Source organism: Psychrobacillus vulpis, assembly GCF_006861825.1.
In the GTDB taxonomy this organism is placed as follows: domain Bacteria; phylum Bacillota; class Bacilli; order Bacillales_A; family Planococcaceae; genus Psychrobacillus; species Psychrobacillus vulpis.
Genome location: NZ_VDGI01000013.1, coordinates 57672 through 115342, shown reverse-complemented (window position 1 = coordinate 115342; position 57671 = coordinate 57672). Strand labels below are relative to the sequence as shown.

Genomic DNA, 57671 nt, shown 5'->3' with positions numbered 1-57671 from the left:
TTTGTAGATTTAACAACTGTTTTGAGGATATGGGGATTTATGAGCCATTGATAGACTTTAAAGAGGGAAAAAAATCTGTAGTATTAATGCACATTACAAACATTATTCATTTTAAGTAGTGATTTTTCATGAATATAGAATTACATTTAATATTGAAGAAATATTACATAAGGACATTGAGATAATCAGACAAGGTTAAATTGTTATAAATCGAGAAAAGAAATTTTGAAGTCGATTCAATAATAGCGTTAAAGGTATAATACATACTAAATGTTAAATGGTAGTTAAGAAGATCTGAAATTCTCTTCGTATTCTTTTATAGACAATACTACCAAAGTACAGCAAGTTCCAGCCGGTACATAGAGTAGAGTGTCGTGTTGGGAGATTCTTGTACGTGTACAAAGGGGAATCATAAAATGAGACCTCTTTTATTGTTTCGATATTTTAGTTTACATAATATAAATTATCTTAAGTTGTATTTCATTTAATAAGTATACTTGAAACAGTGAGATATTTTAAGGAAATTCATTTTTTTATGTTTTATCACTCAAAAATAAATTACTAAGAAGTTTTTACTTAAGAATAATTTTTTTACAATTTAGGGTTTATCCTGCTGAATTTCATTTCTACTTCACATAACAACTATTACCCAGTTAAAATACATATTTCTATTTTCAAAAAAAAGCATTTGTTTTTATTTCTTTATGTCTAACTCTAATACTTACATAAGTTACTTTTTCTATTAATTACGTGATAGGTACATTTAGTGTTAGTTACTCCTTCTCCCCACTTTTAGTCTGATATTGCTTCTGTACTATAAATAAAAATAAGGTAATTTAATATGAATATCTTGCTGCTTATAAACTTTTATCTTATATTTAAATAGTATGATTAATACTTTATGAGGAGTGGTTTAAATGGCAAAATCAGCTGCCAAACGAAAACGTGAGCATGAGCTTCGCAATACGGGTAAAGACGTCTCTATGCTACGTAATGATGTCGACTTTAGTACACATGTACGGATGACGAAAACAAAGAAAGAGAAATTAGATCAACAACATAGAAAATATAAAAAGCATTTCGCAAAAGGTATAGTACCTGATGGAAATGCTTTTTATTTATATTTTTTCTGGTTGAAGTTGAATATTAACTCGGTTTCTTTTCAATAAATAAAGAAATAATGTAGATAAACATATACTTGTTATAGCAAATACAATTGCCATATATGGAAGACCAATTATATCTAATAATGCACCGGTTGATAGTAATACTACTTGAAAAGAGACACGATCCATCATATTTCTAAATGAAAAGAAACGACCATGAATTGCTTTAGGCACTTGCTTTTGGAAAATCGTCATAGCTGTTGGGAAAAAGCATCCTATCGCAAATCCAAATAGTGCAAATGCTAGTAGAGTAATGAAAGCCATATCCGCGAAAAATAATAAGAGTTCTGCAAATCCAATAACATAAACAAAGAAAAATAGTATATGTTGTATCTTCCACTTTGTTCCGATATATTTAACAGCGAAAGTTCCTAACATAAATGAAATACCTTCAACTGCATAAATCATCCCTTTAATAGACGAGGAGTCTTGTATTTCGCTGACATTTATCACAATTAAGTTAAAGGACCCAATAAATAATACTGGAATTAGTGCTAATAGAAGCGTCATGAGCACAACTTTATTATCCTTCAGCATAGGGAAAACCTCTTTAAAACCACTCTTCCCTTTTGCAAGTTTCTCTTTAGGCTTCTTAGTTTCATCAATCTTAAGTAGAAAAGTAAATCCGAGTAAGCCTGCATAAGCAATCATAGACATCATGTAAAGTGTTTGGATTGGCCAGTATACTAGAATAAGACCGGCAATTGCTGTTCCAGTTACTCGTGCAATAGTTGCTATATTCATATGCATTCCATTCAACTGCAATAAATCTTGCTCTTTTACTATAAGGGGTAAGGTTGCTTGCAAAGCAGGAAAATAAAAAGAAGCAGATATTTGTAAACTAATTAGAAACAATACCATCCACCATATAGACCCAGTTGAAATCGCAACAAACATAAATAAAACACTTAACACTCGAGCTATACTAGAAACAATTAACACATTCTTCTTCTTGGACTGATCAATTATTCTACCGGCAAGTGGACCCATTAACACACCTGCTAATAGTCCACTTGCTAGTATTAATGATTTATGAAAGTCAGAAGGTACTTTTTCTTGCATAAATTCGAGGTTGCCTATAATACCACTCCATAGACCGAGACCTGCAATCAATTCCCCTATTAAAACAATCCAAACATTCCCATTTCTCCACATATGACACCTTTAATCTTTCTGTTCGACTATTTGTTTCCAAACTCGAACAAGCTGACCATCTTTATCTGTATCCACTATAAATGAACCGTTTGAATAGCGATCGGTTGGACGAAGTGTATTCGTTTGAATGATTTCCTGAACTCCTTTGTCCGTTTCCACAACAAGTTCATCGTCTTTATCCGTTAATATAACTGTATACACTCGATGGGCATTCGTTTTTAGTTCACGAAGCGTTACAATTCCTCGTTTTGCTCGTGCCCCTGCTTCAATTTCTTTTTGCGACATTTTCTTCGCAGCACCACGATGCGTAATTAGTGTAATGTCTTCTGTACTATTTTGAGAAATCACATTTACACTTACTACGAAATCATCATCTTTCAGATTAATACCTTTTACCCCACCTGTTTTTACACCTGTAATCGGAACTTCATCCAGTGAGAATCTAACTGAATAGCTATAGTAAGTTGTTATTAATACGTCATCAGAAGGTGCTACAAGCTGAGCAAGTACAAGTTCATCTTCGTTTTTCAAATTCATCGTTTTAATCGGACGTGCATATCGTTGGACAACATAATCAGAAAGTAAAGAACGTTTAATTTGTCCATCTTTCGTTGCAGTAAGTACACATAAATCTAAATCGAATGATTCGATCCCTATTACATTAATAATCGTTTCATTAGCTTCTAATGGTACTATGCTTGAAATGTGCTGGCCAAGATCTTTCCAACGTATATCCGGTAATTCATGTACAGGCTGATAAATATAGTTCCCTTTTGACGTAAATAGAAGTAAATGATGTTGTGTATTAATCGGCTCTTGATATAACAAGTAATCTGATTCTTTAATAGCAAAATCTTGCCCATTGGACGCATTAAAAGATCTCATACTTGTTCGTTTTATGTAGCCATCTTTCGTGACTGTCACAATTACTTCTTCACTTGGTATTAATACATCTAATGTTACTTTAATTTCTTCAATTTCGTCTTCAATGATGGATTTACGTGGTTCTGCAAATTGTTTTCTAATTTCTAGAAGTTCTTTTTTAATCACTTTCATTAAAACAGATTCTTTTGCTAATATATTCTCTAATTCTTTTACTAATGCATTTAATGTCTGTTCTTCTTTTTGAAGGTCCGTAATGTCTGTATTCGTCAGTCGATACAATTGTAATGACACAATTGCTTCTGCTTGTGGTTCTGAGAAGTCGTATGAACTTATTAAGTTATTTTTAGCATCTTTTTTATCTTTTGATGCTCGAATAGTTCGAATAACGTCATCTAATATAGATAATGCCTTCATCAGACCCGAAACGATGTGTAGACGTTCTCTTGCTTTTTTTAAATCGAATACGGTTCTACGTGTTACCACTTCTTTTTGATGATCAATATAAGAATCTAATAATAATGGCAATGTCATCATAGTTGGACGTCGATTATGAATCGCAATCATATTAAAGTTGTAGGTTACTTGTAAGTCTGTATTCTTGAATAAAAATTGTAAAATGCCATGAGCATCAATTTCTTTTTTCATTTCAATTACGATTCGTAAACCAGTTCGATCCGATTCGTCACGAACATCTGCAATTCCTTCTAAACGTTTATCATGTCGTTGTTCGTCAATTTTTTTTACTAAATTAGCTTTGTTCACTTCGAAAGGGATTTCGGTAATAACGATTTGTTCTTTACCACCTTTAATTGTTTCGATTTCGGTTTTAGATCGAACAACAATTTTACCTTTTCCGGTTTCATATGCTTTTTTAATACCATCGATGCCTTGAATAATACCGCCAGTTGGAAAATCGGGTCCTTTGATAACAGTCATTAGTTCATCTATTGTTGCAGCTGGATTTTCTATACGCATTAAAACTGCATCTAAAGCTTCATGTAATGCATGTGGCGGAATATCCGTTGCATATCCTGCAGAAATACCAGTTGATCCATTTACTAATAGGTTTGGAAAACGAGCCGGTAACACAACTGGCTCTGAATCGGAGTCGTCAAAGTTTGGTATATAGTCCACTGTATTTTTGTTAATATCTCGAAGCAACTCATGTGAAATTGCTGAAAGTCTTGCTTCCGTATAACGCATTGCTGCAGGTGGATCTCCGTCTACTGATCCGTTATTCCCGTGCATCTCTACAAGCATGTGGCGAAGTTTCCAATCTTGACTCATACGAACCATTGCTTCATAAACGGAACTATCACCATGTGGATGATAGTTCCCGATTACATTCCCTACTGTTTTTGCTGATTTTCTAAAAGGTTTATCATTTGTGTTCCCTTCTTGGAACATTGCAAATAAAATACGACGTTGAACTGGTTTTAAGCCGTCTCTTGCATCCGGTAAAGCACGGTCTTGAATAATGTATTTACTATAACGTCCAAACCGATCACCGATCACTTCTTCTAGTGGTAAATCTTGATATCGTTCGGTTTGTGTCATACTAACTCATCCTCCGTGTGAATTCTTTCATTTTCTAATATATTGGAATCATCGTTTAAACTAAAGTTTACATTCGTTTCAATCCACTTACGACGGGGTTCTACTTTATCCCCCATAAGTGTCGTTACATGCCTTTCTGCTCTAGCACCATCTTCAATAGTCACTCGTATTAATGTACGTGTTTCAGGATTCATAGTCGTATCCCATAATTGGTCCGCATTCATTTCCCCAAGTCCCTTATAGCGCTGAAGCATATAACCTTTACCAATCTTTTTAGTTGCAGCATCTAATTCTTTTTCAGTCCAAGCGTATTGAAACACTTCTTTTTTACCTAACCCTTTATAAATTTTATAAAGTGGTGGTAACGCAATATATATTTTTCCATTTTCGATTAATGGTTTCATATAACGATAGAAAAAAGTTAATAAAAGTACTTGGATATGTGCACCGTCTGTATCAGCATCGGTCATAATAATTACTTTATCGTATGCAATATCAGATACTTGAAAATCAGATCCAACACCTCCGCCGATTGCATGAATAATTGTGGAGATCTCTTCATTTTTCATAATATCGGCCAGTTTTGCTTTTTCTGTATTTATTACTTTCCCTCGTAAAGGTAAAATTGCTTGGAATGTACGGTCACGACCCTGTTTAGCGGATCCACCGGCGGAATCTCCTTCGACAAGATACAATTCATTTTTTGCAGCATTTCGTGATTGCGCTGGTGTTAATTTACCAGAAAGAATTGTGTCCGAACGTTTGCGTTTTTTACCATTACGAGCATCTTCTCTAGCTTTACGTGCAGCTTCTCTCGCTTGTTGTGCTCGTATAGCCTTTCGAACTAGAGATCCGGTTAGCTCTGCATTTTCTTCTAAAATATATTGAAGTTTTTCTGAAATAACTCCATCTACTGCACTTCTTGCCTCACTTGTTCCAAGCTTTCCTTTTGTTTGCCCTTCAAACTGTAACAAATTCTCAGGAATACGAACTGAAACGATAGCAGATATACCTTCTCGGATATCAGAGCCCTCTAAATTCTTATCTTTTTCCTTTAACAAATTAGTTTTTCGAGCATATTCATTAAAAACTCTTGTTAAAGCGGCTTTCGCACCTGTTTCATGTGTACCGCCATCACGAGTTCGAACGTTGTTGACAAAAGACAAAATAGTTTCTGAATATCCATCATTAAACTGAAAAGCAAATTCAACTTCTATCTCATCTTGGATGCCTTCCATATAGAAAACAGGATGAATGATATCTTTTTCTTCATTCAAATAAGAAACGAAAGCTTCAATTCCCGTTTCATAAAAAAAGATGTCATGTACACCAGTACGTTCATCTATTAGTTCGATTTTTAAGCCTTTTAATAGAAAAGCGGATTCTCTAAGTCTCTCACTTAGCGTCTCATAATTGTATTTAACGGAAGAAAAGATGGAGCTATCTGGTAAAAAATGAACAGATGTTCCTGTTTCTTTCGTTTTCCCTATTTCTTTTAGTGATTGTACTGTTACACCACCATTTTCAAAACGTTGGATAAATTTCTTGCCATCACGATGTATGATAACTTCAACGACTGATGATAGCGCATTCACAACAGATGCCCCTACACCGTGTAGACCTCCGCTTGTTTTGTAACCGCCTTGTCCAAATTTTCCTCCAGCATGTAGAACGGTAAAAATGACTTCAGCAGTTGGTTTACCAGTTTTATGTACTCCAGTTGGCATTCCACGTCCAAAATCTCGGACTGTAATGCTTTGATCCTCATGAATTGTTACAATAATATGGTCACCAAAACCTGCTAAGCTTTCGTCCACTGCATTATCAACAATCTCATATACTAAATGATGCAACCCTCGTGCATCTGTTGAGCCGATATACATACCAGGTCTCTTTCGAACGGCTTCTAATCCTTCAAGAACCTGAATATCGTCATCACTATAACTTGTTAAAGCATCTTTTTTACTCAAATATGTTCCCCTCCAAAAAAAACAAAACATCTGTTCTTCACTTATGTTTAAGCGTACAAACAGAAAGTGTGTCTGTCAATAGTTCCAGTATACTCACCGAAACTTAATTGTAAATAAATATGAAATAGATTGCAATTCACCTATGACTAGCATTCTATATTTATCCTCGTAAATCCTTCTTTACATTGAACAGAACTTAGCGTACATGTTAAACTAAGAAAGTTCAATATATTATTAGAGTTCTCATTAAAGGAGTATACTATGACTATTATCATTTTACTTTTACTTGCTTATGTGATTGGTTCAATTCCATCCGGTCTTTGGATTGGAAAGTTATTTTATAATACGGATATCCGTGAACACGGAAGCGGTAATTTGGGTGGAACAAATACGTTTCGCACACTTGGAAAAAAAGCAGGTTTAGTAGTTACGATCATGGATATATTGAAAGGGACTGCAGCTACTCTTCTCGGGTCATTACCATTTTTTGAATCAACGAATATCCATCCTTTAATTTTAGGAATTTTAGCTGTGGTTGGCCATATGTTTCCTATATTTGCTCGCTTTAAAGGTGGGAAAGCTGTTGCAACTTCTGGTGGGATTCTTCTTGGGTATAACTGGCCGATATTTATACTATTAATAGTTGGTTTTTTCATTATACTCAAGCTAACGAAAATGGTTTCTCTTACATCAATGATTTTAGCTCTTATTGCCCTTTTATATTCCGTTATTTATTATTTTACAGTCGAACATGATTTACCTTTGATTGGTATTATTTTGATTATAACAATTTTCATCTTTTATCGACACCGCTCTAACATTAAACGAATTAAAGAAGGAACTGAACCAAAAGTAAAATGGATATAACCTAATGAAAGCTTGGTGGTTAATGTGAAAATTTTCATCTCTCCAAATGCACTAAGATGGTTTAAAGAAGAAATGGAAGCAAAATCCGGTGATACAATTCGCTTTTATGCTCGATATGGTGGATCAAGTCCATTGCATGATGGATTTTCAATTGGCATGACAATGGATACACCAGTTATTCCTTCCGTAACTGTGAAAAATGACGATATTATGTTCTTCATAGAAGAACGAGACGCATGGTTTTTCGATGGACATGACTTGTATGTAGATGTAGATTCAAAATTAGATGAGCTTGCATATTCATATAAAAAAGCGTGAGAGAATCACGCTTCAGACTGTTGACAAACGCTTTCATTCTTCGTTGCTTGCACATCGTTGTAAGCTCATGAACTTAAGTTCTATTCGCTTCCGCCTCATGCTGGCGCGCCTCGACTGCCAAGCGTTTTCAAGGCAGTCTGAAATATCACCTTCGCAATGGATATTTAACAGAATCTCGCTTCATGAAAACAGACAAAACTATATTTTTAAGATCTTATTTCTGATTTTTGAAAGACATCCGGGTTTCTCTTTCCGGATGTCTTTTATTTATGGTAACGATGCAACAAACTATTTAAATCTTTTAAGCTGCTCCAGCTGTCCTTCTTTTTTCATAATGTCGTATTCGTATTGTCCAAACAAATCAAAATGTGGGTAATCCTCTTTATGATCAATCCACTCTTCCTTTAATCCGTATTGTTTCCCCCATTCGATTAATGTTGCTAAATTACTGCAACCTACTTTTGTAACAGTGTTACAACCAGGGAAGCGTTCATCTAGCCAATAGTGAGTGAGAAAAGCTATTTGTTCTTTTTTAACTGAAGCTTTCCATTTCAATAATTCCTCACGTGTGATTCCAAAAGCCATTAATCGATCACCTTAGCAATTTCTCTGTATTTAGCATCCCAATCTGGACTGATCTTACTGAGGGATACTGGGCGGAAATTGTCTTTTTTGACAATGACATGCTCAGATGTGGCAGTAGATGCAACTGTACCGTCTTCATGTACTATTTCATAACCATATGTAGTACGAAGCTTGCCGTGTGTTTCTATCCATGTTCTCACGACTACTGTTTCCCCATATTTAACAGAAGATTTATAGTTAATATTCACATTTGTAACGGGAGATATGTAACCATCTGATTCTAAACCAGCATATGTAAACCCTAAATCTTGAATAAGTTTAGTACGACCTATTTCTAACCATATGACATAATTTGCATGATACACAACACCCATTTGATCTGTTTCTGCATAACGTACTTCAATTTCTTTTTCGCTTATAAACATATAAATGTCACCTCAAACTTATTATACAAAAAGATGACATAAAAAGCTGAAAGAGAGATTGCCATACCGTACATAATAATGCAGTCAGTTATTTCATTCTAACTGACTGCAAGTTTTATATTTTATTTCTTTTGTGTACATAAAGCTAGTTCTTGCAACCTTTTTTTATCTATTTTACCAACATCCGTTCGTGGAAGCTCTTGTAGAATGAATACCTTCTTAGGCACTTTATAGCTTCCAAGCGACTTTTTGCAATGTTGAATGATTTCCGTCTCAAAAAATTCTTTTGTTTCCTTACATGTTAAGAAGGCGGTAACGCATTCTCCCCATTTCTCATCTTTGACACCAATCACCGCTGCTTCTCGTATATTTGGATGTAATACGAGACACTGCTCAACTTCCTGCGGATAAATATTTTCTCCGCCTGAAATGATCATCTCTTTTTTTCTTCCAACGATATAATAATCACCGTCTTCATCACATTTAGCTAGATCGCCTGTTTTCAGCCATCCATTATCAAATGTTCTTGTTGTCTCTATTTCATTGTTCCAATACTTAGTGAACACATGCTTTCCATATATATATAGCTCTCCGACTTCGTTTATTTTACAAGGTTCACCAAAATCATTAACAACCTTTACTTGATTAAATTGCATGCACTTTCCTACTGAACCTTTTTTCTTAAGTGCATCATTAGGGTGAATGAAAAAATTATTAGGTCCGGCTTCTGTAAGACCATAACCTTCTTTAAAAAGAATCCCTCTTTCTTCAAACTGATAATAGATGTTTTTTGGACATGGTGCTCCTCCCGACAAAAAGACTCTAACAGTTGGAAAGCTAGCTGTTTTTATATACTCTGTCTCGAGCATAGCTTGATACATCGTTGGCACAAACAAAGAGAGAGTCGTCTTGTATGTATTTAACGCTATTAGAGCCTCTTCTGCATCGAAACGACTACCAGTTACAACAGTTCCGCCACACATCAAAATAGGAATACAAAGGGCGTTTAAGCCTCCAGTATGAAACATAGGCATGTAATTTAATGTACAATCTAAATCACTTAGTCCCCAGCTAATAATCGTATTAATCGCATTCCAGTTCACAGCTTCAAAAGAAATGACAACTCCTTTTGGTTTACCGGTTGTTCCACCAGTATATATGATGATCCAAGGATCAGTTGCCTCCCAATGAATGTTAGGTTCGAATAATGCTATATCATCAAACAGAGTGTTGACTAATAATCGATCCACTTCTGTCCATGTATTACAAATAGATTGATGCTCCTCATCATGAATAATGAGAACCGGCTGACAATCATCTAGTATATAAGTAAGTTCTGATCTACTTAATCGGTAGTTAAGCGGAACGTAAAGAAGTCCTTTCATTCCACAAGCAAATAAAATGGCAAATAATTCGATTCTGTTTTGTGACAAAATGACGACTCGATCGCCCTTCTTATAATCTTGACGTTGGAAATAGTGCATCCATTTGGATATATGATTGGTTAATGTTTCATAACTCCATTCTTCCCCCGAATTGCTATCAATTAAAGCAGTTTTTGTTGGAGACAGTGCTGCACGTTTATAAATCCAAGCTTGTTCTGTATACACATTGCACCGCTCCTTTCGTTACATCATGATCCCACCATCTACTTGAAGCACATGACCATGAACATAACTAGATTCATCTGAAGCTAAAAATAAATAAGCGTTCGCAATATCTCTAGGGTCTCCAAGTCGTTGTAAGGCAACTACTGATTTCATCTGATCGATAATCTTTTCAGGCATCTTTGCAACCATCGCAGTATACGTAAAACCAGGCGCGACAGCGTTTACATTAATTCCTTTTCGTCCAAGTTCTTTCGCCCAAGTTTTTGTCATTCCGATAACAGCTGCTTTCGATGCAGCATAATTTGTTTGACCGACATTGCCGTAAACACCAGTTACGGAAGATGTGTTAATAATTTTTCCATGGCCTTGCTCAACTAAATGAGGAACCACTGCTTGTGTGCAATGGAAAACTCCTGTTAAATTCACGTCCAAAACACGGGAAAAATCTTCTACTGTCATTTTAGTGAGCATTGCATCTCTTGTTATTCCAGCATTATTTACTAAAATATGAACTTTTCCAAAATGCTCAATTGTTTGTCGAACAAGGGAATCTACACTTTCTCGGTTAGCTACATCTACTTGGATAAACTTTGCTTCATACCCTTGTGCCGTCAGAGCATTTTCTTGCTCTAATCCAGCTTCCGCATCATAATCCGCTAAGACTACTTTTGCTCCTTCTTCTGCAAACCGAAGAGCTGCGGCTAATCCTATTCCATTTGCAGCACCTGTAATAATTGCCACTTTATCTTTTAATCTCATTATGCATTCTCCTTTAGTCCAATTCTCCTTGGCTTATTTGATTTCGCTTTTATCTAACTTAAAAATGATTCGATACGTTGAGTTAACTGCTCCAAATCATCGATTAATGGAGAATGACCGCAATTGACTAACGGAACATAAGTAGCATTGTCACCTAAGTCAGCTACAATTTCCTGTGTCATTTCTTCCGTGACAACATAATCACGATCTCCTCTTAAGATTAATACAGGAATCTTTATATCTTTTGCTTGATCTGTTCCATTTGTTACTCCATTATGAGAAGCACTTATATTAAAAGTGTTTAAAGAATAGTAAACATCGACTAAATTGCGCTGGGTCAACATATCTTCCACATATGCATCATAATGTTCTTCACATGGCTGATTATGAGAATAGATAGCTGCATTCCAAACTGCTTTTAATCCTTCTCTATTTTTAGAATCATATAATCCTTGCATAGCTAATGTTTTAGAAGGATCTGTTTCTACTTCTTCCAAAGTTTGTAGTCTATGCTCAAAGTTTTGTGAGCCATCTGCATTTGTACCAAAGAACGGATAGCCTCTCGTAGATGCAGATGCAAGTAGTACTAGTTTCTCGCAGTAACCAGGATAATCAGCAACAAACTGCATACAAATTGCACCACCAGTAGACCAACCGATCAAATGAAAGTGTTTTAGCTCTAATGCATCCACAAAACCTTTTAGATCTTCTGAAAAATCTTTTATTCCTTGTACACGTGTATGATAAGTCGATTGTCCAAAACCTCTAAGATCCACAGCGAACACTTTATATCGTGTATCTAACTTATCGATTAAAACATCCCAATGCTTAGAAGAGGTCATATTTCCGTGAACTAACACAATCACCTCTTCACCGCCTGGACGTTCGCGATACGCAATGGATTCTCCATTTGATAATTGCACTTTTTGTAAACTCATTTACTTACACTCCTTTCATGATTTCCCCATCTTACAGCTACTGCTCCCCAAGCGTAGCCGATCCCAGCACTTACTAAAACTGCTAAGTCTCCGTCTTTTAACTTCCCAGCTTTCTCTGCGAGCTCTAACGAAATAATTTGATCCATTTGTCCAATATGTCCGTAATCACTTAAGTAAATAGATTTTTCGTCCGTTAACCCTAATTCATCTAAGACAAAATCATGAGCAGATTTTTTCATATGAAGTATAGCTAAATAATCAATATCTCCCTCTGAGTAACCGCTTTTCAACAATGAATTACGAATAACCTTTAAAAAGTTTTGCATCGATTTCTGTTCGAGCCTAGCTTTCATACCTTCAGGATCCATTACATCTAAACGAAATAATCCTTTTTGTAAATGCTCCGTCGTAAGGGGTTCTTTAGTTCCTCCAACTGGGACGACTACATCTTCTGAGAATGATCCATCTGTGATAATGTCAGATTCCAATATAATGTTTTTATCATGATCCTTTTTTAGAATCATTGCTGCTCCACCTGCACCAAGATTAAACATGAAACGTGTACGTTCATTTGTGTAATCGATAAAGTCACTGTTTCGATAGCCACCTGCAAGTAGAACCGTATTAATAGTAGAATCTGATTCCATCATACTTTTCGCTACTTTAATAGCCATTATAGTCGTGCCACAACGGAGGGCAACATCAAAACCCCAAGCATGGTAGGCACCTATCTCTTCTTGCAATTTAATCGCTGCGGTCCATAATGGATATTCCTTATGTTCTTCTCCTATATAAATGACAAGATCAATCGTCTTTGGATCAACCTTTCCTTTTTGAAGGGCTTTCTCTGCAGCTCGAATACCCATCATAACCGTATGATCGTCTAGACCTGGTATTGGTTTTTGTGTGATACCCATTTTGTTTTGAACAACATCTATTGGTAAATTCGAGAGGGTAGCGATTTCCTCAGCAGTCATGATTGTTTCTGGTAAGTAAACACCAGTACTAACGATTCCTACTGTCATTTTGCAACCTCCTTTACTTTAGAGGTGTTTAGAACTACACTCACATCTTTGTTTTTTCGTTTCCAAAAAGCATAGCGAATCGTACCAACAATACCTCTTGGGAAAAATATGACCGCTAATATATAAATGATACCGAAGAAAATAATCCATCTTTCAAAAATAGGATGCTCCTTAGCAAGACCTGATAAATAATGCTGTGCTAATTCGATGACACCAGCACCTATAATAGGACCTATTAATGTTCCTACTCCACCTATAATGGTCATAAGCAATGCATCCAATGTAATATCCATTGTCAAAACACTTGTATTCACGAAACGCAAGGAAACTGCGTACAAAGATCCTGCTAAACTTGCAACGATACCTGCAACGACAGAAGCTATTACTTTGTAATGCAATGTTTTATATCCTAATGATTTCGTCCGTTGCTCATTTTCACGGACAGCTATTAATACTCTTCCAAGTGGAGAACTTACGAATCTGCGCAAGAAAAAGTATACGAGTACTAAACAAATAAGCACTAATAGGTAAAACATCACTCTATCTTTAAATAATTCAGGTGCACGGAAGGTGAATCCATCATTTCCATGTGTTAATGTTCTCCATTTTTCGGCAAGTACTAAAAATAAGCCAGATACAGCCAATGTTAACATCGCAAAAAAATGACTTTTTAACCGTAAAGTAAGTAGCCCTACTAAAAAACTAATGATTCCAGCTATAATCATGCCAATAGCGATCGAGAAAAAAAATACTCCTAAACTAGCTTCAAATTTATTTAGCATGATTGCTGTTGTATAGGCACCCATTCCAAAAAACATTGCATGACCAAAAGACACAATTCCTGTATAACCTAGTAAAATATCATAGCTCATCGCCAAAATAGAGAAGATAAATATTTGGGTAAGTAAGATCGTCCATGTGCGGGAGTCAGACACAAATGGAAAAACAGCAAGAGCAGCTACTAATACTAGTAGTACCCCATTATTAACTTGAAATTTAGACTTCATTACGCATCATCATCCTTTCACTGTAAACAAACCTTGCGGACGGAAAATTAATACAATAGCCATTAGCATCATATTAACCGCAAGTGATAGAGCAGGAACGTAGTACGCCATGAAGCTACCTGCAAGTCCTACGAGTATTGCTGCAAGAAGAGAACCTGGAAAACTTCCCATCCCACCAATAACAACAACGATAAAAGCTAAAATAGCAAATTCCATACCCATTTCTGCGTAAATTACTCCGGAGTAAGGAGCCATTAATACTCCACCTAAAGCAGCAAGAGCAGCTCCAACCATAAATACATATAAAAATACTTGTTTAATGTTAATACCAAGTGCTTGCACCATCTCTTTATTCATTACACCCGCACGTACGATTAATCCGATTTTGGTACGTTTTAATATAAATTGAAAAATCCCAAAAATCACGAATCCAACTATGATGATGAACAAACGGTATTTAATAATAATTACCTCACCAAGCTCCCAGCTCCCTGACAGCAATGGAGGTGTTTTAGCTGCTATTTGATTTGGACCGAAAACTACTTTCAGCATCTCTGATAACACAATCATAAAGCCAAGTGTAATAAGTATTTGCTGAATGTGATTACCATAAACTGGCGTTATTATTAGCTTTTCTGTAATAAAACCAAGGACAATTCCTGTAACAATTGCTCCTATGATTGCTATTGTGAAGCTATTTGTAAGTCCATAAAACCAAACACCTGAAAAGGCTCCCCATGCAAAAAGCCCACCATGTGCAAAATTCAATACATCCATTAATCCGAATATTAATGTTAATCCAGCTGCGAGAAGAAAAATTAACATTCCTGTTGCTAGACCATTGATTAATAAATTAATGATTAACTCCATCCTAAAACCCCCTTACCCAATTCCTAAGTACTTACGTTTTAACTCTTCGTTCTGCACTAAATCGCTCATTTGCCCTGATTGAACTGTTTCTCCATCATCAATAAGTGTATATGTATCCCCAATTCTACTGGCCATGATGAAGTTTTGTTCCACTAAAATAATTGTTGTTTGTTTTTTCATTTCGTTTATCGCTTCCATTACCTTTTCAATGACTACTGGCGCGAGTCCTTTGGACGGTTCATCGATAAGTAGCAGTTTACTTTCATTTACAAAAGCTCTTGCCATCGATAGCATTTGTTTTTGTCCGCCCGACAAATGTCCACCGTCTTTTTTCCAGTATTTTTTTAAGTCTGGGAATAGATTGAGAACATACTCTTGCCTTTCCTTTGCGGAATCATCGTCTTTTCTCATTGCTACCTTTAAATTTTCTTCCACTGTTAACGCACCGAAAATTCCTTGATCCTCTGGCACATAACCAATTCCGTTAGATGCAATACGATGTGTGGGATTTTTCGTAATGGCTTCATCCTCAAAAGTAATTGCTCCAGATGTGGCAGGGGTCAAACCCATAATCGTTTTAAGCGTAGTTGTTTTTCCCGCTCCATTCCTTCCTAATAAAACACTTACTTCTCCAGCTTTTGCCTCAAATGAAACACCTTGTAATATGTGATACTGACCAATATGTGTATGAACATTTTCTACTTTAAGTAAGCTGCTCATCGTATAACCCTCCTAAATAAGCTTGTTGAACAGTCTCGTTCTCCATAATGTCTGAAGGGGTACCGTCGGCAAGCAATTTACCATTAAAAAGAACCATAATAGAATCAGACAAGTCCATGATCATATCCATTTTATGTTCAATTAATAAAATGGTTTTTTCTCCCGTTTGTTTAATTTGTTTAATCACATCTAGAATAGCTGGTACTTCCTCTAAAGACATTCCAGCAGTAGGCTCATCGAGCAGAAGGACTTCTGTATCTAACGCAAGTAACATAGCAATCTCTAGCTTTCTTTTTTCTCCATGAGATAGCTGATTAGCAATGGAATTTGCTTTGTTCGAAAGTAAAACTATTTCTAGTAATTTTTCCGCTTGAATATGCAAATCTTTGTATGCGATAAAATGCCGAAACATTTGATAACGTATATTTTCTTTAGATTGGACAGCTAGCCGAACATTTTCTATGACGGTGAGATTCGGAAATACGTTAGTAATTTGAAACGACCGCCCGAGGCCTTTTCTTGTACGTTCTACAGATGAGTACTTTGCCATCGATTCTCCCCTAAAGATGACATCCCCCTCCGTAGGCTTTAACTCTCCGCTGATTAAATTAAAGAATGTCGTTTTTCCGGCACCATTCGGTCCTATAATCGACTTAAAATGTTTCGCAGGCATCGCAAAATTCACATGATCAACAGCAGTTTGCCCGCCGAATTTTATTGTTAAATTCTCTGTTTTCAATAATGGTTCCAATATCAACATACCCCTTTCATCTGCCGCTCTCCATATCATAGAACTTGCTCTATAATATGGAGAGGGACAGACCTAATTTCTTAGGCTGTCACATCTCATTTTTATTTATTACCTAAAATTGGTGGTTCTGTTTCTTCAGGAGATAATTCTCTTATAAGAACTGGAACTGGGTATGGTACACCATCTTGTTTTTCCAGTTTAATAGAGTATAGAGGTTGCAGTGCTTGATGGTCTTCAGGACGGAAAGTCATTTTGCCTTTTGGTGTATCAAATGACATTCCTTCCATCACTTTAATCAATTCTGTTCCATCTGCATTACCTTCTGATTTTTTCAAAGCTTCCACAATAGAAATTGCCGCAGACATTCCACCAGGAGTGAATAGGTCAGGTACTTCCCCATTGAAACGTTTTTTATGTTCTTCTACTAACCAATCGTTTATTGGATTTTTAGGAAGTGTATGATAATAAACAGAGAATCCTTCCATTCCAACTAATGGTTCCATTACAGATAATGCTGGAATATCTGGAGCTCCAGTTGAAATTTTGATTCCTTTATCTTGCATTTTTAAGTCTGCAATTTGGTTCCAAGGCGAATTGGCTCCTGCCCAAACAACAAATAAATAGTCCGGTTTTGCTTGAATAATTTTTTGTAAATTGGATGTGAAATCCGTAGCAGCAGGATCTGCAAATTCTTCCAGTACTACCTCCGCACCTAATTTTTCTGCAGCAGCTTTAAATGCAGCTACTCCGTCCCATCCAAATGAATAATCTGGAGCAAACGTTGCTATTTTCACACCTGGCTTCGCTATAGCCGCTGCACCAGCAACTGCATCTTGTGAGGAGTTTCGTCCTGTTCTGAAAATATACGGATTAAACTCTGAACCTGTAATACTATCTGCAACTGCAGGTTCTACAACCATAATCTTTTCATATTCTTCCGCAAGCGGGAGAACTGCTAATGTGTCTCCAGAACTGGAGGATCCAACTAAAAAGTCAACTTTGTCTTCTTCTAGTAACTTCGTCGCTTTTTGAACAGCCACTTCTGGTTTTGTTTCCGTATCTTCAAATACGACTTCAATCTTCTTCCCTGCTACTTCCATTGACCCGTCTGTAGCATATTCAAGACCTAATTCAAATCCATTTTTCGTTTGTTTGCCGTAAGACTCCAGTGCACCAGTTAACGATGCAAGCACGCCAATCTTGATTGTTCCTTTTTCTTCTGTCACTTCACCTGATACTGGAGATGTTCCTTCTTTTTCTTCTTCTTTCGTAGTACTTGCCTTATCGCTACAAGCAGCACTGATGATCAAAATACATACAAGAGTTAAAAATAAACCCCATCTTTTTATCATGAAAATCCCCCTTTTATCCATTTGTAAGCGTTCTCATGCTTCAGTTAAATCGTACATAATAGAAGTTACAAAAGAGTTACAAAAGCAATAGCTTTTGTAACTCTTTTGCGACGAGTATGCGAAGCAGCGCAGGAGCAGGTTGTTTTCTCTGAAACGAATAACTGCCGTAGAAAAAGTTCTTTTCTTACGACAAGTAAACAATATAGTTAAACTTAACTTATCCACGTTATATGTGAATCCGTGATTTCCCACTGTCCTTCTTTATATTGAACGGTAATTTCGACTCCAACAGCACCAAGCTTTGATCTATATTTTGAACCTTCAAAGTTAATAGTATGATTAGTTTGAAAATCCACTTTTTCAAGGTTTAAAAGTATTCCATATAGTGCATGAGTATCAGAATCAGTATTGTATAATCCTTTATCTTGTAATTCTTCCAATGTAGCATCCATTACTTCAACTCTATACTTAGTTTGAAAGAAACTTAATATATCCTCTTTTTCTTCTTCAGATAAATCATTGAAATTGCTCATATCTATAGCAATGAATTCCATGTCACCATTTAAGCCTGGATCTAAATCTATAATTGAATCCAATGCAAGCCTGTATGCTTCCTCTAAATGTACTTTTATGCTTTCTCCATTGCTACAAGCAGAAATTAAGAAGACACAAATTAATACCAAGGTAAAATGCTTTAACTTCAAAGAAATTCCTCCCTTTGTTGCAAAAAAAAGAGCAGATAATGAGTTCTCAAATTCATCATAAGCCCTTTTTCTTGAGTAATACTTTTTCACCACGACATTTAATGCAGTTCCAATTGGAGGTGAGAATTTTTACCGTAGTACAATCTTCTTTACAAATAAAACTAGTAAACGGTATTTAACCGTAATTTGTAATCATCTCATACATTTGAATAGTTGTACTCATCGGTTCTACTTTTAATTCGACCTTTAATACTGAAACACATCGTTCATACCATTTCACAGCTTGGGTTCTATTTTGAAGTTGATAATATGCAAACATCAATAAACGATATGCCTCTTCCCAAGTTAGATCTACTCTTAAAAGTTTCTCCGCCCAGTAAATAGCTTTTTCAAATTCCTTTAATCTAGTACATGTTTGAGCAAGCCTTTCTAAAACTAAGATGTATTGTTGTTGTGCCTTTTCACGATCATGAGCTAACCAGTCAATCATAGATTTATCTTCTAATAGAATACCTTTATATATATGGACTGCTTTTAATAAGCTTTCTTTTGACAAAGCTGGATTCTTTTCATTTATTCCTTGCTCCGCATAAAGATAAAAAGATTCTAAATCACTATGAACAATTGCTTCTGGATTTATTCGGTACATCGATTGCTTCCGAATAATAAAATAGGATTCTTCCCGTGCTAATCGATTCGGTTCAATTACTTTTAATAATGAATTTAATGCTACTTTAAAGTCTCGGTCAATTGTCTTTTCTTCCCCATCTCCCCATATGGTGCGCATCAATTCTTCTTTCGGAGTGAAACGATTTTTATGCAAATAGAGATATGCAAATAATTCCTTTGATTTATCACGCTGCCACTTTCGGTCATCGATTTCTTTATTACTCATAAAAACTGAAAAGGGTCCAAGTAGTTGAAGTGTAAGTTGATAGCCTGGATAGTTTGTCACTGTATTAATCTTCAATATATTTGTCAATGCATTGATTGAGTGAGAACCTGGATTTAATGCAAGAGCTTTTTGCAGCATTGGATAGTGAATCTGTAAATCTACAGGTCCAAATATCGTCTTTTTTTGCAAGAAAAAAATATAATTAAACTGAATACATAACGAAGAAAATTTTTCAGCATATTGGATGAACTCTACCCAATTTTGTAGTTGATATTGAATAAACATGAACCAATAATGTGAAATCATCTCTCCGTAAACATCTCCGCCATCCTTAAAAAGTTTGTGTGCTTCTTGAACAGTTTCCATTGCTAGTTCGAGGTTTTCATTTTCAGAATAGACAATTGCTAAACAGATTAATATATAAGCAGATAGCCAATAATCATTACCTCTATCTGTTTCTCGCAAACCCTTTTCTCCGTAAGAAACAGCCTCTTGGAATAACCCTTGTCTAGATTTTAAAATGGCAAGTCCCATGTAGGGCTCGGCTTTCCCTCTAGAAACGTTTAACTCTTCCATGATATTAACCGCTTTGAAATAGTATTTCTCGGGTGTTTCTAAATCGAAAGGGTCATCTAATATTTCGGCATGTCCTCTTCTTATCCAACCGACAGCTTCCACAAATCCTGATTTCTCACGAATGCCTGTCTCAATCCCTTTAATGGCAGTTTGTTTTGCTGCTTCAATTTGTCCTGTTAAAGAACATATATAGGAAAGTAAAACTCCTGTTTCTCTATGCGAATCCGGCAAGCTAATCTCGTCACTACTTCTGTCTTTTAATAATTTTTGTGCCTTATGTAACATTCCTGTACGAAGGAGAATTCGTACGTCTAAATTTCCTTCTCTTAAAATAGAAGCATCTAATTGTTCCTTTTTAACCCATTCATTTGCTTCGGATGCCTTACCCAAATTAACAAGGTTCTCAGCTAGAAGTCTTTTTAATAGCAACATTTCATGGCGACTTATCTCCGAACTTTTTTCTGCAAAGTATACAGCTTCTTCTAAATAGGGCTTAGCAAGACCTGGTTGGATCGTGTCTAAATAGATATGAGCAATACCCGCATTTGCTCTACTCAAATAAAGTGAATTTTCCTTTTCCTTTGCATAGGTGATACATGTTTCGTATGCCCTTCTCGCTTTTTCATAATAAGCTCGATAACGATGACATTCCCCTTCATAATAAAAAAGTTCGTAAAATTCTTCTCTACTATTCTCTGTCAAATGTTCTTTAAGTAAATCTAATAACCAATCAAACTGCCCAGCTTTTATCATAGAACTAGCAAACTGAGCTATCATCTTTCCTAGAAAACGATTGTCATTAGCTTTTACTGCATGATGGATGGATTGAACTAAATTATTTTGCTCACTAAAATAATGTGCTGCTTTTTTATGTGTCTCATAATACAACGTACTATCTTTTTGGTGCCATTTTGTTTCTAAGTATTGCTGAAACAATGCATGAAATCGATAAGAATCGGTATCGCTTAGTGATTGAATAAAGGCGTGACTACTTGCTAATCTTTCTAGACTATTTGCCTCTTCTTCTCCAAAAAACTCTAGAATTTCTTTAGAGGTAAACGTTGGGAAAATACTAAAATTCAATAATGACTGTTTGTCTTTTTCACTCATAATTAAAAATACTTCCTCAGATAGATAAGAGAACAAATCTTTCAGTGCAGGATCAAAAAGCTGGTTCATCTGCTTATTCGTCTCTGCTAGTTGCATTGCGATCAAATGAATAGCAATTGCCCAGCCCTCCGTCAGCTTCATTATCTCTATTGCTTCCTTATTTGAAATCGTTTTGTCAAAATAATCTTCAAAAAATACTTGTATCTCTTCCTCACTAAACAAAAAGTCTTTCTCTACAATCTCTACTAATTGTGCTTTTAGCTTAAGCTTTAACAATCTGGACCACTTCGGACGTGTTCGAGATGCAACAACAAGATGAATATGAGGTGGAAGAAACTCAATAATTTTTTCTACAATATAATTAATATGAAACACATGATCAATAAGATGAAAGTCGTCTAAGACAATGGAAAAAGGCTCATCAATTATTGCCAATTCATTGCTAAATAAGGAGTACCACTGGATTAATTCCTCTTCTTTTGGGTACATCGACAGAAGATCTTTCTCCATTAAACTACTACCGAAAGTGGGAATAACTCTACGAATGCTTTGTATTAAGTATCGTAGAAATGGCAGAATATCATCGTCCTCTTCCGTTATCGTGTACCATGAATACAATTCTCTTGAATCTGTAAAATACTGTGCTAATGCAGAACTTTTACCAAAACCAGCTCCACTATGTAAAAGAGATACTTTTTTATGAGCATTTGTTTTTAATTTTTTTATGAGGGATGATCTTCTCATATAATAAGAAGATGGTATAGGTGGAGTTAGCTTCGACATGATAATTGTTGTTTGTTCCATCCTTTACCTCCTATCAATTAACATAATCTACTAAACTTATCCTATCACACTAATCTTCAAAATTGAACGACAATTCAGATGTTATGAAATATATAAAATTATGTTAAAATATTCATATGCTAACCCATTAAGGAGGACAAATATGGATTTTCCTGTATTAGAAACAAACCGTTTAAAACTAATGGAAATAAAAAAAGAGAACGCTGACAGTATATTTCGTATCTTTTCAGATGATGAAGTGACAAGATATTACGGTATGGCTTCTTTTGAGCAAAAAGAACAAGCGATTAATATGATTAACTCCTTTACAAAAAATTTTCAAGATAAGCGGTCTATTCGATGGGGAATTTTTTGGAAGGAAACGTCTGAGTTAGTTGGAACTGTTGGCTTAAATAATCTACAACTCTCCCAGAAACGGACAGAAATAGGCTATGACTTACTTCCTTCATATTGGAGAAAAGGTATCGTCAGTGAAGCTGTGGAAGCTGTTGTCCGTTATTGTTTTGAAGAATTAGACTTATATCGTATTGCAGCAGTTACATTTACGGAAAATGAATCTTCTTATAAACTACTATTAAAATTAGGTTTTCAAAAAGAAGGTATGTTAAGAGGGTATATTTATCAAAATGACAAATCCAACGATACATTTGTTTTTTCATTAATCAAACCAGAATGGACAAAATAATAGGCTGTTACGAACACTCCAATTGGGGTGTTTTTCTTAGTTAAATAGGTAATATGAGTTACCAATTCGTGCTAGTATCATTACTTACTTTTACCAAAAACGCTTCTGGATCCAATTGGTTTACTGTAACATAGTGATGAAAAATTTCTTTAATTTCTTCCTGTCTTTTATCATTAACCGCTTTATTCGCTAGTACAAATTTAACTAGTATTATATCTTTAGAGGTAATTCCCCCGAGTATATGATGTTCATATCCTTTTTCTTTTAATCTTTGTCCTACTTGATCATATAATCCACCTTTATCCATAAGTTTGTATTGTAAGCTTTGTGTTTCAATGGATCCTGATTGAAATAGTGGAGAACAAATTTCAATAACAGCTTTAGGTGCCTTAGTAAAGAGTAAAAGAGACATTGAAATGAGTAAAATAGATGCAGCTATCAGCAGGTGTACTTTTCTTTTTTTCAATTTATTCACTCCTATACTTTTTATTTTCATCATATGAATTAACATATACACCTATTCTCCTTTAAATCTATCACTTAATAAGAAAAAAGAGCCTAATTTCACTATCAATTAGGCTCTCAAACTGGAAGAATTTTAAGTTATCACAGTATTTTTTCTTATAAAATAAAATATATAGTAATTAGAACGAGTTGATTTTCGCTATAGGCGGACGCTTTCCGCAGGCGGGGCCGAGCCGCTTCCTTCGCTACGCTCCGTCCAGGTTCTCGACTGTCCCGCTATTCCCGCAGGAGTCGCCACCCTCCGCTTCAATCAATGTAACTAATTATTAATAAAGGATAGAAGATATGAATCTATAAAAGATGCAAAATGAAAGTTTTTCCTTAAAAATAAATAGAATCAAGACCACTTGCATATCAAAAAGCGCCACTCGCTTTCCGCGGACGAATCGCCAAGCCTCCTCCTCGCTACGCTTGTGCGGGGTCTTGGACGCTCCGTTTTTCCGCAGTAGTCTCGCAGCTTTTTCCTCTACGTACTAAATCAAGGTGTTGTTATGTGATATCGTCCACAAATATACAAAATGAATGCCATCTGTTAGAGATAATTAAGTCACTTTTCATTAATAGTGATCAAGACAAATTGAGTCCGGAAAAAGCTACTCGCTTTCCGCGGACGAATCGTCAAGCCTCCTCTTCGCTACGCTCATGCGGGGTCTTGGACGCTCCGTTTTTCCGCAGGAGTCTCGCAGCTTTTTCCTCTACGGATTAAATCAAGAAGTAATTAAGTGATGTGCCCACAAACATACAAAAGAACGCGATCAGCTAGTGGTGATTATATTTTTTTCTTGAAAATAGAATCAAGTCTAATTGAGTCCGGAAAAAGCCACTCGCTTTCCGCGGACGAATCGTCAAGCCTCCTCTTCGCTACGCTCATGCGGGGTCTTGGACGCTCCGTTTTTCCGCAGGAGTCTCGCAGCTTTTTCCTCTACGGATTGAATCAAGATGTAATTAAGTGACGTGTCCCTAAACATACAAAATGAACACAATCAGCTAGTGACAAAATAAGTGCAATCATCTATTCATGATATTTTTCTTGAAAATAGAATCAAGACTAATTGTGTATCGAAAAACAACTTGCTTTAAGCGGATAAATCACTAAGCCTCTTTCCGGTTACGCTGAAGGCACAGAAAAACTCTCTATCTTTTATGATAATACTTTTCAGTTCTAGAAAAACGTTGAAGTAGGCGACACTCCAGCGGGATTAACGTTAGTCGAAGACCCCGCAGCGAAGCGAGGAGACTGAGGCAACGCCCGCGGAAAGTGAGCCGTTTCAACGATTTTCTTATTTATTCAGGAGTAAAAATAAAAAGGTTTCGGGAATGTTGTTCATTCCCGAAACCTTTTAAATAATATTATGCTTCTAACATTTTGTTACGTAGAACCATTTGAAGAATACCACCGTGACGGTAGTAATCTACTTCTACTTCTGAATCGAAACGAGCGAGCACGTTGAATTGTTTTTCAGTACCGTCTTCTGCTTTTGCAGTTACTTGCAAGATATCACGAGGTTTTACACCTTCTGCTACATTTATACTAATTTCTTCTTTACCAGTTAAGCCTAGAGATTCAGCATTTTCACCTGGTAAGAAATTAAGTGGTAAAACACCCATCATTACTAGATTTGAACGATGAATACGTTCAAAGCTTTCAGTAATTACAGCTTTAATACCTAAAAGGTTAGTACCTTTTGCTGCCCAGTCACGAGATGAACCCATTCCGTAATCTTTTCCACCAAGTACTACTAAACCAGTACCCTCTTCTTGGTATTTCATCGCTGCATCATAGATTGGCATAATTTCACCAGTTGGCCAGTAAGTTGTGTATCCACCTTCTGTACCTGGAGCAACTTGGTTACGGATACGGATATTTGCGAAAGTACCGCGCATCATTACTTCGTGGTTACCACGACGAGAACCATAAGAGTTGAAATCGCGAATTTCTACACCGTTTTCACGCAAGTATTTACCTGCAGGCGTATCTTTACCAATCGCACCAGCTGGTGAAATATGGTCAGTAGTGATAGAATCGCCAAATTTCGCAACAATGCGAAGTCCAGCAAGTGTTTCAATATCACCAGGCTCCTTCGATAATCCTTGGAAGAATGGTGGGTTTTGAATATAAGTCGATGTGTTATCAAATGTATAGAGTGATTCTGTTGAAGTTTGGATTGCATTCCATGCTTCGTTTTCGTCAAAGACACGTGCATATTCTTTTTGGAATAGTTCACGAGTAACAACTGTTGAAAGCACTTCGTTTACTTCTTCCGTAGATGGCCAAATATCAGCGAAGAATACATCGTTACCATCTTTGTCTTTACCGAATGAATCTTTTTGTAAATCGATGTCTACTGTACCAGCAAGAGCATAAGCTACAACTAGTGGTGGTGAAGCTAAGTAGTTCGCTTTTACAAGTGGATGTACACGTCCTTCAAAGTTACGGTTACCAGAAAGAACAGAAGTTACGAATAAATCTTCGTCAACGATTGCTTTTTCAATTTCAGGAAGTAATGGACCTGAGTTACCGATACATGTTGTACAACCATAACCTACTGTGTTGAAACCAATTTGGTCAAGGTAGCTATCTAAACCTGAATCTTGTAAGTAACCAGTAACAACTTTTGAACCAGGTGCTAATGATGTTTTTACATAAGCAGGAACAGTTAATCCTTTTTCTACTGCTTTTTTCGCAACTAAACCAGCTGCTAGCATTACGTATGGGTTAGATGTATTTGTACAAGAAGTGATTGCAGCGATTGCAACAGCACCTGTTGGAATTGTTACATCTCCTTCAGCAAATTTAGCAGTAGCGGCTTTATCGAATTCTTTTTCCGTTAAACCGAAACCTTGTGTCCCCTGAGGAGCAACAACTGATTCACGGTAACGAGCTTTCATGTCAGAAAGAGGAATCAAATCTTGTGGACGTTTTGGTCCAGAAAGGTTTGCTTCGATAGATGCTAAGTTAATTTCAATTACATCTGTATAAACTGGCTCTAAAGTTGGATCAAAGAACATGTCGTTAGCTTTCAAATAAGCTTCAACAACTGCAATATGCTCTTCTTCACGACCAGTTAGACGTAGGTAGTTAATAGATTCTTCATCGATTGCAAAGTAACCACAAGTTGCACCATATTCAGGAGCCATGTTAGCAATTGTAGCACGGTCAGCTAGTGGTAATTTAGATACTCCAGGACCGAAGAACTCTACAAATTTACCAACAACGCCACGTTGACGTAATACTTGTGTAACTTTAAGTGCTAAGTCAGTAGCAGTTGTTCCGTTTGGAAGGTCTCCTGTTAATTTAACACCAATTACTTCAGGGATTGGGAAGTAAGAAGGTTGACCTAACATTCCTGCTTCTGCTTCAATACCACCTACACCCCATCCTAGAACGCCGATACCATTGATCATTGTTGTATGAGAGTCAGTACCTACTACTGAATCTGGGAATGTTTCTAATGTGCCATCAGCAGTTTCGTTCACATGCACGATTGGAGCTAAATACTCCAAGTTTACTTGGTGAACAATTCCAGTTGCTGGAGGTACTGCACGGAAGTTATCGTATGATGTTTGAGCCCATTTTAAGAAGTTGTAACGCTCCGCATTACGCTCAAACTCAAGATCCATATTTGCTTGTAAAGCATTAGCTGAACCGTATTTATCTACTTGTACAGAGTGGTCGATTACAAGATCAACTGGAATAGCAGGGTTGATTTTGTCTGGGTTTCCACCCATTTCGTTCATTGCAGAACGCAAAGAAGCTAAATCTACTACTACTGGTACACCAGTAAAGTCTTGTAGTACAACGCGAGAAGGTTTAAATGGTACTTCCGCTTCTGTGTCTGCATCTTTACCCCATTTTGCAAGTTGGTTTACATGATCTTCTTTAATTACATATCCATCATATTGACGTAAAACAGATTCTAATAATACTTTAATTGAATAAGGTAGGCGTGATACATTTGCAATACCAGCTTCTTCTAAAGCAGCTAAACGATAATAGTTATACTCTTTACCATTTAGAGAAAAAGAAGTGCGGCTATTGTGTAAATTACTTTTTGCCATTTTTGTTCCTCCTAATGTCTATTGAAAAGACTCTTTTCTAGTGACTTTTCTCCATAACCTATCATACTTCAATGAAGTCTATAAGTAAATTACATTAAAATTATTATTAGTGATAATTATTACTTATGACCTTTTAATATTTTAATCGTTTTTTCTAATTGCTTTATATGCCTTTTTTCATGTAGTCCAAAAAGGGAAACCATTGTATCAGTGGAATTTGTCCGAATATAGGATGCTTAAATGATTTCATTTTCAATGTCTCCATATTAGAACTTTTATAGACAGAAATAAGTTCCATTCGAGTATGATGAAGCTCGATTTTCATTTCCACTTTTGTTTTATATTCTGATGTAGGAGCAGTGTGAGCTGGAGCTTTTACTTTAACGATGAGCAAAGTGGATATTTGGATAGGTTTTTTCATTGCCCTAGGACTATCTGGAATTGTTAATTGGTGCCTAATACCACTAGTAATTGTTCTCTCCATCTTAACTAAATGATCTATTATCTCTTTTGGTGACCACGCATTTTGACTAGATTTCACATTGAACTGCTCATCGGTTATACCATCTAACAGTTGTATAAGTGCTAATCGAACTTTTTCATTCCTCTCAAGTAATATAGAAATCCTCCATATTAATATTTTCAACCTAAACGAACTTTTTTAGACTATTCTATTTTTGTAGAAATAATCCCTTTTTACTTATATAAGAAGCCTATCATTCTATTGTTTATCATTTTCTTTTTATCCCAAATATGAGATAATACTTGATTGGAAAGGAAGTTATGTATGATTGCTATAAATAAGTTGACACCACTTAATGACCCCTGGGAAGCATATCGAGACATAGAAAAGCACGGTAAGCTTACATTATCCAATATTGAATTTACAACAACAACCCTTTGCAATATGCGCTGCTCACATTGCGCTGTTGGTTATACTTTACAAACGAAAGATCCTGAAGCACTTCCGATTGACTTAATATTGCATCGTTTAGAAGAGATTCCTAACTTAAAGACGATCAGTATAACTGGTGGAGAACCGATGCTCTCCAAAAAATCAGTAAACGAGTACGTACTCCCATTATTGAAATACGCACATAGTCGTGGAATTCGAACGCAAATTAATTCGAACCTTACGCTTGATCCAGATAGATACTTATTAATCGCCCCTTATTTAGATGTTTTACATATTTCCCATAACTGGGGTACCGTTGATGAATTTGTCGAAACCGGTTTTGCGATGATGGAAAGAAAGCCTACATATGATCAACGTGCTAGTCTATTCCAACGAATGATAGACAATAGTCGTATGCTCTCGGAAGCAGGCGTAATGGTCTCAGCGGAAACTATGCTAAACAAAAAAACATTGCCATATTTAGAACATATTCATAGACAAATAGTGGACGAAATGAAATGTGCTAGACATGAAGTGCACCCAATGTACCCTTCTGATTTTGCAAGTGCACTCACTTCGTTAACATTAGAAGAAACACATGAGGCGATCGAAAAAATACTCGATTTTCGCGATGAAAATGTTTGGATGCTTTTCGGTACGTTGCCGTTTTATCCATGTAGTCAAAATGAAAAAAGTTTACAGTTATTAAATAGACTAAAGCAAAGTAAAAACGTGTCCGTACGAAATGATCCAGACGGAAGATCGCGTCTAAATGTGAACATATTTACTGGAGAAGTAATTGTCACCGATTTTGGAGATGCTCCTCAACTAGGAAATATCCAAACGGATGCCCTACCAGCTATATTCGAAAAATGGTTATCTTCTCCCCTTTCTCATTCACTCAATTGTCATTGTCCAGCAGTTAAATGCTTAGGCCCAAATATATTAGTGAAGAATATGTATTATAAAAATGATGTTTTTGTAAGTGGTTCTGTCAAATAAAAATAATGAAACCGAACATTGAATAAATTGTTCGGTTTCATTATTTTAAATAAGTTTACATAATAATATTATTTGACACTAAATAATTGCTTGAAATAATTGGATAAAAATAGATTGTGTTCATCATATGATTCTCGAATTTTTATAAAAGTATTTAAACTAGGATATAATGTGTGAAGCTTGTCAGTTGTAAGTACATTCATTTTGCCAAAATGAGGTCTCCCCCCATACTTTTCCATCAGTTCATGTACCCACTTAAAATAGTTTGTTTCATCCATCCCTTTATACATATGGAACGCCATGAATGCCGTTTCTTCACCTTGTGTTGGGCTCAAAAATGCATTTTCTCCCTTCGTAGTACGACATTCGATAGGGAAATGTACGTCAAATGGATGACTTTTTAAGTGGAAATGTACTTCTTCCATACAAGCCTGAAATTGTGTGTGTTGGACGGCATACTCAGTTTCTAAAAATCTTACGAGTCTAGGAGTTGGGAACATTTCAAAACTATAACCTTCTTTTTTCCCAATCGGTACATTTTTTGCAGAAAATTCGGTTACCCATTTTGTTCTTTTAGGATTTCTTTTACACCACTCAGATAAAAAAAAGAATCCATAATTCTCTACAACATTTCCTTTTAGAAATTCTGTTGTTTTCGAAGTATACGTTTGAGGTTTAGCCTTAATCATGTTCGACTTTTTCACTTGTACTTTCTCTTGTCCAGGGAAGTAAAACCATTCTAGATGTCTGTTTTCATATTGATCTTTGTTCCAATTTTGGAGTCCTTCAAAAAGTGGTACATGATAACTTTCCACTCGAAGTCCATACACTGGAATTACTTTCAATGTAACCTCAACAATTATTCCTAATAGTCCTAGTGATAGATGCAATGCTTTAGACAACTCATCGTTTCCTCTTCGATGAGTATGTAGTTCCCCAATTCCATCTATCCATTTCCACGCCACAACTTGTTCTGACAGCGATCCAAGCCCGATTCCTGTACCGTGAGTCCCAGTACAAATAGCACCTGCTAATGTTTGATATTGAATATCCCCCATATTTTGAAGAGCCAATTGATGCTTTGCAAGTATTGGTCCAACCTCAAATAAATAAGTCCCTGCTAAAAAAGTAGCCTCCTGCTTTGTACTATCAATACTTACTAATCCTCTTAAATTGTGAAGAGATAATGCAATTTCATCAGGTTTTGCTATCGAACTAAAGGAGTGTGCTGCTCCAGTCACGCGTATTGTGGAACCTTTCGCACGCTTAATTATTTCGCTTACTTCATCCAACGAATTTGGAAGTTTCCTTTCTAATGGAGTAGAAATAACATTACCAGCCCAATTAGTCCACGGTTTAGAAGACTTAAATGTATTTAAAGAAAACACTTTCCATCACCCCGATAAGTATTGCATACACTTTTCAATTGTCCATCTCTACTCAAATACAACTGATTAAAACGCTCACATAATTCTCCTGCCTTTGCATGCCTAAAATAAACTACATCCCCTACCACGCATTTTTGTCTAGGATCATACAGCGGTGTCTGCACCTCTCCAGCCCCTTCTAATTTTAGGAGCTTAAGATCTGTAGGATAATAAGGTTCAGGTTGCTTATCCTCACCGATAGCTCCAGATGCTATATACCCACCTCCATGACATACGATAATTTGATTTTCAGGTTTACGAGTTACTTGGAGTGCAAAACCAGCAGCTGGTTGAAGCTTCAAAGAATCATATCGACTAAATAAGGTTGGTGCATAAAATGCCGAACCAATTGTAATTTCAGATACTTCCTCTTCTGTACAAGTATAAGCAATACTACCTGATCCCCCACCATTGACAAATTCCAATAGTGGATAATAACTCCTTACTAATCGAACCGCTTCTTTTCTAAAAGTAGAAATAGAGCGATACGATTTATTCTTTAATAATTGGATAATAGGCTTCTTATATATTTGGGCAGGTCGATCTCCTACCCCCGCGATTTGCGCTTCATATCCCATTACCCCGACAACTTGAATATTTGAAAGCGCTTTCGTTCTATCTAGTAACTCCTCCAGGGCAGTTATATTATGTAGAGAGGAGCGTTTTGTTCCAAAATAAATTAATTTAAAGTCTTTCGATACATTTATATCAATACAAATAGAAATAATAACATTATGTTCTTTCCCAATAGAGTCTAGAAATTGCAATTGTGTTAAATCATCCACCATAAAAACTATTTTTTTGCCTTTTAATATATATGGTATTATTTCGACTACTTTCAATTTATCTAATTGGGGATAACCAATTAGAAAGTCATCAAAATTTTGTTCCAATAAAAATAAGGTTTCTTCCGTTGAAAACGTCATCCACCCATTAAAACGTTGCAAATTACTTTCTAAATACTTCAACATCTCTACAGAACGAACCGACTTTGTTGCCACCCTTACTTTTTTATTTATTGTTTTCTCATTAATAAAGCGAATATTATAATCCAATGCATTCAAATCAACCCAGGCAAATGGCGTTTGAATAGAATTATATGCATTTATGAAATCATTCATTTATATCTTCCTCTCATAAAAAAAGGACAGTTAAAACTGCCCTCTTTAATGTATTGAAAATATATCAAATGCCAAATTAAAAATAAAAATCGTATGGAGTATCACAAACCAAATACCTTGTTTATTTAATTTTTTAGTATGTTGTTTGTCCATTAATTCCCACTCCTTTATTTATTATTATAATACGCAAAACGAAAGAATGCAAAATATTTTGAACATTGGAAATGCGTGTATATACTAGATTTTTTGTATAATTAATCCATAATAAAAGAAAAGGAAAAGGAGTTGTTTAGTTTGAAAAGAGCATTAATAGTTGTGGACTATACGGTAGATTTTATTGCGGATCATGGGGCACTTACTTGTGGCAAACCTGGTCAATTAATTGAGAATGCCATCGTATCACTTACGAATGAATTTATTTCAACGAACGATTTAGTTGTGTTTCCAGTTGATCTTCACGAAAATGATGATCCGTTTCATCCTGAAACAAAACTGTTTCCTCCCCATAATATTCGGAATTCGCAAGGACGTGAATTATACGGTGAATTAAAAGAAGTGTATGAGCAAAACAAAGATGCGATTATCTGGATGGATAAAACAAGATATAGCTCATTTGCTGGAACCAATCTACTCCAAATGTTAAGATCACGACACATTGAAGAACTTCATATTGTAGGTGTGTGTACAGATATTTGTGTTCTACATACTGCGTTCGATGCCTATAACTTAGGATTTAATATTGTTATTCATGAAGATGCAGTAGCTAGCTTTAATGAGCAAGGCCATAACTGGGCTCTTGGACATTTTACTAACTCTCTTGGAGCTACTGTAGTAAACAAGCATAACATGCTATAACCCGAAATGTTTAAAACTCCTATTTTATGGTTATATAAAGAGTATAAAGGTAGTAATCATTTAAGAGGAGATGAATTCAATGGGATTTATATTATATTTAATAATTGGTGGTATTATAGGATGGCTAGCTGGTCTAATATTAGGTAAAAATATTCCAGGTGGTATTATCGGTAATATAATTGCTGGTATTATCGGTGCTTGGGTCGGAGGTTTAATATTCCCTGACTTTGGCCCAGTAATATGGGGAATGGCAATCATTCCATCTTTAATCGGTGCTATTATTTTGGTAGCTATTTTAAGTATGATATTAAGATCAATGCGTAAGTAAATGTAATATAGGCATAACAAAACCACTCAAGATTTTTTTCTTGAGTGGTTATTTATTGTCCAATTTTTATAGAAGTTTATCCAAACTTATAGGTTGTTTGTCCAACTTTTACAATAGACTGTCCAAACTTTATCGTTTATTGTCCAACTAACTAATTAAAATGAAATATCCTCACTAGAGTCCCTCTGTTTGCTCATCTTCTAAAGTAGCCTCTAGCTTCTGTAGTTGACTTTCATACAAATTATAAAAATGAAGTACATCCTCTACATATTTATCACTATGGTTATAATTAAAAATGGCTTTTTCTATTTGCCCATTTGCGGCTCCACTTGCAGCTAAATAATTGGCAGCACTAAAAATAGCATCTTCCATATCAAACGGATCTGCTTTCCCATCTCCATTTGCATCGACACCATAACCACCATATTTGGCAATAATCTCTGGATTCACTTTATCCTTCTCAGGAATGTCCCCTTTACCTAAACCATTACAGCTTGGATGAGACCAACCGACAAATGTACAAGGCATAAACTGCATATGCCCTTCTGCTCCGACGGGAGATAGTAATGGGTCCATCGTAGAAAATCTAGTTTCAATGCGATGGTGTGCGGCAAGAAGCGTCCACGGTACGCCATACTTTTCCTCAGCTTTCTGATAGATTGAAATATATTCTGGTGGCACTTCAAATTTATTTTTTATATCTTTAACATTTTGAATAGATTCTGCCCATTCTTGTACGACAGGTATTTTTCTTAGTTCTTGCCATCCAATGATTGCTAAAATGTATATAGTAATCGTAAATGGAAGAAGTAATAGGATCATCCAAACTTTCTTTTTATAGGACTTATTCTGTTTTTGCTTCATTATTCTCCATTCACCTATTCTATGTATTACTTTTTATATTCCATTAGCAAATTTTCCAATGTAAGTGGTTTGCTGAAAAAATAACCTTGTAAATAATGGCAGTTTAATTCATTTAAATTAGCCACTTGAAAAAGATCTTCTACCCCTTCTGCTAAAATCTTTAAATCTAGATTATGTCCAAGTGAAATAATTGATTGAACGATGGCTTTCGTTCGTGATCTATGAATCGCTTGTGTAAAGCTCTGATCAATTTTAATAATATTAACTGGCAATAATTCTAAATACTTAAAGGAAGAATAACCAGTTCCAAAATCATCAATGGCAATTTGAAACCCAAATTCTTTCAATTCTTGCAGTGATTTAAGTACAAAATCAGTATACTCCATAATAATGGATTCTGTAATTTCTAAAACAATTTTACTTGGAAGTACATTCGTTTCTTCTAATATCTTCTTCGTCCGTTGAATATAATCTTTTTGATAAAATTGTCGGGCTGAAACATTGATACTATATAACAATTCCTTACCTATTTCTTTTTCAATCAGAGGTATATTCTTACACGTTTCTCTCAAAACAAAATCACCTATTTGAATAATATGGCCAGTTTTTTCAGCTATCGGAATGAATTCTGCCGGTGAGATAAATTTGTTTTCAAGCTTCCAACGAATAAGTGTTTCTACTCCAATGATGTCATGTGTTTCAGTCTCAATTTGAGGTTGAAAGTTTAAAAACAGCTCTCCTTTTTCTAATGCATTATGTAGTCCTTCTACTAAATATAGCTCTTTGTTTGCTAGTTCTGACAGTTCTTTATGGTATCGAACATGTCTTAACCCACCAGCTTTCTTCGCTTCATCTGCAGCGAGCTCAGCAAATCGTAATAATTCTGTGCTGTTTACTGTATCGATTGGACACTGTACAGACCCTATACTTATGGAAATACTTATTTCTTTTCCATTTATAGAAAGTGGAATTGTAGATTCTGTTAAAATACTCTCTACAAATTTTTCAATATCATCATACAATCGATTTTTAATAAGAACGATAAACTCATCCGCACCCCATCTTGCAACCATATCGGAAGAAGTTAAGTAGTTATTGTTATGTAGACGTTCTGAAATTTGCATTAAAGCAAAATCTCCACTGTCATGTCCATATAAGTCATTTATCATTTTAAAACGATCAAAGTCAACAAATAAAAGATGAAATACTTCTTTGTTATATATAAAATTTTCTAAAGTTTTCTGTAAAGAACTTCTATTGGGAAGCCCTGTTAAATCGTCCTCGTATTCTTTTATGAGAAGGTCCTGTTGTGATTTCCACGATTGCTTCATTAAGTATAAGAGTAAAAGGACGCTAAAGGCTACATAAACAACGCCTTTTAATATCGAAATAATTTTACCATCTTGAAAGTATTGATACAAATATGTATCGGCTAGTAATATCCAAAGCAGACTTATGCTTACATAAATAATTATAATTTTCAATGAAATTTTTCGATATGTCATTTTTAACAAATTTAGGTTCACCACCCATCTATATCCCTAGACAAACAATAGCATAAATTCACTATAAACAGTAGACTAAAAATGTAAAAAGTCGCTATACAGTAGATTCATTTTTTTGTAGTATGACACTATGGAGGTGAGATTTATGTGGAAGGATTTTAAAGAGTTTGCGTTTAAAGGAAATGTACTAGATTTAGCAGTAGCTGTTGTTATCGGGACAGCATTTGGCAAGATAGTTACCTCATTAGTTGAGAACATTATCACACCTTTGATAGGATTACTATTAAATGGTGTTAACTTCACAGGTTTATCCTTTAAGCACGAGGATGCGGAAATTTTATACGGCAATTTTATTCAATCTATTTTCGATTTTGTTATTATCGCGTTTTCTATTTTCTTGTTTATACGACTTTTATCTAAATTTAAACGTAAAGAAGATGTTGTAGAAGCAAAGAGGAAGCTCCTCCAGTAGATTCTAAGGAAGTTTTACTTCAAGAAATTAGAGATTTACTAAAACAGCAAACGAATGCATAAAAAAAGAGCCTTAAGGTTCTTTCGGACTGTAGAAAAACTCAAACGAGTTTGTCTACAGTCTTTTTGTTTAATATAGAATTATTACTAGTTGAAACAGGAAAAAGCCGCTCGCTTTCCGCGGACGAAACGCCAAGCCTCCTCTTCGCTACGCTCATGTGGGGTCTTGGACGCTCCGTTTTTCCGCAGGAGTCTCGCAGCTTTTTCACTATGAATTGAAAATAAGGAATTGTAATGCGATGGTGTCAACAATTGTACATAATGAACGTAATCAGTTCAAAAAAATAGAATCACGACTAATTGAATATCGAAAAAGCTACTCGCTTTCCGCGGACGAACCGTCAAGCCTCCTCCTCGCTACGCTCGTGCGGGTCTTGAACGTTCCGTTTTTCCGCAGGAGTCTCGCAGCTTTTCACTATGAATTGAAAATAAGGAATTGTAATGCGATGGTGTCAACAATTGTACATAATGAACGTAATCAGTTCAAAAAAATAGAATCACGACTAATTGAATATCGAAAAAGCTACTCTCTTTCCGCGGACGAAATGCCAAGCCTCCTCTTCGCTACGCTCATGTGGGGTCTTGGACGCTCCGTTTTTCCGCAGGAGTATCGCAGCTTTTTCTCTATGAATTGAACCAAGGAATTGTAATGCGATGGTGTTTAAAAAAATACAAAATGAACGTGATTAGCTAGACGTAATGAAACCTGAATTATGCCTGGTAGAGTCCGTAAAAGCTACTTGCTTTCAGCAGATGAGTTCCCAAGCCACTTCCCGGCTACGCTGAGGGCACTTAAAAACTGTCTATTTTTATGTTAACTACTTTTTCATTTCTAGAAAATCGTTAAAATGGCGACACTCCTGCGGGAATAACGTTAGCCGAAGACCCCGCAGCGAAGCGAGGAGACTGAGGCAACGCCCGCGGAAAGGGAGCCATTTCAACGATTTTCTTATTTATTCATTAGTCTCCATTTACTTAATGAATCAAGGAGTTGTCATGAGAAGTATACAAAATAAACGTGATTCATGGAGAAATCGACGAATTAAGAAGTAAAAATGGATAATAAATCAAAAGGTTTCAGGAATGTCAAACATTCCTGAAACCTTATGTCTTTAATCTAGAGTTTCTTATTTCCCATCTTTGATTAATGTTTCTACATCAATAACGATTTCTTCTTTCGGTACGTCTTGAGAACCACTATAGTTTTTAACAACTACGCCATTTTGGTCCACTAAGTAGAAGGAAGTACCGTGAATTACTTGATCTGAATTAGGATCATCTTTTACTAATGTTTTAAATGAATCCGCTGCAAATCCAGCAATGTCTGCTTGATTGTAGCCTGTTAATAGCTCCCATTTGCTTTCATCTGCAACATCATAATTACCTAGATATTCTTGAAGTTTCTCTGGTGTATCTACCTCTGGATCTACACTAAATGCCACAATCTTATAATCTTCAATCCCTTTTTCTACAAGCATTTTCTGAATATCGCTCATATTAAAGGTCATTGGAGGACACACTGTTGTACAGTTTGTAAAAACGAATGTAGCTAACCAAACCGTACCTTTCATATCATCTAGGGAAACCTTTTCATTATGTTGGTTTACATAAGAGAAATCTTCAACTTCCCAATTTGTTTGTGCTTCAAAGTTCCCACTACTGCCACATCCAGCAAGTACAAGTAAGGAAATGGAAATAATAAATAATAGCTTCTTCATTAATGAGACCTCACTTTTCTATTCATAACTTAATCTTAACGAAACAATTTTACTCATTCAACCAGAATGTCTCGCCTAATTCAACAGTTTTGTGAATTGGGAGCTCATTTTAAAGATAACAGTGCATTTTTGATTTCATCCAGTTTGCTTTCAACCCGATGCATCAAATAAAATGATACAAAAATTGGAAAGCCAACATCTTGAATCAATGAAAGCCACTGTTCCATTATAATCACTTCCTTTGTAAAAAAGACCCCCCAATGTTGGAGAGTCTTAGATAATTAAATAATATGTGTAACATTTCGATCGACAACTTGTGCACTTTTAACGATTGAAATCGGTGTTCCTTCTACATAAAATACATTACTAGCAATAATGGATTCCATCCCTGCTTCAATTTCTGTATTCGTTAGAGAATCCTTTGGATCATCGACGGACAACATGAGTCTCTTGCCATCTACTGTTTCAAACAGAAGTTGTAATGATTTTGCCAATTCCTTTCCCTCCTAATATTATTAGATAAGATTCAATGTTTCTACTTTTTCAGCGCCAATGTATGGGCTGTTTGACAAGCTCGCCAGTGTTGTTGCAACGGTTTCAAGTCCATCTGCGGTAGCACTAGCTTGTATGTTCCGATACGTTTTGGATTTTGTTTTCATTTTTCCTTCAACTAATCCCGCTTCAAATACTAACTTTAGCACTGCTTGCTTATACTCTAAATTAGCCATTACTAACACCTCCTTTCAACAAGTAAATAGATACTTTTTAAAAGAAAGGATACATAGAGAGTGAAATTTTTTTGAGAACATCTTATACTAAAGATAGAAAAAAGAGGTGAATAGATTGTTAAATGGTTGGTTTATGTGGTTTATACTATTTTGGGCAGTTGTTTTAATAGGCTTAATGGCCATTGGAGGATTTTTTATGTTCCGTAAATTCCTTAAGGCTCTCCCTAAAAACGATGGGAAATCGGATTTAGATTGGGAAGAATACTATGTAGACAACACCATTCATCTTTGGAATGATGACCAAAAAGCACTTTTAAATGAATTAGTAAGTCCAGTTCCAGAGCTTTTTAGACCAGTAGCAAAACAAAAAATTGCAGGGAAAATTGGTCAACTAGCACTTGAGGAAAAAGCTACATCCATTTCACGTGAGCTACTCATCCGTGGCTATATTATAGCTACACCAAAACGTGACCATAAATTTTTACGCAAAAAATTGGCTGAAATGGAAATTGACGTTACCCCTTTTAATAGATTCTTCGAAGAATCGGAAGCTAAACCAAAAGCACAATAAAAAAAGAAAAGTGCCTAATCTCCACCTTAACTGTAGTGCTTTGGCCAAATCTTCTTCTACACAAATAAAAAGCGAGTATTCTTTCAAAATAGATACTCGCTTTTTGCATTCTTTATTCAGTTGCTCCTGCTTTTTGTAGCTTCTTATACTGCATGTACATGGCAATTCGCCATGGAACGATCATTCCGAAAGCTAATAGCCAAAACATACCACTAAGTTGTCCTACATCAATCGTTGCACTTAACACTAACTTTCCAACTAACCGTACAACAAGTAAAGCGAATAATATAAAGATAAAAGCTTTAGACTGTTTTAGATAGATTTCTCCATCTTTCCATTCAAACTTTGAAGTCCAAATTAGAACAGTGGAAAATAACATACCTACAGCAAGTGCCTCTATTATTTCCATCCCTGTTACTCGAAAGAATGGAAATACAAACATGAGAGCACCAGTTGACATAAATAGTGGTGGCAATAATATTTTTTTGACACTAGCTGGTTTTTTAGCTGCTTTAGCACGTACGGTTGTTACAAGTATCCCCATACCGATAGCAAAAGCAGTAGAAACAATTATCATTACGTTCGGTGAAATCTTTTCAAACATGCGAATTCCCCATATCATCTAGTTCTTTTAGTACATTACGAATATCTCCTAATGAGATAAATCTTGCAAAACGTGCATATTCTTTATTGTTTCTCCAAAATAACACGACAGGAGCAGTAAATAAAGATAACTGTCCTGCCATTTCTTTTACATCTGATGCATTAACCATATAAAAAGGTATGCTAGTTTCTACTTGTAATTCCTGCATTTTTGGATACAATCCTTCACAAACGGAACAATTCGTAGTTTTAACAAATAGTAATAGCGATTGTTCTTTCTCAGAAACTTGTAACCAATCAGCGTAGTTAGTAATTTTAATCATTCATTTTCATTCCAGTTAGTGACATTCTGCAAAATGTTCACAATTTGTTCTGGATTAAAAGGTTTTGTGATAAAATCCTTTGCTCCTTGTTCGATTGCTTCCACTATAAGTTTTTGCTGTCCCAACGCAGTAACCATTACAATTTTAGCATTTGGAAATTCTGAAATGATTGCTTTCACTGCCTCAATACCAGTCATTCCTGGCATTGTGATATCCATCGTCACAACATCTGGTAATAAAGTTCGATACATTTCTACCGCCTCAAGTCCATTAGCTGCTTCGCCAATTACTTCAAATTGATGATTTTCTAGCATTCTTTTTATTGTTGTGCGCATAAAAACCGCATCATCGACTACTAATACTGTTGGCATCAGCATGCCTCCTTCACATTAAAATCCAAGAAAACCTCCAAAAAATGGACTGAAAATACGAATAATATACGTTAAACCATCGAAAAACAGTAAAATACCGAGGGCAATCATAATATAACCACCAATTTTCATGATCAACTGACTGTTTTTTCGAATCCAATTAAGTCGCGTAACAAAGAAGGACAATACGAAAAATGGAATTGCAAATCCTAAAACATACGCTAGCATATATAAAACACCAGAACCAGGATTTGATCCTGCCATTATGAACACAGCTGCAAGTATAGGACCTGTACATGGTTGCCAACCTGCAGCAAATGCCAATCCGATTAATGCAGTTCCGAAATAACCTGATGGACGATTTTTAAATTGCAATCTTTTTTCTTTCATTAAAAATTCTGGTTTGAACACTCCTACTACTATTAAACCAAAAATAATGATAAAAATTGCACCGATTTGACGGATTAATTGATCATATTGAATAAAGAATGTTCCAACGAAAGATGAGGTAAATCCTAGTGCGATAAATATGATCGAAAACCCTAATAAGAAGAATAGGGTGTGTAGCATTCCTCTTCTTTGCATTAATTTTTTATCTGTTTTAATCTCTTCCAATGACATTCCTGTAATGTAGGATAAAAATGCAGGATACAAAGGCAATGTACAAGGCGAAATAAAGCTTAGAATCCCTGCACCAAACGCTAATAGTAAGTTAATATCAGTACTCACGGCTGTCTTCCTTTCCGAATTACTGTCCCTATCTTACCAAACTTTCCCGACTTTGACTCTACAATTGCCTGTGACAGCTTTTTGACTCTTTCCACTTATCTTCGTTTCTGCGAAAGCCTGTGCCGTCGCAGAAACTCTTTGTATTGGATTATCTAATATGGGTTCACCTTTGTTTGATTAAGTAATATCCTCCACTACACTATTCTTTGCTCCTGCGCAAAGCTCGTCGCAGAAACGCTTTGTATTGAATTTTCTAATTTGGATTCACCTTTGTTCGATTAAGCTATTTCTTCCACTACGCTATTCTGTAGTAAGTACATTTTATGATACAAACCTTTTTGGTTCAATAGTTCTTGGTGTGTTCCTCGTTCAACAATTTCCCCATGGTGAAGTACTAATATTAGTTCTGCATCTTGTATCGTACTTAGGCGATGTGCGATTGCAATTGTTGTACGACCTTTTCGCATTTTCTCCAAACTACTTTGAATGGCTACCTCTGTCTCTGTGTCAATGTTAGCTGTTGCTTCATCTAAAACTAAAATTTTTGGATTCGTTGCAATTGTTCTTGCAAATGCTACTAACTGTCTTTGTCCACTAGAGAATGTAGATCCCCTTTCGGTTACTTTCTGTTTGTAAGTGTTAGGTAGTTTTTCGATAAAATTATTCGCCTGCACAAATTCAGCAGCCGCTTTAACTTCCTCATCTGTCATATCTTTTGCATGTAAGCGGATGTTGCTTTCAATGTCTCCATAAAATAGGAATGGATCTTGAAGCACAAGTCCTACTTTTTCACGAATTTCATCAGTTTTAAAATCTTTGACAGAATGTCCATCAATTTTAATATCCCCTTGTTCAAACTCATAGAAACGCATCAGTAGGTTTATAATAGAACTTTTACCACTACCAGTATGACCTACTAATGCAACCGTTTGACCTGGTTCTGCAGTAAATGAAATATTTTTTAATACATCAGTTTTACCATCATATGAGAAAGTAACATTTTGAAATTCAATTTTTCCTTGCTCAATTTTAGCGTGTGCATCATTTTTTTGTGATGGAGCTAAATCTTCCTCATCAAGTAATTTGAATACGCGAGAAGCTGCGACAATTGCTTGTTGAAAAATAGATAGACGTTGCATTACTTGATTAATTGGCTCGAAGAATCGATCTATATAAGTAACAAATGCATATATAACACCGACTTCTACAATGTTTGACATGGAAGTAATTCCAAAATAACTGAGTACCATAATAATTGCTAATGCGTAAACTAAATCGATTGCTGGACGGAGTAGTAAACTATCTAGTTTGATGTTACGTTTACCTGCGTTCCAATGGGAATCATTAATTTCATTAAATTCATCTTGTAACCGATCTTCCTGCCTAAATGCTTGAATCATTGTCATCCCTTGCAATGATTCCGCAAGCTTCGCATTTAGTTGACTAAGTCGTTCACGTAAGTCTTGATAAACAACAGAACTATATTTTCTATACGTACGTATAACTACAAATAATATTGGTAATAAAATAGTCGTAATCAAAGCCAGCTTTATATTTAATATAAACATGGCTATGTATACACCTATTACTAAAAATCCACTTTGCACAAATCCTACTAAAACACTGACGAACATATCTTTAATAGCTTCTGTGTCATTCGTTACGCGTGAAACAATACTTCCAGCAGGCGTTTTATCAAAATAACGCATGCCTAGTCGATGCACTTTTGTAAACACATCGATACGCATCTGTTGGATAATTTTTAGTGCTATTTCTTGAAACTTTAGTAACTGAAAATAACTTACAACTACATTTCCTAATTGGATGAAGACATAACCTAGTGCCAATCCTACTAACGGTCCAGTAGGGAAATTTTTTGGTGTTAAATAATCGTCCATAAATGTCTTTATTAAATATGGTCCAAGTATATCTCCTATTACAGTTAGTATAAGTAAAAACAAGGCGAAACTTATTATTTTTTTATGCGGTGCTAAGTACGTTAATAATCTTTTTAATACTTTCCACTGATCTTTTCCAGTTAGCCGTGGTTGTTTTTCTTCCATTACTCCTCACCACCCTTTTCAACTAATGTTTCTAGTTGCTGTAATTGATACATTTCAAAGTATGTACCTTTTATTTCCATCAGCTCTTCATGAGATCCTTTTTCTATAATTGTTCCATCGCTCATAACTATAATTTGATGTGCATGTTGAATAGCACTTAGACGATGTGATGTGATAATCGTAGTTTCATCTGTCCGTTTTTCTTTTAATGCTTCTAAAATCGCTTCTTCCGTTCTGGCATCTACTGCGGATAATGAGTCATCCAAGATAAGCAACTCTGGCTCCATCATTAATGCACGAGCGATAGAAATACGTTGCTTTTGACCTCCTGATAATGAAACCCCACGTTCTCCAACAACTGTTTTATAGCCATCTGTAAATTGCAGAATATCTTCATGGATATTAGCAAGTTTTGCTGCGTCGTAAATTTGTTCCATCGTTGCTCCTGCATTTGCAAATGCAATATTACCAGCCACGGTTGTTGAAAACAGAAAATGATCTTGTGGTACATATCCAATTGCTTCACGTAAACTACGTTTTTTATATGCATCAATTGGATGATCTCCATATAGTATCTGCCCAGTGTATCCTTCAAATTCTCTCATTAGAAGTTTTAATATTGCTGTCTTACCAGCACCTGTTTTCCCAACTATCCCTAATGTCTCTCCACGTTTTAAAGTAAAATGGACGTTGTGTAGTGCCAATCGTTCATCTTCTGGGAACTTAAATTCATCTATATGAAATTCTAAATCCCCTTCTGGTTTTTGCTCTAACGCTCCTACTTTGTCAGCTATTTCTATTTTTTCATCTAGTAAATCCCTAATACGATCATAGGAAGCTCTACCTCGTTCTACAATATTAAATAACCAACCAAAGGCAAGCATTGGCCAAACTAGAAGACCTAAATACGATGTAAATGCAAATAAATCTCCAATAGACATATCTCCTGCCAAGATGAAACGAGTACCAAACACAATGGATAAGAAGAAACATATACCAACGATCAACGAAATTGTTGGATCGAATAACGAATCAACCTTAGCAACTCGGATATTTTTATCTACTACTTTTTGAGATAGTCGTACAAAGTCTTCTGTATCTTCTTTTTCTTGACCAAATGTTTTAATGACCTTTACACCAGAAATACTTTCTTGTGCTTTATCATTCAAATTTGAAAATGCTTCTTGAGCATAACGAAATCGTTGATGCAAAAGCTTACCATAGTAGCTTGTTAAAATTGCCATTAAAGGTAGCGGAATAAGAGCGATTAACGTGAGTTTCCAGTTAATCGTTATTGCCATTGCTGCAATTACAAATCCACCCGTTGTAATGGAATCGACGAGAGTAAGTACTCCTGCACCAGCTGTTTGCTGCACTGCTGACAAGTCATTCGTTGCATGTGCCATCAAATCTCCTACTCTTTTTTTCTGGTAGAAGGATGGGGACATTTTCGTGAAATGACGAAACAATTGTTCTCTTAGCTGTCTAGCTAAAAATATTGCTGATCCAAAAATCATAATTCGCCAATAATAACGTAAAATGTACATTCCTATAGCTGCAATAGCTAGTATTCCAAGCCATTTTGTCAAAAAAGCAAAGGTTAATGTTCCCTCACTTATTTCATCTACTACGTAACCAATTATTTTCGGAGGAAGCAATTGCAAAAATGCTACAAACATAAGCATCAGTATTCCGATTAAATACTGCTTTTTCCTCTCTTTAAAAAACCACCCTAAATCCAAAAATACTTTCACGTTATTTCCCCCATATTATACAAATTAAGACTTTACTAGTTTAGCAAATGTTCAAACATTGCGAAAGATAAGAAAATAAAATTATTCGGATTCTGAAATATTTTTTCCGTTTCCTTCTTCGTTTATCTTAAATTTTACACAGAACAAATGTTCTTGTAAAGTAAGGAAGATCATCTAGTTTTAGGAATTAAAACATGAAAGAAAATAAAAAAAGCCTATTTTATATAAAAAATTTAAAAGGCAATTTCTTTTATTCTATCTTGTTATAAATTGAAGTTAATCTATATCTAGAAAGCAAAATGTTAAAAAACAAGAATGCAAAATATTCGAATAGTTAATATGACCACTAAATACTGGATATGACAGAATAAAAAAATAAGAATGCTAGCGAGACTACCATAATTACTAGTTCCCAGTCTTATACCCCCCCAAGTAATGAGGCACTGAAAAAGTGTCATTCAAATAAATTATCTATCAAATAATTCTAATAGAATTTAGCGCTTTGGCATTCGCTTTCCGCGGGCGAGCGACGAGCCTCCTCCTTCGCTCTGCTTCGTGCGGGGTCTCGTCTGTCTCGCTTTCCCGCAGGAGTCTCATGCGTCGCGCTAAATTCTTTAAATGAAATACAGCACATAGTTCCTATAAAAATAATAATGTTGAGTTTTTCAGTGGTCACCAAGTAATTGAAGGCACCTGATTGAAAGGTTCATGGAACGAACATATACTTGATCAGTTAGCTTACCTTATACAATATAATGCTCCATTACTATTCTGTTTTTCTATATTCACACCTAAACCGTTCTACTCCTGGGTATTTTTCTCCTAAGCTTAAAATTGTAAAACCAAGTTTCCGATAAAAACTTACCGCATCTAAATCCGTTTCTGCCAAAATTAGTTGTAAGGAATATTTTTCACAAATATTATCAATCATCCATTTTCCAATTCCACGTCCTCGTTCTAATGGCGATACGGCAATATGTTTAATTTCACAATTATTAGTAGCTGTTAATTCAAAACCAATACATCCTATGAATTTTTCATTTTCCTTGTAGCCGTATAACAGTCTGTTTTCCAATTGGAGATATAGGTCATATTCTTGGTCAATTTTACTTGCAGATGTTGCATAGGTTAATAATTCTCTAATGGATAGAGGGAGTATGATCGTGTTTATTTCTTTCAAATTACTCAACACCTTTTGGAATAATTTCATAAAAGTTTTGAAATTAATAGAATGGAAATTAGAACTAACCCTTTTCACATATTATTCTTCTGTTAGCCCTAAAACAGTCTTAATCCGTTCTTTTTGTTCATGCTTATTTAAATATTCAAAGAAACCGATTTGGTTACCCCAATGGTCTATAAAAGTACCCCACTTCGCTGAAACTTCTTCACGTGAAAATATTTCGAAATTTTCTACATCTAATTCCTTCATTACTCTTACTTTTTCTGCCTCTATATCTTTCACAGCAATGCGAAGTGGCCCGCTCCCTAGTGATGGAGTACCTTCCGCAACTTGTAGCCAACATCCAGGAAGAAGCTCCCACTCTACAAATCCTTCATGTGGAATTAATTCAGGCTTCTTCTTAAGTAAAGTTTCATACCATCGATGCCCCTCTTCTATATCTGTAACTCGAATTTGAATAGTCATTTCAAAAATCAAATATATCCCTCCTATATCAGATTATTTTATAGTCAAATCAATGCTATACATTCTTGCTTTTAGGTGTTTTCCTGATTTTGTATTTACTTGCTAATTTCATAGCCATAAACTGAGGAATTAAATTCAATAGACTTATCAAATACAGTAAGTGAGTTGGAGTAAGTGGTTTAAAATAACCTCCCCATCGCTCATTATCTATCATATTACGCATGCAATAATATGAAATAATTGTAGATACTATATTCCCAATTATAATAGCCGATATATTATTAGAAAACCTACTAAAAAAAGCTACTAGTGATGTTATTATTACCATCATTATATATCCCATCATAGAACCACTAATGAAGTCTTGGTACATTGAGAAATAGACAAATGGAAAACAGTATATACAGATAAATAGAATACTAAGCCCTATTTTTTTCATTATCTATCCTCCCACTAATTATTCGTTGTTGATTTCCAGAGAGCATTCTTAATTTACGATATTTTTGTATGTATTTATTAATTTCTTCTACTACTCTTTTCATATCATCTTGGAGAATAAAGTACGCTCTTCAATCAAGTGGTTTACTTTTTTTATGATCAAAGGAGATAAATTCATCTTCATTATTTAATTCGAACGTATCCCATTCTTCTCTTCTACTCAAATCCATTGCAGTTAAATATTTTGTGTTTCAACCTTATAAACTAAAACTACATTAGGTTCCATCAAAAAATAGATAAATGGGTGATTGATTTTAGTTTTCATTACTACTAACTCCTTAATCTAAATATCACCAAATGTATTGAATTCAAAAACCTAAGATCCTTGGACAACGTTGCCCCTTAGAATATATGGGATGGAAACTTTTTTGTTTACTAAGCCTTTCAATTCACTTGGTACATGCATGAACTCTTCAGCTTTTTGAGATTCCATCCAACTAATTTCCTCAATTTCATCTGGTAATGAAATGTTTATTTCACCGCTAATTATTTTCCCGTAAAAGGTAAAGAAGATAGCATGATGTCCTATATCTCCAAAAAAAGCTTCGCACACTGTAAAAAGACCATTTATTTGTACGTCTAATCCAGTTTCTTCTTTAACCTCACGAATTGCAGCTTCTTCAAGAGTTTCTCCATACTCCACTGCTCCACCCGGAAGTGTATAGTACGAAGATTTTTCTCCTGTATTTTTAACCATTAAAACATTCTTGCCTTGTTCATCATGTAGAAGAACATATGCAACATCTACTCTTTTCATTTTCTATTCCCCTTTTAAAATGTTTATCCAATTTATTTATCTCTATTTAACCAAACTTCCTTTATATCCTCTTTAAACGAGCAAAGAATCTATAATAAATGGTGAAATAATAAGTACTATTGAAATCAGTATTAGAGTCAATGAAACCCTCTTTGCTAACTTTTCTCTGTCCTTTCTTTTATAACATCCAGTGAATTGCCACTTATTCTTATACAAAACAAAGAGGATAATTAAAATAGAGATTTCACCAATCCATGAATAAGTTTCAGTTACTTCTAAACTTTTATACGTGTTTCGTATAACCATCACACCCAAACTTCCGAAAAAAACAAAGATAATAATTATTCGTAGTAGTTCTAATAATATTTTCATATTAATAATCCCTTCTTAAAAAAATTATACCTGTATATTTGATTTTCAATTTTGGTTACTTTAACTATTAGGAACCTATAATACTTCCTAAAGTATTGTAATAATTACCTCGAGTTGAATTATCAATAGACATATTTTTTATAAAAAAATACATTATGATTAAATTATACCATTAAATATCCCGCCAACATTCTATAACGCTGTACCTGTATACTTACATTTTGGGAAACCAAATATCATTGGTCACCTTACCACAAAGTACCTGTATCTATTAAATTTAATCCATAGTAATCTAGGTGAGTTGTACTACTTCATTCAAACTAGAGGAGAATGAGATTAAGTGAAAAAAATACTTCATAGTTTAATTATATTAGTTTTATTTTTCAATTTCGGACCAATAATCGGTCAGGCTGCCGGTAATTCGCTTTCAGTCGGATCTGTTCTAATAGATAACGTTAAAGTTCTAAGTAAACCGAAACAAGGTTCAACCGTTATTACAACTCTAAAAAGAGGAGATGAATTTCCTGTTCTATCTAGTGTATCGGGAGACTCATCCACTGCAATTTCCCATTCAGTAATTTCAGGAAATACATTATGGAATATTTCAAACCAATATGGTGTTTCCATGAGCGAACTTCAGATAGCTAACAACCTTAGCTCTACAGAACTTCTAATTGGCCAGAAATTAATAATTCCACAGAAGTACAAAGTATATACGGTTATTAAAGGAGATACTTTATGGAAAATTTCCAAAAAGTACGGAGTATCCATTAATGATTTAACCAAATTGAACAATTTACGTACTTCAAACCTTTTTATAGGCCAAAAATTATACATTCCTGATTATTACCTACAAATTCAATTGTTAGGTGGAAAAAAAGGATGGGTGAAGAAGTCCCATTTACAACAAAAGAATCAAGAACGTATCGTTATGGGTTGGAACTATAATGGGAGCTCTAAGAATTATGCTCAACAACTGAATCATTCGAATTTAAATGTTGTCTCACCCCGTTGGTATACTTTAAGCAATTCAGGCAATTTTGTTTCCATTACAGCTGATACAAAGTATCTGAAGGATGCACATAGTAAGGGAAAGAAAGTCTGGCCACTATTTGGTAATAAATTTGATCCTGTTTTGACTAACTTAGTATTAAGTAATTCTGGAAATCGTCAAAAATTAGTTTCTGCACTAAAGAATTCTTTGATCCAAACAAAAAGTGATGGGATCAATGTGGACTTTGAAAATATCGATCCGAAAAACAAGCAAGATTTTGTCCTCTTTATAACTGAACTTAAAAAGGCTCTGCAGCCTCATGGAATTAAAGTATCTGTTGACGTCACAAGAGAAAATAGTGATCCTTTTTGGTCAGGAAGTCTAGACCGTAAAAAGCTAGGTGAAGTTGCTGACTATATTGTTATGATGGGCTATGAAGAACATTGGGGGGGCAACCAAATAACTGGTTCTGTAGCTTCAATGCCTTGGACAAAAAAAGGTGTTGAACTTTTAATGAATGATGTACCATCTCATAAAATCGTATTAGGAGTACCATTCTACACAAGGGAATGGGTCACTAATTTAACAACGAAAAAAGTGAACAGTATTGATCGAACAATGGTTGAAGTTGAGAAAATCATCACTTCAAAAGGGCTAAAAAAAGTTTGGGATCAAAATACTCAGCAAAACTATGTAGAATACATTGCAAACGGTGAGAAACACCAAATATGGGTGGAGGATAAACAATCTATCAAACTTCGTGTCAATTTGGCTAACCAGTTTAACCTAGGCGGTGCAGCTGCTTGGTATATTGGTTCTGAAACTCCTGACATTTGGGATGTATACCATTTCAATAAATAATTACAATATAAAACATCCTTTAGATGTTGAAATCTCTCTTAATAACCTGAGTCTATAATTGATATAGACTCAGGTTATTTTATATTCTTCGGGAGTATCCCACACTTAATTGTCTGGAATCTTTGTTCAAATCATCCTAAAATGACTAATTCTATAATTCTTTAAAACCAACAAGCTCCTCTTCAGAAAAGCATAAAAACTCATCTGCAATTTATTATTGCAGATGAGTTTTCTTCACTGACTGACAGCTAGCTCTTTACTTAAATATATCTTGTTTCAATAAATCTAATTTATTTATTATGCTCAAGGAATTGGTAAATCGCCATCATTTCTTGTTTATTCAACTCACGAATTCGATTGAAAATAAGAAGATCTGCAACATGCTCAAGATTTAAGCTTTCAGTAACAACATCACTCACTTTGCCAGTTAGCCATGTTTCTACATCTATGCCTTCGACAATTTCTTTAAGTCCTTCATCATTAATACCACTTTCATTGCAACTCACACAAGGTATCGTTAATTTAAATACGCCATCATGGAGATTTTCTTCTGTAATGACTTTCTTTCCTTTACAGAATGGGCAAGGATGACTTTTTTTAATTTTATTAATTTGGGTGACAAGTTTTTTGTAACCAAACGCCTCATAAACATACGTCAGTTTTTTATATTTTCCATTAGTGAAATACTTATCAATAATGGTTTCTCTTGTCTCAGTGATATTGGTAAAGTCACAGATGGTAATCCGATTATTCATGCTGATCGAGTCGATATTCTCGCTAATACTGTCCCAGAATGGTAAAACATTTTGTAATACCATTTCATAATGGGCAAAGCTTGCTAGTTCCAGTTCAAGCATTTTCAGTGCAACTTGTGTTTCCCTAGGTAACAGGGAGACATCCTCCGTCAAGGCCATATCGCCGCCAACAATAGATTTCAATTTTACCAGTTGCGGTAACTTCCCTACTGTTTTAATAACTTGGTCAAGTGGCTGATGAATAATCTCTCGAATATCCGAGTCACCAAATTTGAGCTTTTTATGATGATTTAATACGGTTCCTTCGCAAACGGGACATGTAATAATCTCTTTGGATTCTTTTATATGCTCTTTAATAATCGATTTCGATACAAATATATAACGCCCAATGATTAAATTAAAGCCTTCCCAAGTCCTTCTTGTCTTGCCTTCTTTATCATAAAAGGACTTTTCCCAATACCCGTATAAAAAGGTATGCTTTTCTGCTTCTGACATGTCATTATAACTTTTACTTATATCCTGACCGAGTTCATTTTTAATCTCATCAAAGAGGAATTCTAATTTTGAAAACTGATAAAATTTTAAAACTTCCATTACATCTACATGTAATTGACCATCCCAAAATGGCACGGTTTTATCCTGAAGAACAACTTCAAAATCAAATTTTTCAATCACTCGACGGCCCGAACAGCATGGGCAATGATTGTCTTGATGATAGAAATCAAAGTTTCTTGTATCTTTATTGGTTGGATGAGCTGCTACAATATGGTTGATCACGCCGCCAAGTTCATAAAGAAAACTATATTGACTATATAAGTGACGTTCCAAGTCTATAGCGATAACGGGTGCAATTATGTCTGTTTCATATTCACCATAAATCAAACGGGCCATGGAGGACAAGCTTTTTAAAATACCGCCCTTATAGACGTTTTCTGCATTTTTAAAATAGGCAATATGGTTTTCTGTTAAATAGTTTATGCCATTTGGTTGATTTAGTGTAGAAGAAATTTGCAATGGTGCAACCTGTTCTGGACCGTTTTGCCCGCGATAATAATCATCATGACTGACAACATCAAGACGCTCGACAGGTGCAATCTGCCTGTCCCCAAAATCAACGATAAAATCAGAGTTGTCTATCATATAAGCATTATGCTCTATCATCATAATAGAGACAGATTCATCTTGCAGAATGACCCTTACACTATCAATGAATTGATTTAAAATATTTTGTGATAAACCTTTGGAAGGCTCGTCAAAAATAAAGAGCGTATGTGGGTTTCTTGAGTTAGCAAACAGCTCAGAAACTAAATGAACACATTGAAATTCACCCGTCGATAAAGACTGCGTTTTTCTTTCCAACGTCAAATAACCAAGTCCAAGTTTGATTAATAAGCTCAAGCGTTTATGAGCAATATCTTCCTTTGGCAGTTCTTCAATAATATCTTCAATCGAACGCTGAAAAATATCATCAATATCTTCACTATATTTTGTAAGTTTCCTTTTAATATCAAGAAACGTTGCAACTGTAGACCGACTAGTAATCGATTGATTTCGATCTTGTCCAACTATTACGAGTTTATCTTTTGGATATCGCTTCTGAAAATCTTTGGCAATACATTCATTAACAAGTGTAGACTTCCCACATCCTGATTCCCCCGTAAAAGTGACAATTCTATTTTTAGGAATCTGAATTTCTTTCATTTGAATATTACGGCAGTATAGATCTTGAAATTGATAGTTTAGTATTGGCATTTCTTTATTTCTTTCCGAAGTGATTGGTTGTGGACGTGGGGATTCTTCTACAATTTTCCCACCGTATTTTCCACTACCAGGTCCAAAGAATAATTGTTCTTCCGATGTGTTAAGCACCGTGTCAGAATGGTCAATGAGCCAAATCTGATTCTTGTAGCCCAATTGTTTAATCTGTTCTAAAATTTTCAATAGTGTTTGGTGGTCTAGACCTACTGAAATTTCATCAATAATAATAACGGTATTTTCACTTGTTGCCATAAATTCAGCCAAGTAAAGTCGCGTTATTTCTCCACCTGACAAGGTACCCATAATACGATTTAATGTTAGGTAACCAATATTCATATTGAGTATATTTTGAAGAATATGTTGTTTTGCTTCACTAATATGTAATTCTTCTCTAAGGGAAAGAATCGTTTCAATACTTAAGTTGTTAATATCGGAAATACTATGTGGTTGATTCAATATTTCTATCTTATGTTGCTCCACTTCTGGATTATAACGCTTGCCCTCACACTTTTTACATTCGATATTTTTCGTAGTGCCGCGCCCTTTACATGCGGGACACCAACCTAATTCATTATTAAATGAAAAAACTTCTGGAGAAAGATTAAATTCTTCAGCAAGTCGCACGCGAATCTCTTTAAAAACGCCCGTATGGGTGCCTATCGTTGAACGTGGATTCGAAGAAATGGATGATTTTCCGAGAAAAAGTACTAGAGGCATTTCTTCCATTTTGATAGCACTGAAATTAGTTTCCATAATGTTTGGAAACAAATATTGATATTCAGCTTTTGGTAATAAGGAAACGAGACGCTTCTTGGATTCTTCTCCAATAGTTTGACAAAATGTAGTTTTACCAGATCCAGATAAACCAGCAATTCCTAACGATTTATCTACAGGTAGTGCTGCATCTAGTTTGTTAATATTGTTCGCTATTAATTGATTTACTTTCATAGTGGTATCATCTCCATTCTCTAAATTTAGTATTACCATATTAGTTAAACTTCATCTGTTATCCAATAAATTAGATAAATAAGAAAGGGCACAATTCTTGTTACCGAATTGCGCCCTATTGTTGAAGAATTCATTTTTACAGTTCTGCTAACACTTTTTCAAGCTGATTACTCATATTCATCCAAGCATATTTAGCTCCCTCAATTGCTCCCTCGCGTGCTTTTGTTTCTGCACTAAATCCAGTTTGATCGAGATGTAGATGGATAATTCCATCTGAACCTTTTTTCAAAGTCCATGTAACAATAGTACTCTCTCCGGCACTTACCCATGTGTAAGAAAGCTTATTAGGTTCATCCACTACTAATACTTCACTATCTACAATTCCATTCCACCATTCATTAGGCTCCGCTCGGAATTGAAATTTATGTCCTACGATTGGTTTAAAGTCATTATTCCATATCCATTTCGCAAGAGTCTCCGAATCTGTTAAAGCATTCCACACTTGCACGATTGAACTTGTAAATTGAAAATCTAATGATACATCTGATTTCATTTTTTTTCCTCCAATAAAAGATTTAATTTAGCAATTCTTTCTTTCCAGAAACCTTCGTAAAAAGATACCCAATCTTTAATTTCTTTTAACGGAGTGGCATTCAGCCGATAACGTGTTTCCCTGCCAACCTTGCGGTTGGTTACGAGTCCAGCTTCTTTCAGGATCGCCAAATGCTTAGAAACTGCAGTTCGACCCATTTGAAAATGAACCGTTAGCTCATTGAGAGGCAATTCTTCCACGTCGGCCAATAAACGTAGCAGTTTACGCCGTGTTGGATCGGCAACTGCGTCATAAACATCCCTCACTTGACCTTTTTCGTTCAAAATCACCCCCCACCTTTTCATAAATATTTCTTGTAATGTCACCGATTATGCTTTTTAACAACCTAATAGGACACCTTTTGGTGTCTTAATTATTATAGGACACCAAAAGGTGTCGTGTCAACTTTGATATAACCCTTAATTGGTTCACCAGCTGGAGTACAAATTGCATCTCTATTTGTTTCAGGTTTTATTATTAAAAAAGGGATCCACATTTCGTGGAACCCTGTTCACTTATATTCCCTTTTAGTTATCGTATGAGTGTATACATATTAAAATAACCGAATAAAACTTTTACTCAAAACACTTTTGGAACTAACTATTGAAAATAATACTTATTCCTCTAACCTACCCCTTTAGTCCAATAAGGATACATAGGCTAACTCTCAAAAATACTTATACTCATCTTATTAAAAATGGATTTTCCACTATTAATTGTAACATTTAATCCATCTCAGTATCCTTTTTTCCTTCAAATAACCTTCGCCTTTAGTACAGTAAAACTAAAAAGAGTTTTAATCCTTCTTAGATTACACCCCACGTTAGTTGAATAAGATAGAAATCGCCAGATTGTGACACTCTAAGTTATAAACGTAAATATATTCGTTGTTGAAAATTAATTATCGAAACCCACTATATTTTTACTCTTTGGAGTATTTATTTTTTATTTCAGAGTATTTTGTATTGAATTTTAAAGTAAAATATATTACTCTTTAAAGTAATAAAAGGTTAGGGGGAGAAAAATGAACAACATAAATAAAAAGGAAGTTATCTTGGATATTGACCAGTATGAAAAAGACTTTGAAAGATTATTGAAATGCTTTATTAATGCAACTTCATTTGATGAGCAAAATGTCCATTTCGAAAGGCTGAACCGTCATCGACTTACTTATCAGGCGTTAGAAAATGAAGCGAGGATTCTTTACTTTGGAGATACAGCAAATGATGAATACAGTAAACAGCATGCCTTTTTCCAAGAAATCGAGCCGCGTTGGCTTTGGATGACAGGGGAATACTACAGAGAGATACTGAACTCAAAATTTAGGGAACAACTTGAGAGCCAGTGGGGTAAACAGTTATTCAAAATAGCAGAAATCAGGCAGAAAACCTATTCTGATGAAGTGCAAGAAGATATCCTGAAGGAAAATCGCCTTGTATCCGAGTATCAGCAGTTGTTGGGAAAAGCGGTCATTCCTTTCAATGGAAATGAGCTGAGATTAAGTACCTTGGCTCCATTTCTGGGCTCACCTGATCGCGAGGTTCGAAAAGCAGCCTTTGAGGCAAAATCAGGCTATTTCGAACAACATGCCTCTGATTTTGAACGAATCCTTGATGAACTGGTAAAGACACGCAACCGAATCGCGAAAGCGTTAGGGTATTCGTCCTTTGTAGGGCTCGGCTATGACCGAATGCATAGAACAGGGCATACGCCCCACGACCTCGTTCAATACCGCAAGCAAGTAAAAGAGCATGGGGTGCAATTCATTTCTACGCTTAGAAAGAAGCAATTGAAGCGGATTGGCGTTTCCAAACTGAAGTATTATGATGAGAGCTTTTCCTTCCCGAACGGTGCGCCAGCGCCTAAAGGGACACATGAAGAAATATTAGAGGTTTATCGGATCATTTTCCATGAACTGTCTCCTGAAACAGGTGTATTTTTTGATGGACTGATGGAAAAAGGAAATGTGGACGTGGAATCACGTATCAACAAAATGGGTGGGGCTTTCGCGTCTTATAGAGGTTCGGATATTGCTTCGTTTATCTTCGCGAATTTCAATGGTACATCTAATGATGTAAGGGTTTTTGCACATGAGGCGGGACATGCATTTCAGTTTTATATGAGCCGCCACTCTAATATCCATGAGTATATTCTTCCTTATGATTCCTGTGAGGTGTTTTCATTCACGATGGAACGGTTCGTCTGGCCTTGGATGGAACTGTTTTTTGGGCAAGATACGCAGAAGTACCAGTTTTCCAACTTGACTGAAGCATTTATTTATATGCCGTTTGTATCAGTCGTTGATGAATTCGAGCACTTCCTGTATGAATTCCCTACAGCCACCATGGAAATTCGGAAGCAAAAGTGGAGAGAGTTGGAGCACGAGTACTTGCCGGAGCGCGACTATGATGGCAATGAATTTTTAGGGCAAGGCACAGGGTTTTATGAAATTGGGCATCTGTTCATTTCTCCTTTTTATTACATGGACTATGATTTGGCCCATTTTGCTGCTGTCCAGCTATGGGTCAAACAGCAAGATGACCCAAAATCTGCTTGGGAGAGCTTCCTGAAAATGTGCAAACAAGGGGGACAGCTACCATACCCTGAACTTTTGAAAAGTGCAGATCTGGATTCTCCTTTTGAAGAAGGAAGCATGGAGCGGCTTCTTGAAAAAGTCAAAAGCTGGATCAATCAGGTGGATGACCGTTCATTTTGATAGTAAGTCTGTGGGTAGCCGAAATAGCATCTTCGGCTACTTGTTTTATGCGGAAGTTGGTGTTGTTTCTTTCGTTCTCTCAACCATGCATCCCTTTTGAATCACTTCTTCAACTATGGTCACTGTATGTGACCCAAATTCTATAAATGTATTTGCAATCTACTTGAATTTTTTCTTTATTCACTGTAACCTCTACATTAATGTAGTTTGCCCATTTAGGTATAAAATTGGATAAATAATTTAATACTTTTTCATCAGGAGTTGCATATCCCACAATAACTTGCCTTAATAAATTGTTTGAAAAATCTAGGTACAGTGAATCTGTCCATTCATATGCTTCATACAGCGAATCAAAGATTCTATAATCTTCCGCGTATTGCCCATTTATCCATTGTATTTCTTTAGGAGTACCACCTTTGTATTATTTGATTTGGTGATTCGCCAAGTCTAACCATATATATGAAAGTTGTCATAATACCCACCAAAAGTTTTGATATTCCAAATTAATTTTTTTTCATGTAAATTTATAAAGAATTCCCCAATGAACCTTTTAAATAATAATCATTAAAAAAACTTCTTCAATACCCTTTCCTGTTAGTTGAAGAAGATATTCTTATTATTCAATTGCCTTATTAACTGATTCAATAGCATGAATTACTGTAGTATCAAATATTGGAACTTCGGAATCCTCTTGTTTTATTAATAATCCAATCTCTGTACATCCTAATATAATCCCTTCGGCCCCCTTATCAACTAAATTCTCGATAACTTTTTTAAAATATTCTTTTGACGTTTGATTGATTTTTCCTAAACATAATTCTTCATAAATCACTTCATTTAAAAGTTCTATTTCCTCATTATCTGGAATTAATACCTTTATATCATTAGCTTCTATTCTTGATTTGTAAAAGTCTTGCACCATCGTATATTTAGTCCCAAGTAACCCAACTGAATTTACATTAGTTTTCTTGATTTCATTTGCTGTTGCATCAGCAATATGTAAAATTGGGATATTTATTTTTTCTTCAATATAATTTATTACTTTGTGCATTGTGTTTGTACAAAT

50 protein-coding genes and 1 pseudogene (1 of these 51 only partly in view) are annotated in these 57671 nt (G+C 35.3%); 11 read left to right on the top strand and 40 right to left on the bottom strand.

Annotated features, from left to right (window positions below; translation table 11 throughout):
* Positions 1-917: 917 nt before the first annotated feature.
* Positions 918-1169 carry a hypothetical protein gene (locus tag FG384_RS12740; protein WP_142642982.1) on the top strand — a complete coding sequence of 84 codons (252 nt, stop codon included), beginning with the start codon at positions 918-920 and terminating at the stop codon, positions 1167-1169.
* Here the strand turns inward: FG384_RS12740 and FG384_RS12735 are convergent.
* From FG384_RS12735 to parE, 3 genes are read right to left on the bottom strand one after another with little or no spacing between them, the layout of a single operon-like run.
* Positions 1119-2321, bottom strand: coding sequence for an MFS transporter (locus FG384_RS12735; protein WP_142642981.1), 1203 nt, complete (start codon positions 2319-2321; stop codon positions 1119-1121). The genes FG384_RS12740 and FG384_RS12735 overlap by 51 nt on opposite strands.
* A 9-nt stretch (positions 2322-2330) precedes the next feature.
* Positions 2331-4763: a DNA topoisomerase IV subunit A gene (gene parC, locus FG384_RS12730; RefSeq protein ID WP_142642980.1), complete on the bottom strand. Its 2433-nt coding sequence runs from the start codon at positions 4761-4763 to the stop codon at positions 2331-2333.
* The gene (gene parE, locus FG384_RS12725) at positions 4760-6733 is read right to left on the bottom strand and encodes a DNA topoisomerase IV subunit B (protein ID WP_142642979.1); all 1974 of its coding nucleotides are present in this window, start codon (positions 6731-6733) and stop codon (positions 4760-4762) included. The genes parC and parE overlap by 4 nt, the downstream gene beginning before the upstream one ends.
* A gap of 261 nt (positions 6734-6994) precedes the next feature.
* On the opposite strand from parE, the gene plsY reads away from it, so the two are divergent.
* Positions 6995-7600, top strand: a complete 606-nt coding sequence (gene plsY, locus FG384_RS12720) for a glycerol-3-phosphate 1-O-acyltransferase PlsY (RefSeq protein WP_142642978.1) — start codon at positions 6995-6997, stop codon at positions 7598-7600.
* A gap of 24 nt (positions 7601-7624) precedes the next feature.
* Positions 7625-7918, top strand: coding sequence for a HesB/YadR/YfhF family protein (locus tag FG384_RS12715; RefSeq protein ID WP_142642977.1), 294 nt, complete (start codon positions 7625-7627; stop codon positions 7916-7918).
* 288 nt (positions 7919-8206) lie between these two features.
* Here the strand turns inward: FG384_RS12715 and FG384_RS12710 are convergent, their stop codons facing one another.
* The 13 genes from FG384_RS12710 to FG384_RS12650 all read right to left on the bottom strand — a co-directional run bounded on the left by FG384_RS12710 (position 8207) and on the right by FG384_RS12650 (position 22049).
* On the bottom strand, positions 8207-8503 hold the full coding sequence (locus FG384_RS12710; RefSeq protein ID WP_142642976.1) for a hypothetical protein: 297 nt from the start codon (positions 8501-8503) through the stop codon (positions 8207-8209).
* The gene (locus FG384_RS12705; protein WP_142642975.1) at positions 8503-8928 is read right to left on the bottom strand and encodes an acyl-CoA thioesterase; all 426 of its coding nucleotides are present in this window, start codon (positions 8926-8928) and stop codon (positions 8503-8505) included. Before FG384_RS12705 ends, FG384_RS12710 begins: the two co-directional genes overlap by 1 nt.
* Before the next feature lie 122 nt (positions 8929-9050).
* Entirely contained in the window at positions 9051-10538 is a 1488-nt protein-coding gene (locus FG384_RS12700) for an AMP-binding protein (RefSeq protein ID WP_142642974.1), read from the bottom strand.
* 18 nt (positions 10539-10556) lie between these two features.
* On the bottom strand, positions 10557-11297 hold the full coding sequence (gene fabG / locus FG384_RS12695) for a 3-oxoacyl-ACP reductase FabG (protein WP_142642973.1): 741 nt from the start codon (positions 11295-11297) through the stop codon (positions 10557-10559).
* A 53-nt stretch (positions 11298-11350) separates the two neighbouring features.
* Positions 11351-12235, bottom strand: coding sequence for an intracellular short-chain-length polyhydroxyalkanoate depolymerase (phaZ, locus tag FG384_RS12690; RefSeq protein WP_142642972.1), 885 nt, complete (start codon positions 12233-12235; stop codon positions 11351-11353).
* The gene (locus FG384_RS12685) at positions 12232-13260 is read right to left on the bottom strand and encodes a 3-oxoacyl-ACP synthase (protein ID WP_142642971.1); all 1029 of its coding nucleotides are present in this window, start codon (positions 13258-13260) and stop codon (positions 12232-12234) included. The genes phaZ and FG384_RS12685 overlap by 4 nt, the downstream gene beginning before the upstream one ends.
* Positions 13257-14267, bottom strand: coding sequence for a branched-chain amino acid ABC transporter permease (locus FG384_RS12680; protein ID WP_142642970.1), 1011 nt, complete (start codon positions 14265-14267; stop codon positions 13257-13259). The genes FG384_RS12685 and FG384_RS12680 overlap by 4 nt, the downstream gene beginning before the upstream one ends.
* 9 nt (positions 14268-14276) lie before the next feature.
* Positions 14277-15137, bottom strand: coding sequence for a branched-chain amino acid ABC transporter permease (locus FG384_RS12675; RefSeq protein WP_142642969.1), 861 nt, complete (start codon positions 15135-15137; stop codon positions 14277-14279).
* A 12-nt stretch (positions 15138-15149) separates the two neighbouring features.
* A complete protein-coding gene (locus tag FG384_RS12670; RefSeq protein WP_142642968.1) occupies positions 15150-15857 on the bottom strand; it encodes an ABC transporter ATP-binding protein in 708 nt (235 codons plus the stop codon).
* Positions 15841-16608: an ABC transporter ATP-binding protein gene (locus FG384_RS12665; protein WP_142642967.1), complete on the bottom strand. Its 768-nt coding sequence runs from the start codon at positions 16606-16608 to the stop codon at positions 15841-15843. Before FG384_RS12665 ends, FG384_RS12670 begins: the two co-directional genes overlap by 17 nt.
* Positions 16609-16709: 101 nt before the next feature.
* Complete coding sequence (locus tag FG384_RS12660) at positions 16710-17960, bottom strand: substrate-binding domain-containing protein (protein ID WP_142642966.1); 1251 nt, start codon at positions 17958-17960, stop codon at positions 16710-16712.
* A gap of 212 nt (positions 17961-18172) precedes the next feature.
* Positions 18173-18664: a peptide ABC transporter substrate-binding protein gene (locus FG384_RS12655; RefSeq protein ID WP_142642965.1), complete on the bottom strand. Its 492-nt coding sequence runs from the start codon at positions 18662-18664 to the stop codon at positions 18173-18175.
* A 175-nt stretch (positions 18665-18839) separates the two neighbouring features.
* Positions 18840-22049: an AfsR/SARP family transcriptional regulator gene (locus FG384_RS12650; RefSeq protein WP_142642964.1), complete on the bottom strand. Its 3210-nt coding sequence runs from the start codon at positions 22047-22049 to the stop codon at positions 18840-18842.
* Positions 22050-22191: 142 nt separating this feature from the next.
* Between FG384_RS12650 and FG384_RS12645 the strand changes: the two genes are divergently transcribed.
* Positions 22192-22734 (top strand): GNAT family N-acetyltransferase, encoded by a 543-nt coding sequence (locus tag FG384_RS12645; protein WP_142642963.1) that lies wholly within the window; start codon positions 22192-22194, stop codon positions 22732-22734.
* A 58-nt stretch (positions 22735-22792) separates the two neighbouring features.
* On the opposite strand, the gene FG384_RS12640 is transcribed toward FG384_RS12645, so the two are convergent.
* The 3 genes from FG384_RS12640 to FG384_RS12630 all read right to left on the bottom strand — a co-directional run bounded on the left by FG384_RS12640 (position 22793) and on the right by FG384_RS12630 (position 27964).
* On the bottom strand, positions 22793-23245 hold the full coding sequence (locus FG384_RS12640) for a hypothetical protein (RefSeq protein ID WP_142642962.1): 453 nt from the start codon (positions 23243-23245) through the stop codon (positions 22793-22795).
* 1364 nt (positions 23246-24609) lie between these two features.
* Positions 24610-27318, bottom strand: a complete 2709-nt coding sequence (gene acnA / locus FG384_RS12635) for an aconitate hydratase AcnA (protein ID WP_142642961.1) — start codon at positions 27316-27318, stop codon at positions 24610-24612.
* Positions 27319-27481: 163 nt separating this feature from the next.
* On the bottom strand, positions 27482-27964 hold the full coding sequence (locus FG384_RS12630) for a DinB family protein (protein ID WP_240793421.1): 483 nt from the start codon (positions 27962-27964) through the stop codon (positions 27482-27484).
* Positions 27965-28105: 141 nt separating this feature from the next.
* On the opposite strand from FG384_RS12630, the gene yfkAB reads away from it, so the two are divergent.
* Positions 28106-29215 carry a radical SAM/CxCxxxxC motif protein YfkAB gene (gene yfkAB / locus FG384_RS12625; protein ID WP_142642960.1) on the top strand — a complete coding sequence of 370 codons (1110 nt, stop codon included), beginning with the start codon at positions 28106-28108 and terminating at the stop codon, positions 29213-29215.
* A 68-nt stretch (positions 29216-29283) separates the two neighbouring features.
* Here yfkAB and FG384_RS12620 read toward each other — a convergent pair whose 3' ends face one another.
* Positions 29284-30603, bottom strand: a complete 1320-nt coding sequence (locus FG384_RS12620; RefSeq protein ID WP_142642959.1) for a D-arabinono-1,4-lactone oxidase — start codon at positions 30601-30603, stop codon at positions 29284-29286.
* Positions 30591-31763, bottom strand: a complete 1173-nt coding sequence (locus tag FG384_RS12615; RefSeq protein ID WP_142642958.1) for an alanine racemase — start codon at positions 31761-31763, stop codon at positions 30591-30593. Before FG384_RS12615 ends, FG384_RS12620 begins: the two co-directional genes overlap by 13 nt.
* A gap of 294 nt (positions 31764-32057) precedes the next feature.
* Here FG384_RS12615 and FG384_RS12610 point away from each other — a divergent pair, with 294 nt between their 5' ends.
* Both FG384_RS12610 and FG384_RS12605 read left to right on the top strand, forming a co-directional pair.
* Positions 32058-32618, top strand: coding sequence for a cysteine hydrolase family protein (locus tag FG384_RS12610; protein ID WP_142642957.1), 561 nt, complete (start codon positions 32058-32060; stop codon positions 32616-32618).
* 79 nt (positions 32619-32697) lie between these two features.
* Entirely contained in the window at positions 32698-32946 is a 249-nt protein-coding gene (locus FG384_RS12605) for a GlsB/YeaQ/YmgE family stress response membrane protein (RefSeq protein ID WP_142642956.1), read from the top strand.
* A 174-nt stretch (positions 32947-33120) separates the two neighbouring features.
* Here FG384_RS12605 and FG384_RS12600 read toward each other — a convergent pair whose 3' ends face one another.
* Both FG384_RS12600 and FG384_RS12595 read right to left on the bottom strand, forming a co-directional pair.
* Positions 33121-33810 carry a lytic transglycosylase domain-containing protein gene (locus tag FG384_RS12600; RefSeq protein ID WP_240793420.1) on the bottom strand — a complete coding sequence of 230 codons (690 nt, stop codon included), beginning with the start codon at positions 33808-33810 and terminating at the stop codon, positions 33121-33123.
* A gap of 26 nt (positions 33811-33836) precedes the next feature.
* Positions 33837-35315, bottom strand: coding sequence for a putative bifunctional diguanylate cyclase/phosphodiesterase (locus FG384_RS12595; RefSeq protein ID WP_240793425.1), 1479 nt, complete (start codon positions 35313-35315; stop codon positions 33837-33839).
* Positions 35316-35460: 145 nt separating this feature from the next.
* On the opposite strand from FG384_RS12595, the pseudogene mscL reads away from it, so the two are divergent.
* Positions 35461-35849 (top strand): annotated as a pseudogene (gene mscL / locus FG384_RS12590) (large conductance mechanosensitive channel protein MscL).
* Positions 35850-36973: 1124 nt separating this feature from the next.
* Here mscL and FG384_RS12585 read toward each other — a convergent pair.
* From FG384_RS12585 to FG384_RS12570, 4 genes are all read right to left on the bottom strand, one after another.
* Positions 36974-37564 carry an SCO family protein gene (locus FG384_RS12585; protein ID WP_142642954.1) on the bottom strand — a complete coding sequence of 197 codons (591 nt, stop codon included), beginning with the start codon at positions 37562-37564 and terminating at the stop codon, positions 36974-36976.
* 104 nt (positions 37565-37668) lie between these two features.
* The gene (locus FG384_RS12580; protein ID WP_142642953.1) at positions 37669-37791 is read right to left on the bottom strand and encodes a YvrJ family protein; all 123 of its coding nucleotides are present in this window, start codon (positions 37789-37791) and stop codon (positions 37669-37671) included.
* Positions 37792-37845: 54 nt separating this feature from the next.
* Entirely contained in the window at positions 37846-38058 is a 213-nt protein-coding gene (locus tag FG384_RS12575) for a DUF2922 domain-containing protein (protein WP_142642952.1), read from the bottom strand.
* A 21-nt stretch (positions 38059-38079) separates the two neighbouring features.
* A complete protein-coding gene (locus FG384_RS12570) occupies positions 38080-38292 on the bottom strand; it encodes a DUF1659 domain-containing protein (RefSeq protein WP_142642951.1) in 213 nt (70 codons plus the stop codon).
* 133 nt (positions 38293-38425) lie between these two features.
* On the opposite strand from FG384_RS12570, the gene FG384_RS12565 reads away from it, so the two are divergent.
* Positions 38426-38863 (top strand): DUF2621 domain-containing protein, encoded by a 438-nt coding sequence (locus FG384_RS12565; protein ID WP_142642990.1) that lies wholly within the window; start codon positions 38426-38428, stop codon positions 38861-38863.
* A 112-nt stretch (positions 38864-38975) separates the two neighbouring features.
* On the opposite strand, the gene FG384_RS12560 is transcribed toward FG384_RS12565, so the two are convergent.
* From FG384_RS12560 to FG384_RS12515, 9 genes are all read right to left on the bottom strand, one after another.
* Positions 38976-39467, bottom strand: a complete 492-nt coding sequence (locus FG384_RS12560) for a CcdC family protein (RefSeq protein WP_142642950.1) — start codon at positions 39465-39467, stop codon at positions 38976-38978.
* Entirely contained in the window at positions 39460-39789 is a 330-nt protein-coding gene (locus tag FG384_RS12555; RefSeq protein ID WP_142642949.1) for a thioredoxin family protein, read from the bottom strand. Before FG384_RS12555 ends, FG384_RS12560 begins: the two co-directional genes overlap by 8 nt.
* Positions 39786-40160: a response regulator gene (locus FG384_RS12550; protein WP_142642948.1), complete on the bottom strand. Its 375-nt coding sequence runs from the start codon at positions 40158-40160 to the stop codon at positions 39786-39788. Before FG384_RS12550 ends, FG384_RS12555 begins: the two co-directional genes overlap by 4 nt.
* Before the next feature lie 18 nt (positions 40161-40178).
* Positions 40179-40889 carry a cytochrome c biogenesis protein CcdA gene (locus tag FG384_RS12545; RefSeq protein ID WP_142642947.1) on the bottom strand — a complete coding sequence of 237 codons (711 nt, stop codon included), beginning with the start codon at positions 40887-40889 and terminating at the stop codon, positions 40179-40181.
* A gap of 278 nt (positions 40890-41167) precedes the next feature.
* The gene (locus FG384_RS12540) at positions 41168-42952 is read right to left on the bottom strand and encodes an ABC transporter ATP-binding protein (protein WP_142642946.1); all 1785 of its coding nucleotides are present in this window, start codon (positions 42950-42952) and stop codon (positions 41168-41170) included.
* Positions 42952-44706: an ABC transporter transmembrane domain-containing protein gene (locus FG384_RS12535; RefSeq protein WP_142642945.1), complete on the bottom strand. Its 1755-nt coding sequence runs from the start codon at positions 44704-44706 to the stop codon at positions 42952-42954. Before FG384_RS12535 ends, FG384_RS12540 begins: the two co-directional genes overlap by 1 nt.
* Positions 44707-45472: 766 nt before the next feature.
* The gene (locus FG384_RS12530; RefSeq protein ID WP_142642944.1) at positions 45473-45886 is read right to left on the bottom strand and encodes a GNAT family N-acetyltransferase; all 414 of its coding nucleotides are present in this window, start codon (positions 45884-45886) and stop codon (positions 45473-45475) included.
* Between the two features lie 81 nt (positions 45887-45967).
* The gene (locus tag FG384_RS12525) at positions 45968-46366 is read right to left on the bottom strand and encodes a VOC family protein (protein ID WP_142642943.1); all 399 of its coding nucleotides are present in this window, start codon (positions 46364-46366) and stop codon (positions 45968-45970) included.
* 802 nt (positions 46367-47168) lie between these two features.
* Positions 47169-47609 (bottom strand): NUDIX hydrolase, encoded by a 441-nt coding sequence (locus FG384_RS12515; protein ID WP_142642941.1) that lies wholly within the window; start codon positions 47607-47609, stop codon positions 47169-47171.
* 712 nt (positions 47610-48321) lie between these two features.
* On the opposite strand from FG384_RS12515, the gene FG384_RS12505 reads away from it, so the two are divergent.
* The gene (locus FG384_RS12505) at positions 48322-49836 is read left to right on the top strand and encodes a LysM peptidoglycan-binding domain-containing protein (protein ID WP_240793418.1); all 1515 of its coding nucleotides are present in this window, start codon (positions 48322-48324) and stop codon (positions 49834-49836) included.
* A 290-nt stretch (positions 49837-50126) separates the two neighbouring features.
* On the opposite strand, the gene FG384_RS12500 is transcribed toward FG384_RS12505, so the two are convergent.
* From FG384_RS12500 to FG384_RS12490, 3 genes are all read right to left on the bottom strand, one after another.
* A complete protein-coding gene (locus FG384_RS12500) occupies positions 50127-53297 on the bottom strand; it encodes an ATP-binding cassette domain-containing protein (RefSeq protein WP_142642939.1) in 3171 nt (1056 codons plus the stop codon).
* Between the two features lie 136 nt (positions 53298-53433).
* Positions 53434-53850 carry an SRPBCC family protein gene (locus tag FG384_RS12495; RefSeq protein ID WP_142642938.1) on the bottom strand — a complete coding sequence of 139 codons (417 nt, stop codon included), beginning with the start codon at positions 53848-53850 and terminating at the stop codon, positions 53434-53436.
* The gene (locus tag FG384_RS12490; protein WP_240793417.1) at positions 53847-54173 is read right to left on the bottom strand and encodes an ArsR/SmtB family transcription factor; all 327 of its coding nucleotides are present in this window, start codon (positions 54171-54173) and stop codon (positions 53847-53849) included. Before FG384_RS12490 ends, FG384_RS12495 begins: the two co-directional genes overlap by 4 nt.
* A gap of 740 nt (positions 54174-54913) precedes the next feature.
* On the opposite strand from FG384_RS12490, the gene FG384_RS12485 reads away from it, so the two are divergent.
* Entirely contained in the window at positions 54914-56605 is a 1692-nt protein-coding gene (locus FG384_RS12485; RefSeq protein ID WP_142642937.1) for a M3 family oligoendopeptidase, read from the top strand.
* 616 nt (positions 56606-57221) lie between these two features.
* Here FG384_RS12485 and FG384_RS12480 read toward each other — a convergent pair.
* A protein-coding gene (locus FG384_RS12480; RefSeq protein ID WP_142642936.1) for an aspartate/glutamate racemase family protein crosses the window boundary here: on the bottom strand, positions 57222-57671 show its 3' portion. It continues 240 nt past the right edge of the window; 450 of the gene's 690 nt are visible here — the last part of the coding sequence; its start codon lies beyond the right edge, outside the window; the stop codon is at positions 57222-57224.

Coding starts and splice junctions, on each gene's coding strand:
- FG384_RS12740 (WP_142642982.1), top strand. CDS start 918: ATGGCAAAATCAGCTGCCAAACGAAAACGTGAGCATGAGCTTCGCAAT.
- FG384_RS12735 (WP_142642981.1), bottom strand. CDS start 2,321: ATGTGGAGAAATGGGAATGTTTGGATTGTTTTAATAGGGGAATTGATT.
- parC (WP_142642980.1), bottom strand. CDS start 4,763: ATGACACAAACCGAACGATATCAAGATTTACCACTAGAAGAAGTGATC.
- plsY (WP_142642978.1), top strand. CDS start 6,995: ATGACTATTATCATTTTACTTTTACTTGCTTATGTGATTGGTTCAATT.
- FG384_RS12710 (WP_142642976.1), bottom strand. CDS start 8,503: ATGGCTTTTGGAATCACACGTGAGGAATTATTGAAATGGAAAGCTTCA.
- FG384_RS12705 (WP_142642975.1), bottom strand. CDS start 8,928: ATGTTTATAAGCGAAAAAGAAATTGAAGTACGTTATGCAGAAACAGAT.
- fabG (WP_142642973.1), bottom strand. CDS start 11,297: ATGAGATTAAAAGATAAAGTGGCAATTATTACAGGTGCTGCAAATGGA.
- phaZ (WP_142642972.1), bottom strand. CDS start 12,235: ATGAGTTTACAAAAAGTGCAATTATCAAATGGAGAATCCATTGCGTAT.
- FG384_RS12685 (WP_142642971.1), bottom strand. CDS start 13,260: ATGACAGTAGGAATCGTTAGTACTGGTGTTTACTTACCAGAAACAATC.
- FG384_RS12680 (WP_142642970.1), bottom strand. CDS start 14,267: ATGAAGTCTAAATTTCAAGTTAATAATGGGGTACTACTAGTATTAGTA.
- FG384_RS12675 (WP_142642969.1), bottom strand. CDS start 15,137: ATGGAGTTAATCATTAATTTATTAATCAATGGTCTAGCAACAGGAATG.
- FG384_RS12670 (WP_142642968.1), bottom strand. CDS start 15,857: ATGAGCAGCTTACTTAAAGTAGAAAATGTTCATACACATATTGGTCAG.
- FG384_RS12660 (WP_142642966.1), bottom strand. CDS start 17,960: ATGATAAAAAGATGGGGTTTATTTTTAACTCTTGTATGTATTTTGATC.
- FG384_RS12650 (WP_142642964.1), bottom strand. CDS start 22,049: ATGGAACAAACAACAATTATCATGTCGAAGCTAACTCCACCTATACCA.
- FG384_RS12645 (WP_142642963.1), top strand. CDS start 22,192: ATGGATTTTCCTGTATTAGAAACAAACCGTTTAAAACTAATGGAAATA.
- FG384_RS12640 (WP_142642962.1), bottom strand. CDS start 23,245: ATGTTAATTCATATGATGAAAATAAAAAGTATAGGAGTGAATAAATTG.
- acnA (WP_142642961.1), bottom strand. CDS start 27,318: ATGGCAAAAAGTAATTTACACAATAGCCGCACTTCTTTTTCTCTAAAT.
- yfkAB (WP_142642960.1), top strand. CDS start 28,106: ATGATTGCTATAAATAAGTTGACACCACTTAATGACCCCTGGGAAGCA.
- FG384_RS12615 (WP_142642958.1), bottom strand. CDS start 31,763: ATGAATGATTTCATAAATGCATATAATTCTATTCAAACGCCATTTGCC.
- FG384_RS12605 (WP_142642956.1), top strand. CDS start 32,698: ATGGGATTTATATTATATTTAATAATTGGTGGTATTATAGGATGGCTA.
- FG384_RS12600 (WP_240793420.1), bottom strand. CDS start 33,810: ATGAAGCAAAAACAGAATAAGTCCTATAAAAAGAAAGTTTGGATGATC.
- FG384_RS12595 (WP_240793425.1), bottom strand. CDS start 35,315: ATGACATATCGAAAAATTTCATTGAAAATTATAATTATTTATGTAAGC.
- FG384_RS12585 (WP_142642954.1), bottom strand. CDS start 37,564: ATGAAGAAGCTATTATTTATTATTTCCATTTCCTTACTTGTACTTGCT.
- FG384_RS12580 (WP_142642953.1), bottom strand. CDS start 37,791: ATGGAACAGTGGCTTTCATTGATTCAAGATGTTGGCTTTCCAATTTTT.
- FG384_RS12570 (WP_142642951.1), bottom strand. CDS start 38,292: ATGGCTAATTTAGAGTATAAGCAAGCAGTGCTAAAGTTAGTATTTGAA.
- FG384_RS12565 (WP_142642990.1), top strand. CDS start 38,426: ATGTGGTTTATACTATTTTGGGCAGTTGTTTTAATAGGCTTAATGGCC.
- FG384_RS12560 (WP_142642950.1), bottom strand. CDS start 39,467: ATGTTTGAAAAGATTTCACCGAACGTAATGATAATTGTTTCTACTGCT.
- FG384_RS12555 (WP_142642949.1), bottom strand. CDS start 39,789: ATGATTAAAATTACTAACTACGCTGATTGGTTACAAGTTTCTGAGAAA.
- FG384_RS12550 (WP_142642948.1), bottom strand. CDS start 40,160: ATGCCAACAGTATTAGTAGTCGATGATGCGGTTTTTATGCGCACAACA.
- FG384_RS12540 (WP_142642946.1), bottom strand. CDS start 42,952: ATGGAAGAAAAACAACCACGGCTAACTGGAAAAGATCAGTGGAAAGTA.
- FG384_RS12515 (WP_142642941.1), bottom strand. CDS start 47,609: ATGAAAAGAGTAGATGTTGCATATGTTCTTCTACATGATGAACAAGGC.
- FG384_RS12500 (WP_142642939.1), bottom strand. CDS start 53,297: ATGAAAGTAAATCAATTAATAGCGAACAATATTAACAAACTAGATGCA.
- FG384_RS12495 (WP_142642938.1), bottom strand. CDS start 53,850: ATGAAATCAGATGTATCATTAGATTTTCAATTTACAAGTTCAATCGTG.
- FG384_RS12485 (WP_142642937.1), top strand. CDS start 54,914: ATGAACAACATAAATAAAAAGGAAGTTATCTTGGATATTGACCAGTAT.